Origin of the sequence: Flavobacterium cucumis (genome assembly GCF_900148835.1) — a bacterium.
Classification (GTDB): Bacteria; Bacteroidota; Bacteroidia; order Flavobacteriales; family Flavobacteriaceae; genus Flavobacterium; species Flavobacterium cucumis.
Genome location: NZ_FRYK01000001.1, coordinates 230,686 through 288,356, shown reverse-complemented (window position 1 = coordinate 288,356; position 57,671 = coordinate 230,686). Strand labels below are relative to the sequence as shown.

Annotated in this window: 50 protein-coding genes and 1 tRNA gene (2 of these 51 only partly in view); 31 read left to right on the top strand and 20 right to left on the bottom strand. The window is 32.7% G+C overall.

Annotation, left to right across the window (positions count from 1 at the left end):
- From BUE95_RS01350 to BUE95_RS01305, 10 genes are all read left to right on the top strand, one after another.
- Nucleotides 1-1,052, top strand: the 3' portion of a protein-coding gene (locus tag BUE95_RS01350) for an FtsW/RodA/SpoVE family cell cycle protein (protein WP_073580674.1). Its footprint begins 304 nt before the window's first position; only the last 1,052 of its 1,356 coding nucleotides appear in the window; its start codon lies off the left edge, out of view; its stop codon occupies nt 1,050-1,052.
- Nucleotides 1,052-2,137, top strand: a complete 1,086-nt coding sequence (gene murG, locus BUE95_RS01345; RefSeq protein WP_073580672.1) for an undecaprenyldiphospho-muramoylpentapeptide beta-N-acetylglucosaminyltransferase — start codon at nt 1,052-1,054, stop codon at nt 2,135-2,137. Before BUE95_RS01350 ends, murG begins: the two co-directional genes overlap by 1 nt.
- A gap of 49 nt (nt 2,138-2,186) precedes the next feature.
- Nucleotides 2,187-3,533, top strand: coding sequence for a UDP-N-acetylmuramate--L-alanine ligase (gene murC / locus BUE95_RS01340; RefSeq protein WP_073580670.1), 1,347 nt, complete (start codon nt 2,187-2,189; stop codon nt 3,531-3,533).
- Entirely contained in the window at nt 3,520-4,242 is a 723-nt protein-coding gene (locus BUE95_RS01335) for a cell division protein FtsQ/DivIB (protein ID WP_073580668.1), read from the top strand. Before murC ends, BUE95_RS01335 begins: the two co-directional genes overlap by 14 nt.
- Nucleotides 4,243-4,250: 8 nt before the next feature.
- The gene (ftsA, locus tag BUE95_RS01330) at nt 4,251-5,627 is read left to right on the top strand and encodes a cell division protein FtsA (RefSeq protein ID WP_073580666.1); all 1,377 of its coding nucleotides are present in this window, start codon (nt 4,251-4,253) and stop codon (nt 5,625-5,627) included.
- Nucleotides 5,628-5,638: 11 nt separating this feature from the next.
- Nucleotides 5,639-7,618 carry a cell division protein FtsZ gene (ftsZ, locus tag BUE95_RS01325; protein WP_073580664.1) on the top strand — a complete coding sequence of 660 codons (1,980 nt, stop codon included), beginning with the start codon at nt 5,639-5,641 and terminating at the stop codon, nt 7,616-7,618.
- A 229-nt stretch (nt 7,619-7,847) separates the two neighbouring features.
- Nucleotides 7,848-8,297 carry a GatB/YqeY domain-containing protein gene (locus BUE95_RS01320; RefSeq protein ID WP_073582354.1) on the top strand — a complete coding sequence of 150 codons (450 nt, stop codon included), beginning with the start codon at nt 7,848-7,850 and terminating at the stop codon, nt 8,295-8,297.
- A gap of 83 nt (nt 8,298-8,380) precedes the next feature.
- Nucleotides 8,381-8,454 (top strand) — tRNA-Arg (locus BUE95_RS01315).
- A gap of 165 nt (nt 8,455-8,619) precedes the next feature.
- Entirely contained in the window at nt 8,620-9,474 is an 855-nt protein-coding gene (locus tag BUE95_RS01310; protein ID WP_073580662.1) for a zinc-dependent peptidase, read from the top strand.
- Between the two features lie 171 nt (nt 9,475-9,645).
- Nucleotides 9,646-10,065 (top strand): CBS domain-containing protein, encoded by a 420-nt coding sequence (locus BUE95_RS01305; protein ID WP_073580660.1) that lies wholly within the window; start codon nt 9,646-9,648, stop codon nt 10,063-10,065.
- 44 nt (nt 10,066-10,109) lie between these two features.
- Here the strand turns inward: BUE95_RS01305 and rpe are convergent, their stop codons facing one another.
- The 10 genes from rpe to BUE95_RS01255 form a co-directional block, all read right to left on the bottom strand.
- Nucleotides 10,110-10,769 (bottom strand): ribulose-phosphate 3-epimerase, encoded by a 660-nt coding sequence (gene rpe, locus BUE95_RS01300; RefSeq protein ID WP_073580658.1) that lies wholly within the window; start codon nt 10,767-10,769, stop codon nt 10,110-10,112.
- Nucleotides 10,770-11,017: 248 nt separating this feature from the next.
- On the bottom strand, nt 11,018-11,881 hold the full coding sequence (locus tag BUE95_RS01295) for a sigma-70 family RNA polymerase sigma factor (RefSeq protein ID WP_008256407.1): 864 nt from the start codon (nt 11,879-11,881) through the stop codon (nt 11,018-11,020).
- Nucleotides 11,882-11,991: 110 nt separating this feature from the next.
- Nucleotides 11,992-13,659: a hypothetical protein gene (locus tag BUE95_RS01290; RefSeq protein WP_143165211.1), complete on the bottom strand. Its 1,668-nt coding sequence runs from the start codon at nt 13,657-13,659 to the stop codon at nt 11,992-11,994.
- 14 nt (nt 13,660-13,673) lie between these two features.
- Nucleotides 13,674-14,864, bottom strand: a complete 1,191-nt coding sequence (locus tag BUE95_RS01285; protein ID WP_073580654.1) for a DUF4249 domain-containing protein — start codon at nt 14,862-14,864, stop codon at nt 13,674-13,676.
- A gap of 2 nt (nt 14,865-14,866) precedes the next feature.
- Nucleotides 14,867-17,614, bottom strand: coding sequence for a TonB-dependent receptor (locus tag BUE95_RS01280; protein ID WP_073580652.1), 2,748 nt, complete (start codon nt 17,612-17,614; stop codon nt 14,867-14,869).
- Nucleotides 17,615-17,623: 9 nt separating this feature from the next.
- On the bottom strand, nt 17,624-18,340 hold the full coding sequence (locus BUE95_RS01275) for a hypothetical protein (protein ID WP_073580650.1): 717 nt from the start codon (nt 18,338-18,340) through the stop codon (nt 17,624-17,626).
- A gap of 138 nt (nt 18,341-18,478) precedes the next feature.
- A complete protein-coding gene (locus BUE95_RS01270; protein ID WP_073580648.1) occupies nt 18,479-20,638 on the bottom strand; it encodes a polyribonucleotide nucleotidyltransferase in 2,160 nt (719 codons plus the stop codon).
- A gap of 137 nt (nt 20,639-20,775) precedes the next feature.
- Nucleotides 20,776-21,045: a 30S ribosomal protein S15 gene (rpsO, locus tag BUE95_RS01265; RefSeq protein ID WP_026711936.1), complete on the bottom strand. Its 270-nt coding sequence runs from the start codon at nt 21,043-21,045 to the stop codon at nt 20,776-20,778.
- A 109-nt stretch (nt 21,046-21,154) separates the two neighbouring features.
- A complete protein-coding gene (locus BUE95_RS01260) occupies nt 21,155-22,399 on the bottom strand; it encodes a cation:proton antiporter (protein ID WP_073580646.1) in 1,245 nt (414 codons plus the stop codon).
- Nucleotides 22,400-22,468: 69 nt separating this feature from the next.
- Nucleotides 22,469-22,924 (bottom strand): GAF domain-containing protein, encoded by a 456-nt coding sequence (locus tag BUE95_RS01255; protein WP_073580644.1) that lies wholly within the window; start codon nt 22,922-22,924, stop codon nt 22,469-22,471.
- Between the two features lie 72 nt (nt 22,925-22,996).
- Between BUE95_RS01255 and xrtF the strand changes: the two genes are divergently transcribed.
- The 12 genes from xrtF to BUE95_RS01195 all read left to right on the top strand — a co-directional run bounded on the left by xrtF (nt 22,997) and on the right by BUE95_RS01195 (nt 36,664).
- Nucleotides 22,997-23,554: an exosortase family protein XrtF gene (gene xrtF / locus BUE95_RS01250; RefSeq protein ID WP_073582352.1), complete on the top strand. Its 558-nt coding sequence runs from the start codon at nt 22,997-22,999 to the stop codon at nt 23,552-23,554.
- A complete protein-coding gene (locus BUE95_RS01245) occupies nt 23,529-23,972 on the top strand; it encodes an exosortase F system-associated membrane protein (protein ID WP_073580642.1) in 444 nt (147 codons plus the stop codon). The genes xrtF and BUE95_RS01245 overlap by 26 nt, the downstream gene beginning before the upstream one ends.
- Before the next feature lie 33 nt (nt 23,973-24,005).
- Nucleotides 24,006-24,830, top strand: coding sequence for a restriction endonuclease (locus tag BUE95_RS01240; protein ID WP_073580640.1), 825 nt, complete (start codon nt 24,006-24,008; stop codon nt 24,828-24,830).
- Nucleotides 24,831-24,841: 11 nt separating this feature from the next.
- Nucleotides 24,842-26,197, top strand: coding sequence for an MBL fold metallo-hydrolase (locus BUE95_RS01235; protein WP_073580638.1), 1,356 nt, complete (start codon nt 24,842-24,844; stop codon nt 26,195-26,197).
- A 45-nt stretch (nt 26,198-26,242) separates the two neighbouring features.
- The gene (locus BUE95_RS01230) at nt 26,243-26,653 is read left to right on the top strand and encodes an HYC_CC_PP family protein (RefSeq protein WP_073580637.1); all 411 of its coding nucleotides are present in this window, start codon (nt 26,243-26,245) and stop codon (nt 26,651-26,653) included.
- A 56-nt stretch (nt 26,654-26,709) separates the two neighbouring features.
- Complete coding sequence (locus BUE95_RS01225; protein ID WP_073582350.1) at nt 26,710-28,977, top strand: TonB-dependent receptor; 2,268 nt, start codon at nt 26,710-26,712, stop codon at nt 28,975-28,977.
- A 25-nt stretch (nt 28,978-29,002) separates the two neighbouring features.
- The gene (locus BUE95_RS01220) at nt 29,003-29,347 is read left to right on the top strand and encodes a heavy-metal-associated domain-containing protein (protein ID WP_073580636.1); all 345 of its coding nucleotides are present in this window, start codon (nt 29,003-29,005) and stop codon (nt 29,345-29,347) included.
- Nucleotides 29,348-29,463: 116 nt separating this feature from the next.
- Nucleotides 29,464-29,832: a hypothetical protein gene (locus tag BUE95_RS01215; protein WP_143165210.1), complete on the top strand. Its 369-nt coding sequence runs from the start codon at nt 29,464-29,466 to the stop codon at nt 29,830-29,832.
- Between the two features lie 73 nt (nt 29,833-29,905).
- The gene (locus BUE95_RS01210) at nt 29,906-32,401 is read left to right on the top strand and encodes a YbcC family protein (protein WP_073580634.1); all 2,496 of its coding nucleotides are present in this window, start codon (nt 29,906-29,908) and stop codon (nt 32,399-32,401) included.
- Between the two features lie 3 nt (nt 32,402-32,404).
- Complete coding sequence (locus BUE95_RS01205; protein WP_073580633.1) at nt 32,405-34,273, top strand: proton-conducting transporter transmembrane domain-containing protein; 1,869 nt, start codon at nt 32,405-32,407, stop codon at nt 34,271-34,273.
- Nucleotides 34,274-34,288: 15 nt separating this feature from the next.
- A complete protein-coding gene (locus BUE95_RS01200) occupies nt 34,289-35,899 on the top strand; it encodes a SulP family inorganic anion transporter (RefSeq protein ID WP_084530207.1) in 1,611 nt (536 codons plus the stop codon).
- A 3-nt stretch (nt 35,900-35,902) separates the two neighbouring features.
- A complete protein-coding gene (locus tag BUE95_RS01195; RefSeq protein WP_073580632.1) occupies nt 35,903-36,664 on the top strand; it encodes a DUF2490 domain-containing protein in 762 nt (253 codons plus the stop codon).
- Nucleotides 36,665-36,730: 66 nt separating this feature from the next.
- Here the strand turns inward: BUE95_RS01195 and groL are convergent, their stop codons facing one another.
- The 7 genes from groL to miaB all read right to left on the bottom strand — a co-directional run bounded on the left by groL (nt 36,731) and on the right by miaB (nt 43,308).
- Entirely contained in the window at nt 36,731-38,356 is a 1,626-nt protein-coding gene (gene groL / locus BUE95_RS01190) for a chaperonin GroEL (protein ID WP_073580631.1), read from the bottom strand.
- A 59-nt stretch (nt 38,357-38,415) separates the two neighbouring features.
- Nucleotides 38,416-38,691, bottom strand: a complete 276-nt coding sequence (locus BUE95_RS01185) for a co-chaperone GroES (RefSeq protein WP_073580630.1) — start codon at nt 38,689-38,691, stop codon at nt 38,416-38,418.
- Nucleotides 38,692-38,829: 138 nt separating this feature from the next.
- The gene (secG, locus tag BUE95_RS01180) at nt 38,830-39,192 is read right to left on the bottom strand and encodes a preprotein translocase subunit SecG (protein WP_073580629.1); all 363 of its coding nucleotides are present in this window, start codon (nt 39,190-39,192) and stop codon (nt 38,830-38,832) included.
- Nucleotides 39,193-39,194: 2 nt separating this feature from the next.
- Nucleotides 39,195-40,001 (bottom strand): tetratricopeptide repeat protein, encoded by an 807-nt coding sequence (locus tag BUE95_RS01175; RefSeq protein WP_073580628.1) that lies wholly within the window; start codon nt 39,999-40,001, stop codon nt 39,195-39,197.
- A 15-nt stretch (nt 40,002-40,016) separates the two neighbouring features.
- Nucleotides 40,017-40,520 carry an LptE family protein gene (locus tag BUE95_RS01170; protein ID WP_073582346.1) on the bottom strand — a complete coding sequence of 168 codons (504 nt, stop codon included), beginning with the start codon at nt 40,518-40,520 and terminating at the stop codon, nt 40,017-40,019.
- A complete protein-coding gene (locus tag BUE95_RS01165) occupies nt 40,520-41,779 on the bottom strand; it encodes a sigma-54 interaction domain-containing protein (protein WP_073580627.1) in 1,260 nt (419 codons plus the stop codon). Before BUE95_RS01165 ends, BUE95_RS01170 begins: the two co-directional genes overlap by 1 nt.
- A gap of 80 nt (nt 41,780-41,859) precedes the next feature.
- The gene (miaB, locus tag BUE95_RS01160) at nt 41,860-43,308 is read right to left on the bottom strand and encodes a tRNA (N6-isopentenyl adenosine(37)-C2)-methylthiotransferase MiaB (protein WP_073580626.1); all 1,449 of its coding nucleotides are present in this window, start codon (nt 43,306-43,308) and stop codon (nt 41,860-41,862) included.
- A 274-nt stretch (nt 43,309-43,582) separates the two neighbouring features.
- On the opposite strand from miaB, the gene topA reads away from it, so the two are divergent.
- The 7 genes from topA to BUE95_RS01125 all read left to right on the top strand — a co-directional run bounded on the left by topA (nt 43,583) and on the right by BUE95_RS01125 (nt 53,092).
- Nucleotides 43,583-46,084 (top strand): type I DNA topoisomerase, encoded by a 2,502-nt coding sequence (gene topA / locus BUE95_RS01155; protein WP_073580625.1) that lies wholly within the window; start codon nt 43,583-43,585, stop codon nt 46,082-46,084.
- A 3-nt stretch (nt 46,085-46,087) separates the two neighbouring features.
- The gene (locus BUE95_RS01150) at nt 46,088-47,236 is read left to right on the top strand and encodes a formimidoylglutamase (protein WP_073580624.1); all 1,149 of its coding nucleotides are present in this window, start codon (nt 46,088-46,090) and stop codon (nt 47,234-47,236) included.
- Nucleotides 47,237-47,380: 144 nt separating this feature from the next.
- Nucleotides 47,381-48,760, top strand: a complete 1,380-nt coding sequence (gene porK, locus BUE95_RS01145; protein WP_073580623.1) for a T9SS ring complex lipoprotein PorK/GldK — start codon at nt 47,381-47,383, stop codon at nt 48,758-48,760.
- Between the two features lie 51 nt (nt 48,761-48,811).
- Complete coding sequence (gene porL / locus BUE95_RS01140) at nt 48,812-49,447, top strand: type IX secretion system motor protein PorL/GldL (protein ID WP_073580622.1); 636 nt, start codon at nt 48,812-48,814, stop codon at nt 49,445-49,447.
- A 46-nt stretch (nt 49,448-49,493) separates the two neighbouring features.
- Nucleotides 49,494-51,032, top strand: coding sequence for a type IX secretion system motor protein PorM/GldM (gene porM / locus BUE95_RS01135; protein WP_073580621.1), 1,539 nt, complete (start codon nt 49,494-49,496; stop codon nt 51,030-51,032).
- 48 nt (nt 51,033-51,080) lie between these two features.
- Nucleotides 51,081-51,974, top strand: a complete 894-nt coding sequence (gene porN, locus BUE95_RS01130) for a type IX secretion system ring subunit PorN/GldN (RefSeq protein ID WP_073580620.1) — start codon at nt 51,081-51,083, stop codon at nt 51,972-51,974.
- A gap of 65 nt (nt 51,975-52,039) precedes the next feature.
- Nucleotides 52,040-53,092 (top strand): NAD(P)/FAD-dependent oxidoreductase, encoded by a 1,053-nt coding sequence (locus tag BUE95_RS01125; RefSeq protein ID WP_073580619.1) that lies wholly within the window; start codon nt 52,040-52,042, stop codon nt 53,090-53,092.
- Between the two features lie 65 nt (nt 53,093-53,157).
- Here BUE95_RS01125 and BUE95_RS01120 read toward each other — a convergent pair whose 3' ends face one another.
- Nucleotides 53,158-53,574, bottom strand: coding sequence for a DUF983 domain-containing protein (locus BUE95_RS01120; protein WP_073580618.1), 417 nt, complete (start codon nt 53,572-53,574; stop codon nt 53,158-53,160).
- 145 nt (nt 53,575-53,719) lie between these two features.
- On the opposite strand from BUE95_RS01120, the gene BUE95_RS01115 reads away from it, so the two are divergent.
- A complete protein-coding gene (locus BUE95_RS01115) occupies nt 53,720-55,636 on the top strand; it encodes an ABC-F family ATP-binding cassette domain-containing protein (RefSeq protein ID WP_073580616.1) in 1,917 nt (638 codons plus the stop codon).
- A 5-nt stretch (nt 55,637-55,641) separates the two neighbouring features.
- On the opposite strand, the gene BUE95_RS01110 is transcribed toward BUE95_RS01115, so the two are convergent.
- Entirely contained in the window at nt 55,642-56,598 is a 957-nt protein-coding gene (locus BUE95_RS01110; RefSeq protein ID WP_073580614.1) for a GSCFA domain-containing protein, read from the bottom strand.
- Between the two features lie 20 nt (nt 56,599-56,618).
- Entirely contained in the window at nt 56,619-57,218 is a 600-nt protein-coding gene (locus BUE95_RS01105) for a hypothetical protein (RefSeq protein ID WP_073580612.1), read from the bottom strand.
- Nucleotides 57,219-57,356: 138 nt separating this feature from the next.
- Here BUE95_RS01105 and BUE95_RS01100 point away from each other — a divergent pair, with 138 nt between their 5' ends.
- On the top strand, nt 57,357-57,671 hold the 5' portion of the coding sequence (locus BUE95_RS01100) for a RidA family protein (protein WP_073580610.1). The gene runs 99 nt beyond the window's last position; only the first 315 of its 414 coding nucleotides appear in the window; it begins with the start codon at nt 57,357-57,359; its stop codon lies off the right edge, out of view.

Here is a 57,671-nt window from a genome sequence, read left to right as displayed (position 1 = left end):
CTAATGCTAGTCGTTGGATTCAAATTCCCTTTGTTGGTTGGAGTTTTCAAACGTCAACTTTAGCTTTTATAGTTATCATGGTTTATGTTGCGCGTTATTTGGCAAAAGTTAGTGATAAAGTATATTCTTTTAAGGAATCTTTTTTAGAGTTGTGGTTGCCAGTAGGAGCAGTTTTGGTGCTGATTTTACCAGCCAATTTTTCAACAACGGCTTTGATTTTTGCGATGATATGCATGTTGATTTTCATAGGTCACTATCCTTTAAAATATTTGGGATATGTTTTGGTTATGGGAGTTTGCGCCATGCTTTTGTTCTTATTACTAGCTAAAGCATTTCCAGAAAATAAGACTTTTAGTAGAGTTAGTACTTGGGAAAATCGTATTGAACGTTTCGCAAATGACACACCCGATGAAGACGATTACCAAATTGAAAAAGCGAAAATTGCCATTGCTTCTGGTGGCGTAATTGGATTAGGTGCCGGTAAGAGTGTTCAAAAAAACTTTTTGCCGCAATCTTCTTCTGATTTTATTTTCGCAATTATTGTTGAAGAATATGGATTAGTTGGTGCCTTGATCATAATAGGATTGTATTTGTTATTGTTCATTCGATTTGTTATCAATGCTCAAAAAGCTTCAAGTTTGTTTGGTAAATTGTTAATTATTGGACTGGGATTTCCAATCATATTCCAAGCTTTTGTGAATATGGGTGTTGCTGTAGAATTGTTACCAGTAACAGGACAGCCATTACCTTTGATCAGTAGCGGAGGAACTGCCATTTGGATGACGTGTATCGCTGTCGGAATTATTTTGAGTGTTACCAAGAAAGAAGAAGAAGTTGCTCTAGATTTAGAAGAAAAACGCAAGCGTGATGAAGCTTTACAGCAAATTATCGATGCGCAAGTAGCCTTAAATGAAGAGAAAGAAGCCGATGAAAATCAGCAAAAAATAAACGATATTAAAAGTTCGATTAGAGAATCTTTAATCGAAGATGAAAACGGAGATGTGATGGTAAACGGACAAAATCCGATGAATGCAGTTTTAAATAAACAGTAATGAAAAAACCAAGATTCATAATAAGCGGAGGCGGAACAGGCGGACATATTTATCCAGCCGTTGCGATTGCAAACGAATTAAAATCTCGTTTTCCAGAAGCGGAGTTTCTTTTTGTAGGGGCCAAAGATAAAATGGAAATGCAAAAAGTACCTCAAGCAGGTTACGCTATCAAAGGATTATGGATTTCAGGAATTCAACGAAAATTAACTTTAGATAATGCGATGTTTCCATTCAAACTGCTTTCAAGCATGTGGAATTCATTACGAATTATCAAAAGTTTTAAACCAGATGTAGTTATCGGAACGGGAGGTTTTGCTAGTGGAGCCGTTTTGAAAGTGGCTTCAATGTTGGGTATTCCAACAGTAATTCAAGAGCAAAATTCGTATCCAGGAATCACGAATAAATTATTGGCTAAAAAAGCGAATAAAATTTGTGTAGCTTACGAAAATTTGGAACGATTTTTTCCAAAAGATAAAATGATTTTAACTGGAAATCCAGTGCGTCAAGATTTGATTAACGAAGCAAGCAAAAGTGAAGCTGTCGCTTATTTTAAATTAGATTCAAATAAAAAAACACTTTTAGTTTTAGGCGGAAGTTTAGGTGCTAGAAGAATTAACCAATTGATTGAAAAAGAGTTGGATTTTTTATTGGGTCAGAATATTCAAATCATCTGGCAATGCGGGAAATTATATTTGAACGATTATTCAAAATATAATGAGAAAGAAAACGTTCAAGTAGTAGCTTTTATTGATAGAATGGATTTAGTTTATGCTGCTGCGGATGTTGTAATTTCCCGTTCAGGAGCATCATCTGTTTCGGAATTGTGTATTGTGGGTAAACCAACGATTTTCATTCCATCACCAAATGTTGCCGAAGATCATCAAACCAAAAACGCTAAAGCAATTTCAGATAAAAACGGAGCTATCTTAATCAAAGAATCTGAATTAGAAACGCAATTTGAAACGGTTTTTTCTGATTTAATTTCAAACGAAAGTAAACAAGTTGAATTAAGTCAAAACATAAAAAAATTAGCACTGCCAAATGCAACAAAGCAAATCGCAGACGAAATAATGAAATTAGTTTAAATGTTTTCAATTTCTAAAACTTGGAACTTGAAACCTGAAACAAAAAAATATGAAGCTAAATCAAATACATAACGTTTATTTCATCGGCATCGGAGGCATCGGAATGAGTGCTTTGGCGCGTTATTTTCAATACATTGGAAAAAAAGTAGTGGGTTACGACAAAACGCCAACGCAGTTAACGGATGAATTACAAGCTATTGGTTTAGAAATTCATTTTGAAGATAATATCAATTTAATTCCAACAGATTTCTATGTAGAAAATACATTAGTAATTGTAACACCAGCCGTTCCAGTTTCGCATTCCGAATGGAATTATTTCATCGAAAGAGGATTTACCATAAAAAAGCGTGCTGAAGTTTTAGGAATCATAACAAAAGACACTTTTTGTTTTGCAGTTGCTGGAACGCATGGGAAGACAACAACTTCAAGTATTTTAGGTCACGTTTTATATGAAAGTGGTGTAGATGTTACTGCTTTTTTAGGTGGAATTGTGGAGAATTACAATTCCAATTTAATTGGTTCAGGAAAAACAGTTACCGTTGTAGAGGCGGATGAATTTGATCGTTCATTTTTGCATTTACATCCTAACGTTTCTTGTGTAACATCAATGGATGCCGACCATTTGGATATTTATGGTGATGCAGCGAGTATTGAAGAATCATTCAGAGAATTCGCAGCCAAAACACCAAGCGAAAATTTATACGTAATCAAAGGGTTGCCGTTAGAAGGGAATACCATAGGAGTTAATAACGATGCTGATTTTTCAGCTCAAAACATCCGAATTAATAACGGCTTTTATGTGTTCGATGTAAAAACGCCAACCGAAGTTGTTCAAAATGTAAAATTTGGTTTACCAGGACATCATAATTTGACAAACGCCTTATTAGCTTTTGCAATGGCGAAATCATATGGAGTTTCCAATGAGAAAATCATTTCAGCTTTAGCAAGTTTTAAAGGAGTAAGAAGACGTTTTTCGTTTCAAATTAGAGAAGAAAAATTGGTTTATATTGATGATTACGCACATCATCCAACGGAAATTAATGCAGTGCATCAAGCGGTTCGTGAATTGTATCCGGGTAAAAAAATCATTGCGGCTTTTCAACCGCATTTATTCAGTAGAACGAAAGATTTTGTCGATGGTTTTGCAGAAAGTTTAAGTCAATTCGACGAGGTTTTATTATTGGATATTTATCCGGCTCGCGAGTTGCCGATGGAAGGTGTAAATTCGACTTGGTTGTTGAGTAAAATTGACAATCCAAATAAGAAATTAGTGAGCAAAGACGAGTTGTTTACGACTTTTGAAAATTCGGACGCGGATGTGTATGTAACTATAGGTGCTGGAGACATTGGAGAGTTAGTAAAAGATCTTAAAAAAGCGCTTCATGAGAAGAATTAATTGGCATACTATTCGATTGGTGTTAGTCATTTTTGTGATGATTTTCTTGTACTCTTTTTCGTCTAAGAGAAATAGTCAGCGTAAAATCAGTAAGATAGCTGTTAAGTTTGAATCAAATGAGAATATGTTTTTAACACATGAAATGGTTAATAACTTGTTGATACAAAAAATGGGTAATACTTCAACAATTCAAAAAGATAAATTAGATTTGAATACTTTAGAAACTGTTCTCGATGATCACGAGATGATTGAAAAAGCGCAAGTTTTTTCAACGGTAGACGGATTTCTGAATACGCGTATTACTCAAAAGACCCCAATCGTAAGAGTTATTACTGGCAATGATAGTTATTATCTTGATTCAAAAGGTGATAGGATGTCGTTGTCGGATAATTTTTCGGCACGTGTTCCGCTGGTTGTCGGCGTTATAAGTGAAGAAAATTGTAAGCCTTATTTGAAATTGTTTAATGAAATCAAAAATGATGATTTTTTAAGCAAAAACATAACGGCTGTTGAGATTATGGCTTCTGGAAATGTGGTATTAACTAATAGAAGTTATGATTATAAAATAGTGTTTGGGCAACCAATGAATGTGGATAAAAAGTTTCAAAATTATAAAGCTTTTTATCATCACGCTATTAAAGATACATTGATTAAAAATTATAAAGAAGTAAACTTAATGTTTACACAACAAGTGGTTTGTAAGAAATAGGAGAAGTTATGAACAAAGACAACATTGCAGTAGGATTAGATATCGGTACAACGAAGATTGTAGCGATGATAGGGAAGAAGAATGAATATGGGAAACTTGAAATTCTGGGTGTAGGAAAATCAAAAAGTTTAGGTGTTCATAGAGGTGTTGTAAACAATATTACACAAACTATTCAGTCCATTCAGCAAGCTGTTGCAGAGGCGGAAAACAATTCAGGTTACAAAATAAACGATGTGGTGGTTGGTATTGCAGGTCAACATATTCGAAGTATTCAACATAGTGATTATATCAGTCGTCCAAATGCAGAAGAAGTTATAGGAGATGACGATATCGATAGGTTGATTGGACAAGTTCACAAACTTGCTATGTTGCCAGGTGAAGAGATTATTCATGTTTTGCCGCAAGAATTTAAAATTGACGGTCAAGCTGAGATAAAAGAACCCATAGGAATGTATGGAGGAAGATTAGAATCTAGTTTTCATGTAGTGGTGGGACAAGCGGCTTCCATTCGAAATTTAGGAAGATGCATTAAAAGTGCAGGATTAGAATTGTCGGGATTAACATTAGAGCCATTAGCTTCGGCTGATGCGGTTTTAAGTCAAGAAGAGAAAGAGGCAGGAGTTGCCTTGATTGATATAGGTGGTGGGACAACTGATTTGGCCATTTTTAAAGATGGAATTATTCGTCACACAGCTGTTATTCCTTTTGGAGGAAATGTGATTACGGAAGATATTAAAGAAGGGTGTTCTATCATTGAAAAACAAGCGGAACTTTTAAAAACGCGTTTTGGTTCAGCTTGGCCAGGAGAAAATAAGGACAATGAAATTGTTTCAATTCCTGGATTAAGAGGTAGAGAGCCAAAAGAAATTTCGCTTAAAAACTTATCAAAAATTATTCACGCAAGAGTTGTGGAAATTGTAGAACAAGTGTATGCCGAAATCAAATTATACGGACATGAGGATCCAAAGAATAAATTAATTGCAGGGATAGTTTTAACTGGAGGAGGTGCTGAATTAAAACACATCAAGCAATTGGTAGAATATATAACAGGTATGGATACTAGAATTGGATATCCAAACGAACATTTAGCTGGAGATTCAGAGGAAGAATTGTCAAGCCCATTATATGCTACAGCAGTTGGTTTAGTAATGAATAGTATTCGAAATAATACAAGAAGCGCTACTCCATTAGTAGAAATGAAAATGGAAGAACCTGTAATGGCTCGTTCACAAGTGGTAGATGAAGAACCTATTATTGAACAAGAAAAAATAGATTCAAAAGCTACCTCATCGATCAAACATGAAACAACTGATGATAAAATCAAACGTTCATTTTTTGATAAATATATTGATAAGATTAAAGAATTTTTAGATAACGCAGAATAAAAGGAGATACTATGTCAGAATTTGGAAACATTTCATTCGATTTGCCAAAAAACCAATCTAACGTAATCAAAGTGATTGGCGTAGGTGGTGGAGGTAGCAATGCCATTAACCATATGTTTAAACAAGGTATTAAAGGTGTTGATTTTGTAGTTTGTAATACTGATTCTCAGGCATTACAAAATAGTCCTGTGCCTAATAAGATTCAGTTAGGAGTGAGCTTAACAGAAGGTTTAGGTGCTGGTGCTAATCCTGAAGTTGGCCAACAAGCCGCTATTGAAAGTATCGCCGAAATTGAAAAAATGTTAGATAGCAATACCAAAATGATTTTTATCACAGCAGGAATGGGTGGTGGAACAGGAACTGGTGCAGCTCCTGTAATAGCGCAATTAGCTAAAGAGCGCGACATTTTAACCGTGGGTATTGTTACCATTCCCTTCCAATTTGAAGGAAAAGTTCGCTCCGAACAAGCGTTAGCAGGTGTAGAACGTTTACGAAAGCAAGTAGATTCTTTAGTTGTTATCAATAATAATAAATTACGTGAAGTATATGGAAACTTAGGTTTCAAAGCAGGTTTCTCAAAAGCGGATGAAGTTTTAGCAACTGCATCAAGAGGAATTGCTGAAGTTATTACACATCATTACACGCAGAATATCGACTTAAAAGACGCTAAAACAGTTTTGTCTAACAGTGGTACAGCGATTATGGGTTCGGCAACTGCTGCTGGTTCTGATAGGGCTAAACAAGCTATTTCAAGTGCTTTAGATTCTCCTTTATTAAATGATAATAAAATAACAGGAGCTAAAAATGTATTGTTGTTAATTGTTTCTGGAACTGATGAAGCAAATGAAATTACCATCGATGAAATTGGTGAGATCAACGATTTTATTCAGTCTGAAGCAGGTTTTAATGCTAATATCATTATGGGTGTTGGTGAAGAAGAAGCTTTAGGAGAAGCTATTTCGGTAACGGTAATTGCTACAGGTTTCAATGTAGAACAACAAGCGGAAATCGTAAATACAGAACCAAAGAAAATTATTCATTCATTAGAAGATGAACAAAAAATTGTTCATGAACTTATGAACAAAGCGACGTCCAATATTACTGTAAATAACCCGATTTTTGAGACGCCAAAAGTTGAGACGCCAAAAGATGATATTATCAATCCTACTAGTGATGAAACAGCTGAACATAAAATTGTTTTCACTTTAGAAGAAGAAGTTGAGGAGCCTAAGTTTGAAATTCATTCACCTGTTGTTCCGGCAATGGATTTAGTGCCAACTTCTGAATTGATTAAAAATATTGATGTAACATTCGAAGTCATTACGCCAAATGTTGCGCCTTCATTCGAAATCATAACACCACAAATCAGAGAAATCGAAGTTAAAGAGCCTGAATTTGTTGTTGCTAAAGATAATTTTAATTTCTCTTTGAATTTGTTTGATAGCAACATTGAAGATAAAGAAGATCATACAATTGTTTTTGATTTATCTCCAGAAACGAAAGCAATGGAAGTAAAGGACCCTATTAATGTGGTACCTGTGACTGAGATAAATCAAAACGGTATTGTGAAGTATTCCTTAGAAGATTATCTTGAAAAAGAAAGTGAATTGATGAATTCAAAACCTGTTGAAGAGGTTCAGGAACCAATTGATGAGGAGCTAAACTTTACCATGAAGACCAATACTAAAAAACAGGAAAATGAAATACAACTTGACAACATTTCTCCCTTAGAGATGTCAATTGAAGATACTTTGAAGTTTAGAGCGGAAGAGCGTAAAAGAAAAATGAAAGACTTTAATTATAAATTCAATAATAGCAATGCTTATGTAGACGAAATTGAGAAACAGCCAGCTTACAAAAGAATGGGTATCGATGTGACTTCTACACCAAGTACTTCAAATAATCAGTCTAGAATTTCATTAGGAACAGATAGTAATGATGACATGCAATTGCGTTCTAATAATTCATTTCTTCATGATAATGTTGATTAGGTATAAATCTTACATAATTCCTAAAAACTCGAAGCATAATTTTCGAGTTTTTTTTTAGTACTTTTGCAGAGAGTTTTCCTTGTTGATTTCCACTGCCTTCTGCTTTATAGAAAAGAAGTAAGTTTGAAAATTAGATAAAATAATGTTCCTCTTTTAAATAGGTAATTTTTTTAGGCAGGCTCTTTATCAGGATGTTAACATGCTAACTATTGAAATAAATATAAAAGATATGAGTTTAGAAACAAAAATCATGGATCAAATGAAAGAAGCCATGAAAGCAAAAGATAGTGTGGCTTTAGAGGCGTTAAGAGCTATTAAATCAGCAATTATTTTAGCAAAAACAGAAGCTGGGGCTACAGATGTATTGACAGAAGATCAAGAGATTAAAATGTTACAGCGTTTGGTTAAAATGCGAAAAGACAGTGCTGAAATCTTCACAAAGCAGAATCGTCCTGATTTAGCAGAACCAGAGTTAGCACAAATTGCTGTAATTGAAAAATTCTTACCAGCGCAATTGTCAGAAGAAGAGGTGGAGGCGATAATTTCTAAAATCATTGGAGAAACAGGAGCAAATGGAATTGCTTCTATGGGTAAAGTTATGGGTTTAGCCACATCTCAAATAGGAGGACAAGCAGAAGGAAAAGTAATTTCAGGAATTGTAAAGAAATTATTGGCTTAATAAAATAGTGATAAGTGAATAGTGTCATTGAAAAGTACAAATTTGCTTATCACTATTCACTCATCACTTATTACTCAAAAAAAGGCTTCGTAGCTCAATTGGATAGAGCACTGGATTTCGGCTCCAGCGGTTGGGGGTTCGACTCCCTTCGAAGTCACAATTGTTGTTTAAAATAGTTTTTGTCATCTGAACTCGTTTCAGAATCTATAAGTATAAACACAAAATCTAATTGTACTTAAAGTTGACGTTCTATACTATTTTAAACAACTTTTTTATTTTACAAAATATAATTTTACGTTATTTGTACAACAGTCCCAATCTTATGCAAACATCGCCTATTGAACACGAATTATTTTTAGCCGATTACATCGGGATGTTTATAGTTGTAGCGCCTTTTGCAACACTATTTTTTGCTTTTGCATTTTATATTACGGAGATTGTGTATTTGCGAAATTACAAAAAGCCATTAGTCGTATTTGCTAATATTAATTTTTTAAAGTTAAACGATTCCCGTAAACATATTTTAACCTCAAATTTTCATTTTTACAATCGATTAAAACCAAAGTATAAGCGTTATTTTGAGCATCGAGTGGCTAAACTAATCTTGCATTATAATTTTGAGGGACGAGATATTGAAGTTACTGAAGAAATGAAAGTTACTATTTCTGCAACCTATGTGATATTAACTTTTGGGATGCGTGAATATTTGAATCCGCTTTTTAAACGAATCGTTATTTATCCCGATATTTATTATTCTTCACAAAATGATAATTATCACAAAGGTGAGTTTAATCCAAGAATGGAGTGTATTGTTTTTTCCTGGAAACATTTCAAAGAAGGAATTGATATTACTAACGATAATTTGAATTTAGGATTACACGAATTCACACATGCTTTTCATATTTATGCCCTTAAAAGCGATAAAGCAACTTTTGTTTTATTTAACGAATCACTTCAAAATTTATTCCGTGTTGTTTCAAGACCAGAAGTAAGACAGCGATTAATCGATTCAGGGTTTTTACGCGATTATGCGTATGAAAATCAATTTGAATTTGTGGCAGTTTTATTGGAATATTTTTTCGAATCGCCGGAGGAATTTAAATTTAAATTTCCATCTATCTTTTTGAAAGTCAAACAAATGATTAATTTCAACGAGAACTATTTTATTAGTGAGTAAGGAATAAATAGCTGACATAAATCATGTTTTGATTTTAAAATATTGACTAACTTTATGTCAATAAATATACAAGGTTATGAAATCGTCACTAAAAGCTAGTTTGTATGCCTAAACACTAATGATTTAAAAGACGATAACATAAGTGACAACTAAAAAATAAAATTTACACTTATGAAACAAAAGGTTCCTGTGTCAACAATAATGACAAAAAATGTAGTAAAGTTAAATCTTTCAGATGATTTAACAAAAGCAGAAATGCTATTTAAAAAGCATCATATACGGCACATTCCTGTTGTTTATAGTAACAAAATTGTAGGGATGTTAAGCTATACTGATCTGCTTCGAATTTCTTTCGCTGATGCCATAGATGACGACGAAGAAATAGTGGACACCACTGTTTATAATATGTTTACAGTAGAGCAAGTGATGGCGAAAAAATTAGTTTCTATTTCTCCTGAAACTACAATTAAAGAAGCTGCTGAAATTTTATCCCAAAAAGAGTTTCATGCACTTCCAGTTTGTGAAGGGGAATTGTTGGTTGGAATTATTACGACAACCGATTTAATTAAATATTTGATTGAGCAATATTAATAAACCTTACAGGTTTCAAAAACCTGTAAGGTTTAAATTTTGTATTATTTTGTGATCGCTTTTAAATCTGCTATAGTTGCTATTGGGTCTTGAGCTCCAAAAACATAGCTGCCAGCAACTAATACATCTGCGCCAGCATCAGCTAATTGTTTTGCGTTTTTATTGGTTACACCGCCGTCAATTTCAATTAAGGTAGCAGCTTTTTTTCTGTTGATTAAAGCTTTTAGCTTTTCTACTTTTGAATAGGTGTTTTCGATAAATGATTGTCCTCCAAAACCAGGGTTTACGCTCATGATGCAAACCAAATCAATGTCTTGAATCACATCTTCTAATAAGTCTACACTTGTGTGCGGATTCAAAGCGACTCCAGCTTTCATGCCTTCTGCTTTTATAGCTTGAAGAGTTCTGTGTAAATGAGTACATGCTTCATAATGAACCGTTAAAACATCAGCTCCTAATTTTTTAAAAGTTGCAATGTATCTATCAGGATCAACAATCATTAAGTGAACATCGATGGTTTTTTTAGCATGTTTGTTGATTGCATCTAAAACAGGCATTCCAAAAGAAATATTAGGTACAAAAACGCCATCCATAATATCAATGTGAAACCAATCGGCTTCACTAGCATTAATCATTTCGATGTCGCGTTGTAAGTTAGCAAAATCAGCAGCAAGTACTGATGGAGCAATAAGTGTGTTTTTCATAAGCTTGTAAAGTGTGTGTTGTTGAGTGCAAATGTACAATATTTTAAAACATTTCAATATTCAAAATTCCAAGTTGAATATTCAAAATTTTAAGCATTCAACAACGAACAACGAATAAAGAATTTTGAATTTTCAAGTTTAAAAAAACAAAACTCCGGTAATCAGCCGGAGTTTCAATCATCAATCAAAAAACGAACAGTCTTAGACTGTTGTTATCTTTATAGTGTCACACTGAGCTTGTCGAAGTGTTATCCTAAATATGTTTTTAATATTTTACTTCTAGAAGTATGTTTTAATCTTCTAATCGCTTTTTCTTTAATCTGACGAACACGCTCACGTGTTAAATCGAAAGTTTCTCCAATTTCTTCTAAAGTCATTGGGTGTTGGTCGCCTAAACCAAAATACAAACGAACAACATCAGCTTCTCTTGGAGTTAATGTTTCTAATGCTCTTTCGATTTCAGTTTGTAATGATTCGTGAATTAATTCTCTATCTGGATTTGGAGATTCACCTGAACGTAAAACGTCGTATAAGTTTGAATCTTCACCTTCAACAAGAGGTGCGTCCATTGATAAATGACGACCTGAGTTTTTCATGGACTCTTTTACGTCATTCACCGTCATGTCTAATTCTTTTGCAATTTCTTCAGCAGAAGGTGGGCGCTCGTTAGATTGTTCTAACAAAGCATACATTTTGTTGATTTTATTGATAGAACCAATTTTATTCAACGGTAGACGCACAATACGAGATTGTTCTGCTAGTGCTTGAAGAATCGATTGACGAATCCACCAAACGGCATAGGAAATAAATTTGAAACCACGCGTTTCATCGAAACGTTGTGCGGCTTTAATCAATCCTAAATTTCCTTCGTTAATTAAATCAGGAAGTGTAAGTCCTTGATTTTGATATTGTTTTGCTACTGAAACTACGAAACGTAAATTAGCTTTTGTTAATTTTTCTAAAGCGCGTTGATCTCCGGCTTTAATTCTTTGCGCTAATTCTACTTCTTCATCAGCAGTAATAAGGTCAACTTTTCCAATTTCTTGTAGGTATTTGTCTAAGGAAGCAGTTTCACGATTGGTAACCTGCTTGGTAATTTTAAGTTGTCTCATTGAATTTTTCTCCTTACTTTTTAAAAGTTCTGTTTGTTATACGTAAGGGGTATTAAAAAAGTTACAGGGAACTATAATTTTTTTCAGTTTAATTAAAATAAGTTCGCAACTTATTTCACTTCGAAGTATTCTTTTATGGAAAGAGGTTCTCCGTTTATTGAAAATCCTTCTAAATTAATTTCATATTTTCCTTCTACATCTGAAGTGAAAAAATGGATTGGACTAGCTGTTAAGCTTACATTTGTTTCCCAAGCCAGTTGAAATCTGAAATCTGGTAAACGTGAGAAATCTTTTTCGGTTTCGTAGTTTATTGATTTATAAACTTTGTCTAGATTAGTCCTTTCGATTTGAATCGGTAAAATATTTCTCGTTTTCGGATTGTATTCTCTATTAAATGTTGTAATCGAAATTAAACCGCTAAATATTTTTGAACCGTAAGCATATGCTTTGTTTACAATGCTTATTTTGTAGATATTTTTAGTATTGTAATTAAAGAGTTCGTTTACATCTTGTAATAACATTCCGTCTACTAAAACTAACGCACTTCCAAATGATTCTACAGATGTAGCATGGTTTCTAATGTGTAATGAGTAATTCCCTTCATTTTCTTTAAAATAAACGGATGGAACTATTTCAATAATTGTCTCTTTGAAAGTAGAAAATCTCTTATAATTATCTAATATGAAGTCTTTTGCGATGAAATTGTAAAAAGGAATAAAATTTACGGGCTTTGTGATTAAACTATCTTTTGTACTGTAAGCATTTACAATTTGACAAGCAACTAATCGTGATTCAATGTCTTTTATTGAAGTTTCTGTGAAATTTAAATTATTCTTAAAAGGTGTAATTATTTCAGCTCTTGCAGGTGGATTTATCTTAATTTGAAAATCATCTATTTCATTTTCTAATACTTGAAGAATTATATCTGATTTTTTTTGTTCCTTATCTAAAATAAAATGAAATTCTCCATAATTATTTGTCTTAACAATTTTAAAATCAAAAGGCTCACCTATAACCGACATTCCAAGATGCTTTTCTTTTATTGTTTTTAAATTGTCGTTTGAAGTTAGTTTACCAGATAATAATTCCCCTCTAAGTTCGGGTAAATAGCTAATGGAGCTAGAATAAATAAATTTGTCTATGCTGTTATTAATAAAATCCTTACTATGAATTTTATTCCCAAATGTCAATCCATCAATTCTTCTCACAGATAATGAATAATTTCCGATTTTAAATTTTTCAGAATTTAAAATAATATCTAATAATACTTTTTCTCTTTTTGAATAGTTGTTTTTAAGTTTAATTGTTACATCTTCATTTTTAAAATTAACATCATCACTTTTTATCGTTTCTGAAGGGGTAATAGAAATATTATCTGTTTTGTTTTTAAATGGTTCAAAAGGGTTTATTATTGCAATATCAGTTTCAAAATATTTTGATTTAGGATTGTTTAGCATCCAATTAGTGTAGGCAATTAATTTATAGTTTCCTGTATTGAAATTGGTATTTATGAAAATTTCATTTGCACCTATACCATTATTTAAAGTAATTTTATTTCTAGAAATAGTTTTGCCATTGGGATCGCTAATTTCAACGTATGCTATTTTACTAATTTTACTTAATTCTTTTGAATTTGCATTCAAACAATAGATTTTATAAAGAAGGGTTTCTCCTGTTACAAAAGTTGTTTCATTTGTATGAAGAAAAATAGCTTCACTTTCAAAAAAAACATTTTGTGTAAAGCACTTTGATAACCATCCTATTGTTACAATTAACATTATTAAGTATTTTTTCATTGCCAGAAGGGAGGTATTACGTTAGAAGAAAAATAGGTGCAATTTCCACATATAAGTTTTACTAATTTATAAGTTGCTCCAGTATTTTCGTAATAAATTAGCTGATTTGAATTAATATAAGATTTCATGGCATAAAAACCATTATTAAAATTAAGTGTATTAAAATCTCGAGAATTAAATGTAAGCGTTTCACATTCGAAAAGGAAACCAGGAGGATCTGTACCAGGAAATATATCTTCGTAATTAAAAAATATTCTTTCACTCGAAATGCTAGCAATGTCAAAAAGTCCTACAACTATTTCATTTGGTTGTTGTAAACATGAAATGTTACTTGGAATTAATCCTGGTTGAACTTGAGATAAGCTACTTCCTTCATCTGATAAGTTTTTTAAGGTTTTATAAAATTCAAAAGAGATTGCGTTATGGATGTATTGATGTACAATTATACTATATCTATTTGCAATTTTATAATTAGATTGAGGAACAAAATGTATAGGAAAGTTTAAAATTCGATCTTCAATTGAGTTAGAAGTATTTTCTAAAATTATTCTCTTAGAAATTTCATTTGAGTAACAAGTTTTAGTTTCACCATCTCTTGGATACAATTCAATAGTATTGTTTGGTAAAATTCTAATATTGTTTGCCGACCAATAAGGTACAATTACTTTATATGTTTCTTCGAAGGTAAATCGATAAAAATTAGAAGTATTGTCAGGGTCAAAACTGTTGGCTTGAATTTCAACCCCATCAGTTCCTAAATCATTTGTTTTTCTTATTGCGACTATAGATTCTAAGTTTGATACTGAAGGAAGTATCTGTTCTGTAGAAATATATTTTTTTCCGTTTTCCGTTTCAATTTCTAATCTGTAAGCAACGTTTGGCAATGGTTCAAATTCATCAATTGAAACATATTTTTCATTTTCTTCTTCAAATAAAAAAACCGATCCGTTATCACCTAATACTTTAACGATAGCGTTTTGTTCTAAACTAGGTTCTCTTTCTTCTAAACGGTATGTTCTTGTTAATTTTACTTCTTGCTTTTTTAAGCCGTTTGTAAGCGTCGCTTCTACTACTAAATAATTTTGGTAATTACTAGATTGAAGTGCATACGGATCTGTACATGCATTACAAGCAATTAACACTACGTTTATTAGTAAAATATTTTGTATTTTTCGAATTGTTTTCATAACTAAAATTTAAAATTATAAGTAATTGTTGGAATTGGAATAGAAAAAATACTAGTTTGATAAGATTTTACTTTCCCTTGTTCGGTAACAAAATAAACAGAGTAAGGATTATTTCTTCCTAATACATTGTAAATGGAGATATTCCAGTAGCTATGAGCTAGCTTTTTAATTTTATGATTACCCTCTACATTGAATCCAATATCAAGTCTATAGTAATCGGGAACTCTAAATTCATTTCTATCGCTATATAAAATATATTGATTTCCACCAAATTCATAACTGCCAATAGGATAAGTAATAGGTCTTCCTGTTTGATAAATAAAATTTGTTGAAAGACTATATCTCTTAGTGAATTTATAGTTTAAAATAACACTTAAATCATGAGGTTTGTCAAAGTTTGTTGGAAAATAATCTCCATTATTTACAATTTCTTCATTAAATTGACTGTCTAGCTTGATGAGTGATTTTGAATAACTATATCCAATCCAGCCATTTAGACTGCCACTTGTTTTTTTTACAAGAAATTCAATTCCATAAGATTTCCCTTTTCCTTGTAATACTTCTGTTTCAATGTGTTCATTCAATATTAGTTCTGCCCCTATTTTATAATCTAAAATATTTTTTGATTTTTTGTAATATGTTTCAAGACTTATTTCATAGGGTTGGCCTTTAAAATTTTTATAAACGCCAAATGCAACTTGTTGACCAAAACTAGGTTTTATATTTAAATCTGCAAGTTTCCATGTGTCTGTTGGCGATTGTGTTGTGTTGGTTGAAAGTTTATGTAAATATTGATAGTTAGTATCGAAACTTAATTTTACTGAAATGGTTTCAGATAAAAGTTGTCTTAAGGCAATTCGATATTCTAATCCGTTATATGTTTTAATTGCTTTATTTTTTTTATAGGCAATTTCATTTGTTATATTGCCTTCAGTAATAGGAGCGTTTGCGATATATTTTCTTTGTATAGAGGGTCCTAGGGCCATGAAATTGGTATAACGCAATCCTAAGCCTACAATTAGCTTTTTGTTTAATGTTATGTTGTCTGTTATAAATAGTGAACTTTCTAAACCTTTTTCTTTTTGAATAGATTGGTATGTTAATAGTGAGTTTTCATCTGTTGGAGTAAGTGTCCCAGGACTTATATTGTATAAAGTTGAGTTTAAACCATATGTAAATTTATGTATGTTGTTGTAGTTGTATAAGCCTTTATATATTAATTTTGTTTCATTTACTTCAAATCCAAAATCAAATGATTTTTGATTATTTTTTTCAAAGTTAATTCCAAATTTATATTCAGAATTCGAAATTCCAAACTCTGCTTTATTTTTTTCATTAAAACTGTGTTTTCCATTTAATGTAATAATTCTATTACTGTAATTAAATGTAGAGTCAGAAGTTAAATTAAATTTGTCTTTACTATAATAAACAGTAGACTCTATAGCCGTTTTTTCGGAAAATTGATGATTGTATTTTAAAATCAAATCATAAAAAGATGCTTTACTATTTTTGATTTCAGGATTATCAATTTGCTTTAATATCCAATCAGAATACGTTGCACGACCTCCAAGTAAAATACTTGATTTACCTTTTACTAAAGGTGTACCAATGGATAAATTACTTGTAACTGGACCAATACCACCTTCTCCGCTAATTTTTTCTGAATTTCCATTTTTTGATTTTATATCAAATACAGATGATAGTCTTCCACCAAATTCAGCAGGAATACTCCCTTTGTAGATTTCAGCATTTTTAATAACATATGGATTTATCGATGAGAAAAAACCAAAAAAGTGTGAAGGATTATATATAGTGGCATTGTCTAGAAGGAATAAATTTTGATCTTCTTTTCCTCCCCTAACATTTACTCCAGCAGCGCCTTCGCCAGTAGATTTAATACCAGGAAGTGTTGTCGCTACTTTTAGAATGTCGCGTTCACCTAAAACCAAAGGAACGTTTTTTACATCTTCCATATTGATTGATGTAACACCTGATGTTATGCTTTTTATGTTTTTATCACTCGAACCTTCAATAATAACTTCGTTTAGTTCTGTAATAGTTTCATCTAATTGAAAGTTTTTTGTGCCATTTCCATATACTACTATAGTTAAATTTGTTTTTTTATGACTTGGAGCTTCAATTTCAATAGAGTGTTTTCCATAGGGCAACATTAATTTATAAAAGCCTTTGTGGTTTGTTGTTGTAATGACTTTTTTTTGGATTCTAATGTTAGCATCAGCAACAGGAGAGCCATTTTTTTTGGTCATTATAAAACCTGAAATTTCAAAGCTTACTTTTTGTTTTGTTACAGATTCTTTACCGACAACTATTAAGTTGTCATTATCTGTATTTGTATTACTTTTTTGAGTTTCCTTAATTAGTATTGGTTTAATGTTTATTGTTGCAATTTCATCTTTCTCAATAAAGTTTGTAGCTACTTTGTCATAAATAACACTATTTTGAGTAAGGATTATTTGGTTTTTGCTCAGATAAAAATTAAGATCAGTATCTTTAAAAATAAATTTTAAAATTTCGGCAACTGTAGTTTTTTCAAATTTTTCATTTACAACAATTATATTATCATCTAACCATTTTTTTTTATAAAAAAAGGTGTAATTGGTTTGTTTTTCTATTTGGTTTAATGCTTCGGTTAAATTTGAAGCGTTAATTTCTACTTTCACAATTGAGTCTTGTTGTGAAAAGATAGAAAAACTAATAAATAAAACAAAAATTGAAAGGGCTTTTTTCATGTCGATTTATTATGTAAAAGTTAGCTGGTCAATAAATCGTAAAAGTTTTTCAAAGAATTCTGTTTTATTGTTTTTTAATAGTTTTGAATTGTCGCTGTAAAACGTTTTGATTTCTTTTTTTAATATTGGAAATAAGTTTATCAAGTTGTTTTTACTTTCAACTGAATAATATAAATTATTTTTAAAAATTAAAAATTCATTATAAATTTCAAAATCGGTATAACTAGTCTGATTTTTAATGAGTTCTCTTCGGGTTTTTTTATGTTTAATATAAAAGATAAAATTTTTTCCCCTCCAATTTTCTTCATAATATCCTTTTATATCTGTTAAATTTTTATTTGTTGTAAGATTTAGATTTACAAAATTTTTATTGTTTAAAGTGAATTTAGATACTTTTTGTTGAACTAATACAATTCCAAAATTTTCAGATTCTCCATAAGGTTTAAAAACCAAAGCATCTTGATACGAATCATATTTTAAATTTACAGAATTATAAAACTGATTATCATAAATTAAAGCTTCAGAAGAATACTTATTGGAGCTATAAAACTGATGGGTGTCAAATGTTTTAAAAGTATTAAAATAAAAAACACCATTGTTTAAAGGTAGATTTTCTTTTCCAACGGTATTATCAAATAAATCTTCAATCTTATTTTGAGAATGTAAATTGCAATTTATTAATAGAGCTACCATAAAAATGATTATATAATATATTTTTCGAGTCATTTTTAATTTTTTTTATGCAATTTAACTATTTTTTACAAATAACAATGTTAAAATTATTCTTACAGAGTGTTTTTAAAATATAATACCCCAATTCATAAATTGAATTGGGGTATTATATTTTAGGCTGATAATAATGAATTAACCTTTAGGTTTGTCTTTCTTCTCGATAGGTTTTTCTTCTCTTGGAGGTCTTGGTAAAAGTGCTTTTCGTGACACTTTTTCTTTACGTGTTTTAGGGTCTACACCTAAGTATTTTACCATAAACACATCTCCCATGTTTACTACATCTGTAACATTTTCGGTTCTTTCCCAAGCCAACTCTGATACGTGTAATAATACTTCGTTTCCTGGAGCTTGAGTATATTCAACAACAGCTCCGAAATCTAACATTTTGATTACTTTTACTTCGTATGCTTCACCCATTACTGGTTTAAAAATGATAGAGTCAATTTTAGCTAAAACAGTTGCAATTCCCTCTGGACTTGTTCCTAAAATTTCAACTACCCCTTGTTCGTCTACTTCGTTGATAACGATAGTAGTTCCGGTAGCTTTTTGTAATTCTTGAATTACTTTTCCACCAGGTCCAATTAAGGCTCCAATAAAAGCGCCTGGAATAGTTCTTGTTATAATTTTCGGTGCTTTTGGTTTAACTTCGGCTCTTGGAACAGCAATAGTTTCGGTTAATTTTCCTAATATATGCATACGACCATCTCTTGCTTGACCTAAAGCTTGCTCCATAATGTCATAACGTAAACCATCAATTTTGATATCCATTTGACAAGCTGTAATACCGTCAGCAGTTCCCGTTACTTTGAAGTCCATGTCACCTAAGTGATCTTCATCGCCTAAAATATCAGACAATACTGCAAATTTTTCTCCATCCGTAATTAATCCCATGGCAATACCAGAAACTGGTTTTACCATTTGAACTCCAGCATCCATTAACGCCATTGTACCAGCACAAACCGTAGCCATTGAAGAAGAACCATTTGATTCTAAAACTTCAGAAACTATACGTATGGTATAAGGACAATCAGCAGGAATCATATTTTTTAAAGCTCTTTGTGCTAAGTTTCCATGACCTACTTCTCTTCTTGAAGTTCCTCTTAAAGGTTTTGCTTCACCTGTTGAAAAAGGAGGGAAGTTATAGTGTAAATAGAATTTTTCTTCACCTTGCTCGCTAGGTGAGTCGATTTGGTTTGCTTCTCTTGAAGTTCCTAGAGTAACAGTGGCTAAAGCTTGTGTTTCTCCACGTGTAAATAAAGCCGAACCATGAACAGAAGGTAAATAATCTGTTTCACACCAAATAGGTCTTATCTCGGTTGTCTTTCTTCCGTCTAAACGTAACCCTTTTTCTAAGATTACATTACGAACAGCTTCTTTATTCGTTTTGTAGAAATATTTACTTACTAAATCACCATTTTCAGCTAATTCTTCTTCTGTAAATAAAGCTTTTACTTCTTCTTTTACAGCAGCAAATTTTTCGCCTCTTTCACTTTTTCCAGAGGCTTCTTGAGCAATTGCATAACATTTGTCGTATGCGGCTGCCTTTACTTTGGCATAGATAGCTTCATCTTCTTTTTCACCTTCATATTCTCTGTAAGCAGGAGCTCCAATAGCTGCTCTTAAGCGCTCTTGTGCTTGAATTTGAATTTTGATAGCTTCGTGAGCAAATTTGATAGCTGCTACCATTTCTGCTTCTGAAATTTCTTTCATTTCTCCTTCTACCATCGCCACAGAATCCATAGAAGCTCCAATCATCATATCGATATCTGATTGCTCTAATTCTTCTCTACTTGGATTGATAACAAATTTTCCGTTGATACGTGCTACACGTACTTCGGAAATTAAGTTGTAAAAAGGGATATCTGAAACCGCTAATGCAGCAGAAGCTGCTAATCCAGCTAATGCATCTGGCATAACATTTTCGTCGTGACTCATTAATTGAATCATAACTTGTGTCTCAGCATGATAATCGTCTGGGAAAAGTGGACGTAATACACGGTCTACTAATCTCATAGTTAAAACTTCGCTATCACTTGGACGCGCTTCTCTTTTGAAAAAACCACCGGGGAAACGACCTGCTGCTGCAAATTTTTCACGATAATCAACCGTTAATGGTAGAAAATCTACACCAGGATTTGATGTTCTTGCAGATACTGCTGTTGCTAATAACATGGCATCGCCCATACGAACAACAACAGATCCATCTGCTTGTTTGGCTAATTTTCCAGTTTCGATTGTGATGCTTCTTCCGTCACCTAAATCGATAACTTCTTGGAATACTTTTGGAATCATAAATTTTTAATTCTAAATTAAACAAAGGGTCAGTTGTGTTGTTGTTGTGTGTGTAGTTGTTTGTAACCCAATGAAAAACCAAACTTTTTCTGTCAATATAAATAAAACAAAAAGGGGCACGAAGCCCCTTTAGTTGATTATTTTCTAATATTCAATTCTTTAATAATTTCACGATATCTGTTGATATCTTTCTTTTTTAGGTAGTCAAGAAGACTTCTTCTTTTACCTACTAAAAGAACTAACGAACGCTCAGTGTTGTAATCGTGACGATTTTTTTTCAAGTGTTCTGTTAAGTGAGAAATTCTAAATGTAAATAATGCGATTTGCCCTTCAGCAGATCCAGTGTTTTCAGCTTTTCCTCCGTGTTTAGCGAAAATTTCAGCTTTAGTTTCTTTTGTCAAGTACATGCCAATATTATTTTAAATGATTTTTATGTATGAATTGTATGGTTGCAATTCGGTTGCAAAGGTAGTTTTATTTTTCTAAAATACAAGGAATACCTTTTTAATTTTGAAATTAAGACAAATGGTCTTTTTTGTTATCAATAGATTTGAAAGATCTTTTTAGTAAGAAGGGGGTTGCAAGTGTAGTGATTAATCCCATAATTACTAATATTGAAAAAATTTCTGTATTGATAATTCCTGCTTTATAAGCGATGTTTGCAATTACCAATTCCATAATCCCTCTGGCGTTCAATCCAAAACCCAAAGCAAGCGAAACTTTATGATCCAATCTTGCAAAGCGCCCTCCTACATAACCGCCAATAATTTTTGATAAAAATGAAACGATTATTATGGCAAATAACAGCGGGTAGTTTTGAATGGATGAAAATTGGAATTCTAATCCTATTCCTGCAAAAAAAATAGGGGCTAAAAAGCCCATTGCCATACTGTTTGTAGTATTATGAAAGGTGTTTAAATGTTTTTCTCCTACTAACTCTTTTGAAATTAGCATCGAAGCAAAAAAGGCTCCAATAATAAAATGCAAACCTATACTTTCGGTAATTGTAGCAAAAATTAGTATAAAAACAAAAAACACAGCAAAAAGGGATTCTTTGCCTTTGAGTACGGATATTATTTTATTTAATTTGTTTTCAATAAAATTCTCTTCTTTTGAAACGTTTCGAATAATTCGATAAGTAACAATTACTAGAATCAGGAAACTGCTTAATTTTAAAAGGGTTAATAGTGTTGCATTAGTAATATTAAAGAAGGTTTGCTCAACGTCTTTAATGTCTAGTAAAATCCCTAGAATAGTAAGAGCAATTACATCATCAAAAATAGCTACTGAAATAATTTTTTGTCCGACAGGAGAATTTAATTTGCCTAAATCCATTAGAATCCTTATGCTTACGGGTAATGCAGTAATAGCAACACACAACCCAATAAAAATAGTTGACATTACATCTAAATCAAAATGCCTCCCTACAAAAAAACCAGCTAATATAGGAATAAAAAAAGCCAATACAGAAATTACGATATTTCTTCCTTTCATTGACTTGATGATTTCGTCCAAATTTATTTCCAAACCTGCAATAATGACCAGAAGGAAAACACCTAACTCAGAAATCACTTTCAATTCCTCTGTACGATGAATGAAATTTAAAATCGTAGGTCCTAATAGAACACCAGCTAAAATTTCGCCAATCATTGCAGGTTGTTTAAAACGCTCCATGATTTCACCAAAAAAACGTGCTAATACTAATAATAACAATAAATTAGCAAAGAAAGGAAGTTCTAAGCTTGGGACATTAAATTCCATAAAAAACCTGTGTCGTGAGGGTTATAATCACAACAAATGTATAAAAAAGAGTTAGTCGCAATGTGATTCTTAGAATAATTTTGCAACCTGTTCATTTACAAACTCTAAGAAGCGTTCATCTGCTGTTGTAAAAGGATCTAGCACATGAGAGTCGATGTCGATTTGTCCAATATTTAATCCGTTCACGAACAATGGAACAACAATTTCTGATTTAACAGTAAAACTACAAGCGATGTAATTGTCCTGTGCCTTCACGTCAGGAACTACAAAATTAGCATTAGATTCGGCTACTTGTCCACAAATTCCTTTTCCAAAAGGAATTACAGTATGGTCCGTTTCGGCACCAACATATGGCCCTAAATGCAATGTTTTGGTTTCGTGATTAGCAAAATAAAATCCTACCCAATTATAATAACTCACATTATTACTCAATAATTGACAGATTTCTTTTAATTTTTCATCACGTGAAATGGTTTCTTTTTCGATTATATTAGAAACAATAGGTTTTAATTCTTCAAATGTCATGGTGGTATTTTTTTGCAAAAGTATTTATTCTTTCCTATTAAAAAATCTATATTTTTGTTAAAAATCTATATTTTGAAAAAAACCATTCGTCAAAACAAACTTTTTTTTAGCTTCCTAATAAAGTTTTTACTTTTTTATGTGGTATTTACGTTTGTTTACAAAATATATTTGACTCAATACAATGCCGAAAATAAAGAATTGGATTTTTTTACAGAAATAGTCGCTAATCAAGCAAAGCAACTTATGTTGCTTTTTCATGACGATATTCAATTTATCAAACACGATAAAGAGGCTTCCTTCAAAATTATTTTTAAAGAAAAATTTGTGGCGCGTGTTATTGAAGGTTGTAATGCGATAAGCATTATGATATTATTTTCAGCTTTTGTGTTTGCATTCGCAACGCAATGGAAAAAAACGATGCTTTACATAGGCATTGGGGTTTTTCTAATTCATATTTTAAACATTATTAGAATTGCATTGCTTTCTTTCGCTTTGTATTATTATCCAAAATATGAAGCATTTTTACACGGAACTATTTTTCCTCTTTTCATTTATGGAGTCGTTTTCATTTTGTGGGTTTTATGGGTAACCAAATTTTCGGGCTATGTTAAAAGAATTACTGCGAAATAAGAAAAGACTGTTTTTTATAGGATTGGCTTTGTTAGGACTGATTTTAGTAAGAGCTTTGGAGGACAAGTTGTTTTATGATCCTTTTTTATCCTTTTTTAAAATAGATTATTTAAATAAACCAGTACCCGATTTGAATCGTTATTTGCTATTCGAAAACCTGCTTTTACGATATACCTTAAACACATTTTTCTCTCTAATTATCATTCGATTCCTTTTTAACGAAAGGAATTTAATGATTCTTTCAGGCTACCTTTTTCTTTTTTTGTTTGTTGTATTAATAACCATTTTCTTTGGATTACTTCATCTTTTTAAAGAACCTGATTATTTAATTTTGTTTTACATCCGACGATTTTTAATTCAACCGCTCTTTTTAGTACTTTTTATACCTGCTTTTTATTATCAACAAATTTCTCGTTAAATTTTTATATCTTTAGGTATTATTTAAGGCGAAATGAAAGTTACAAAATATTCAGGTGAACTGGTTCATTACGACGAACAGAAACTAATCAATTCTCTACGAAAATCGGGAGCCGATCAAGCCATAGCGGAAACTATCATAAAAAAAATTGAAAGCGAAATGTATGAAGGTATTTCTTCAAAAAGAATATACAAGCGTGCTTATCAATTACTGAAGAACATCTCTAATGTTCATGCTGCGCGCTATAATCTTAGAACGGCTTTATTAGGACTTGGTCCTGCTGGCTTTTTCTTCGAAAAATTTATAGCAAAAGTAATGCAAGAACAAGGTTTTAAAACCAAAGTTAGCGTTACGTTAAATGGAAAGTGTATCTCCCATGAAATCGACATTTTACTTCTCAAAGATGAGATTCTTACCATGGTTGAATGTAAATTTCATTCAGGTCAAGATGCGAAAAGTGATGTAAAAGTGCCCATGTATATTTTCTCTCGATTTAATGATGTGAAGGATAAAAAGTATGATTTGTTTTCGGCTAAACGAATTATTTCCAAGTGCATCATAGTAACTAATAACAAATTCACCACTGATGCTATTCAGTTTGGAGAATGTTCGGGTTTGAATATGTTGAGTTGGGATTATCCACAGAAAAATGGTATAAAAGAGTTGGTTGATAAATACCGTGTATATCCTGTGACTTGTTTGACTACTTTGACTAAAGCAGAGAAAGATCAACTACTCATTTTGGATTGCATCACCGTAAAAGATTTAATTCAACATCCAGACTATTTGAATACAATAGAACTGAGTCATAATCGCATCAAAAATGTACTTAAAGAAGCGAATCAATTAACAAATTAAAAGCAAAAATCATGAAAATTCATTTTTTAGGTGGTGCCGGAACTGTAACAGGTTCCAAAACGTTAATCGAACACAATAATCTACGAATTCTGATAGATTGCGGGATGTTCCAAGGAATAAAATCTTTGCGCGAATTAAATCGAGAACCGCTTTCCATTTTACCTGAAACAATTGATTTTGTAATTCTTACTCACGGACATTTAGATCATTGTGGTTGGTTGCCAAAATTAGTTAAAGAAGGTTTTAATGGAAAAATTTTCTGCACCCGACCTACGAAAGAAATTTCGCGATTGATTTTATACGATAGTGCGAAAATTCAAGAAGAAGAAGCTAAAAGAGCAAATGAAGAACATTTCTCAAAACACGATCCAGCAGAACCTTTATATACAGAAGCAGAAGTAGATGCTGTAATTCCGAAGTTTCGTGTAGTGGATAAAGATTTGGATGTAAAATTAGATGATGCTGTTTCGTTCAAATTCTTCTATGCAAGTCATATTTTAGGCGCATGTTCGATTGAATTAACAATAGATGGAAAAGTTTTGGTTTTCTCAGGTGACATTGGTCAAGATGATGACGTACTAATGTTTCCGCCTCAAAAACCGAAAAAAGCGGATTATGTGTTTTTAGAAAGTACCTATGGAAATCGTCTTCATCCACAAACCGATGCTTTATTTGAATTGGAAACCATCATTAACAATACATTCAACAAAGGAGGAACCGTTGTGATTCCTAGTTTTGCCGTGGAGAGGGTACAGACGATGATGTATTTGATTTGGCAATTGAAAAAAGAAGAACGCATTCCAAACATGCCTTACATCATTGACACGCCTATGGGGATTAGTGTTTTAGATGTCTTTAGAGATAATCGCACATGGCATAGACTTTCTTTTGAAGATTGTGACGAAATGTGTAAAGTTTTTACCTTAATTTCCGATTTCAAAGACAGTATGAATGCAGTTTACGATAAAAAACCAAAAGTAGTCATTGCAGCAAGCGGAATGATTACGGGTGGAAGAGTTTTATCATATTTAGAACATTTAGTTGACAAACCAGAAACCACAATAACTTTAGTAGGCTATCAAGCAGAAGGAACACGCGGTAGAAAATTATTAGAAGGGGCTCAAGAAATCAAAATTTACGGAAATTATTATCCAGTTCTGGCAAATATAATGTTGATCGAAAGTTTATCTGCTCATGGAGATCAAAATGATTTATTAAATTGGTTGTCCGAATTGGAAACAAAACCTAAAAAAGTATTTATGGTACATGGAGAAAATGAAGCAGCAGATGAGTTGCGATTAAAAGTACAGGAACAATATGGTTTTGATGCGCAAGTGCCGTTTTTAGGACAAGTAATTGAAATTTAGTAAATTTTAACGGATTTTTATTTTCTAATTCCTAAATTTGTACCGATGAATTTCAAAAAGCACATAAGTACAGTTCTCGCTTCGCTACTATTACTTGGTAATTTAGGGTTAAGTTTTGCGGTTCATTATTGTAAAGATGAAATTGCATCGGTTTCCTTTCATTATCAAGAAGAAGAACCTTGTGTAGAGGAGATAAAGTCTTGCTGTGCAAAAGAAAATTCTCACGATACTTGTTGTTCTAATAAACTAATCAAGGTTGAAAAAAAGACGGATGATATAGTTATTAAATCGTTTCAATTGGATTTTGAACCTTTATCAGTTCTTACTACAGATTGGAATCCTAATTTTGTTGCGCTACAGCCATCAATAGAAGCTTCAAATCATATTGCTTTTTATTGTGATTCCCATGCGCCACCACTCTATGAACTTTATTGTCAATTGGTTTTTTACGCATAATTTTATTGTTTTTTATTCTACAAATCAAAGAATTAATAACAATAAATCAATCAATTATGTTTAAAAAAATAGCGTTTTTGCTATTCTTTGTTTCTCAATTTTTATATGCTCAAGAAACTATTAATGGAATTGTAAAAGACGAAAATAATCAACCTTTATTAGGAGCAAATGTTTTTTGGTTCAACACTTCAATTGGAACCACAACAGATGAAAACGGGAATTTTAGCTTAAAAAAAGTACCTGAATCCACTTTTTTAGTTGTAAGTTACATTGGTTTTGAAACCAAGAAAATGGAAATTACTTCAAATACAATTGTTGTAATTTTAAAAGAAGTTAATACCTTAAAAGAGGTTGTGATTTCTAAAACAAAAAGAGGAACTGAGCACTCTTTGTACAAAGTTCAAAACATTCAGGTCATGGGGCAAAAAGAGTTGTTGAAAGCAGCTTGTTGTAATTTATCTGAAAGTTTTAGTACAAACCCTTCCATTGATGTTAATTTTTCAGATGCTGTAACAGGAAATCGTCAAATTAAGATGTTAGGATTAACGAGTCCGTACATTTTAATTGCTGAAGAAAATATTCCTTCGGTTCGTGGCGCTTCTCAAGCCTATGGTTTATCTTTTGTACCTGGAACTTGGGTTGAAAGCATTCAAATTACCAAAGGAGCTGGAAGTGTAATCAATGGTTATGAAAGTATTTCCGGGCAAATTAATTACGAAGTTTTAAAACCTGCAGATGATATACCTTTTTTCCTAAATGCTTACGCCTCGCAAGATGAGCGTTATGAAATTAATACGCATTTTAATAATAAATTCTCCGATAAATTAAGTTCAACCTTATTCTTACATGGAAACACACGTGTGGGTAAAAATGATATGAATAAGGACGGGTTTTTAGATGGTCCAATTGGTAAACAAGTCAATATTTTAAATCGTTGGCAGTATACCGATGCTGAAAAGGGCTTAGTGAGTTTTCTAAATGTTCGCTACATGAACGATGAGAAACAAGCAGGTGAGACGGACTATAATCCTAACACAGATAAGTTTACTACAAATGCTTGGGGAAGCGAGATCAATACAGAAAAAATTGAAATCTCAAATAAAACGGGTTACGTCTTTCCTGATATGCCGTTTCAGAGCTTTGGATTCCAAAATTCATTTCAGTCACACAAACAAGAATCCTATTTTGGATTAAGCCAGTACAACATTCATCAAAAAAGTTTTTATTCTAATCTTTTATTCAATTCGATTATCAATAACACAAAGAATAAATTCACAACTGGTTTAAACTTCTCTTATGATGATTATAACGAATTTGTAGCACTGAATTTCAGTCGCGATTTTTCAAGAATTGATAATTCTGTTGGTGCTTTTTTTGAATATACCTATGACAATACCGATAATTTTAGTCTGGTAGCCGGAGCAAGGATTGATAATCACAATCGTTTAGGGACGTTTATCACCCCGAGATTGCATCTTCGATACAATCCTTGGAATAATGCTGTGGTAAGAGCTTCGGCTGGAAGAGGAAAACGCGCAGCCAATATTTTTGCAGAAAACCAACAATTGTTTGCATCCAATAGAAGTTTTTCAATTTTGAATTCGGAAGGAGAATTATATGGACTGAATCCTGAAATTGCATGGAATTATGGTTTGAGTTTCATTCAAAAATTTAAACTGTTAGGAAAAGATGCTGAAGTTATTTTAGATTATTATAGAACAGATTTTCAAAATCAAGCGGTGGTAGATGTGGACCATTCTCCACAGGAAGTATTGTTTTATAATCTAGAGGGGAACAGTTTCGCTAATTCCTTTCAAGCGGAATTTTCAGTTGACTTGATGACGCATTTGACCTTTAAAACGGCTTATAAATACTATGATGTACAGACGCAATTCACAAGAGGACAATTAGAACGACCATTACAAGCAAAACACCGAGTTTTTGGAAACCTTGCCTATGAAACTCACATTAACGATAAAGGGCAACAATGGAAATTTGATGTAACTTACAATTGGCTTGGCGAACAACGTTTACCTTATACACAATCCAATCCAGAGCAATATCGCTTGGATGAGTTTGCACCTTCTTTTGGAACGTTAAATGCTCAAATTACTAGAACATTTTCAAGTAATTTTGAAGCATACATAGGAGGGGAAAATATGACAAATTACAAGCAAATGAATGGAATTGTTCAAAATGAAAATCCTTTTGGCATTTATTTTGATAGTAGTATGATATACGGACCAACTTTCGGAGCCATGTATTATGTAGGTATTCGTTTTAATATAAAAGACAGAAAAGAGAATTATAAAATAGGAGAGTAATCTTAAAAATATTAAATTAAAAAAAATGAAAAGAATAGTTTTATTAGTGTTGGCGAGCCTTTTTTCACTAACAATGGTTGCACAAGAGAAAAAAAGCAAAAACAAAAGAGTAGAATTTAAAGTAGCTGGAAATTGTGGTATGTGCGAAAAGCGTATTGAAAAAGCCGCATATTCGGTTAAAGGAGTTAAAAGCGCTGAATGGCATGTTGAAGATCAGGATATTCATTTAGTAATAGATGAAACAAAATGTTCTGCTGCTGCTGTGGCAAAAGCAATAGCCGAAGTAGGACACGATACGGCTCCAGTAAAAGCCCAAGATGCTGTCTATGATAAACTTCATGGGTGTTGTAATTACGAACGAATGAAATAATTTAAAATCCGATTAGAAATTTCTAATCGGATTTTTTTTAAAATTTATCCAATTTTAATTAATTGAATTCAAATATACGATACATTTGTAATCACTTTAGGGATTAAGCGTTCATTTTGAAAAAAACAATACAATTATCTTCAACCTTATTACTCACATCTCTTATGTGGGCTATTTGTATTGTATCTAATGTCTCTCCAGATGTAGCATTAGTCTTTCCAGATGAGTTTCAAAAAAAGAATACCCCTTCTGATTTTTCACATTTTCATACCATACAAGTTGAAGAAGGTGAATTTGTTATCATTGAATCAGAACCTGAGTTTGAAGTGGAGTTGGATTGGTTTTCAATTCCGTCAAAATCTTTTAACATTGGTAAAACATCAATAAAAGAGTATTCAAACTCGTATACGACAACATTATTTTCTTCAAAAGAAATTATTCCACTTTACGATTTATATTGTAATTGGAGGTTTCATCTTTCTTAATACACCTTTACTTTTTTTACATCATTTGTTTGATTGTGAATGTTCACTGTGTATTAATTTATTTCATTAAGCAATGAAAACAAATACCGTTGGTTTTGACGAACACGAAGTTCTTCATCACTTAACTCATTATTTACCAGCTCAAAATCCCTTGAAAGACTTTGTGCACCACAATACTTTGCATGCTTTTCAAAGTAAAAAATTCCACGAAGCATTGCATGAAGCATCTACAATTTTTGGTTACAAAACGTATTTATCAATAACTGATTTTAGACAACGATTTGCTAATAACGAGATCAATGAAATTGTTTTAGATGCTATCATTATAAAAGAAAAAGGATTGGATAATCTTCAAGCCTGGAAAGAAAAATTACTGAAAACCAATTATGACGAATCCATTTCTCCAAGAATTGGAAGTTTACGTTCTAATTGGAATAAATATTACGCTATAAATCTTGAAAAATCAACGCATGGTTTGTTGTTTCGTGTATTGTGTAGTTATTTGGATCAAGGGGTTGCTATCTGGAATTTTCCTATCCATGATAAAGGATTTTTAGCTTCCATTAGAGAATTAGAAAGAAATACTTTTAAAGGAATTTTTACTTCTGACAGAGCCAAAAAGTTATTACAAGAAGACGCTTCCATTACACAATTATTAGAATTAATTGTTGGTAAAGAAGAATTATTCGAACAATATTTATTCGATCAACAATTCGGTCATCCAGGTTGGAGCGGCATTATTGCGACTATTGAAAACAATCCGAGTTCTTTATTAGATTCGAGACAAATTACGTTAGAGGAATTAATAAAATTCGAATTACTTCTTGAGATTGATACTTTAGATAGTAAGTTCAACAATATATGGGCTCCATTAGGATTTAAAGTTGAGAACACCAATTTTTTACTTTTTGAAAAAGTAGCATATAGCGAATTATTCGATGTTTTATCGCTTTGGCAACAAGCATTCGAGTGGAATTTCTATGATTCTGTACTGTCAAATGTTCAAAACGTAAAAGAAGAAGAGTTGGAGCAAATACCAAGTTTTCAAGGTATGTTTTGTATGGACGATAGAGAATGTTCGTTCAGAAGACATATTGAACATATTGATAAAAATGTTTCTACTTATGGAACGGCAGCTTTCTTTAATTTCGAATTTTTCTATCAACCAGTAAATGGAAAATTTTATACTAAATTATGTCCAGCTCCTGTTACTCCAAAATTCTTAATCAAAGAGGAACACAGAAAGAAAAAACAGGCTATAGATTTGCACTATCACAAACAATCGCATTCGTTGTTTTTGGGTTGGGTAATTAGTCAAACGTTAGGTTTTTCATCAGCACTCAAATTGTTTTTGAATATTTTTAAACCTTCGATGTCGCCAGCTACAACAGCTTCATTTAAGCATTTGCATAAAAAATCGAAGTTGGTCATCGAAAACAAAGATGCCAATCAAAGAGAATCTGATTTGCAAATTGGTTTTTCGGTTGAAGAAATGGCGAATAGAGTAGAAGGTTTGTTAAAAAGTATCGGATTAGTTTCGAATTTTTCGCCATTAGTTTATGTGGTTGGACACGGAGCAACAAGTATCAATAATACGCATTATGCGGGTTATGATTGTGGTGCTTGTTGTGGTAGACCAAGTTCGGTTAACGCAAAAGTTGCTTCGTTTGCAGCTAATCATCCAGAAGTGAGAGCTATTTTGAAAGAAAGAGGAATTGATATTCCAACTTCAACGCAATTTTTACCGGCTTTACATGATACGACTCGTGATGAAATTGCTTTTTATGATGAGGAAACTTTATCTGAAAATAATAAAGCTTTGCACCAACAAAATGGAATCACATTTACAAAAGCTTTAGATAACAACGCAAAAGAACGTTCAAGACGATTTGATACAATTGATACTTCAGATACTTTAGAAAAAGTTCACGAAAAAGTAAAACGTCGTTCATTATCTTTATTTGAACCTCGTCCTGAATTAAATCATGCAACGAATGCAATGTGTATTGTTGGAAGAAGGAGTTTATCAAAACAATTGTTTCTAGACCGACGCTCTTTTTTGAATTCGTATGACTACGAAGTAGATCCTACAGGAGATTATTTAGCCATTATTTTAGGTGCAGTTGCACCAGTAGGTGGCGGAATTAATTTGGAATACTATTTTTCAAGAGTTGACAATCAAAAATTAGGAGCGGGCTCTAAGTTACCTCATAACGTAATGGGATTAATTGGAGTTGCCAACGGAATTGATGGCGATTTACGTCCAGGTTTGCCAAGTCAAATGATTGAAGTGCATGACCCAATTCGTTTGTTAGTAATTGCAGAGCATTTCCCTGAAAAAGTAATGTACGCTATTTCAAAAAATCCAGCTACTTACGAATGGTTTAAGAACGATTGGGTAAAATTAGTTGCGGTTCAACCTGAAACTAAAGCGCTTTTTGTTTTTGAAGAGGAAAAGTTTGTTTCCTATCAACCTATTCAAGCTGTAAATTTCATTAGAGATGAAATGCAATTGATTGCAACCACAAAAGAGAATCTTCCAGTAGGAATAATTACTAATACCCTTTAAGTCATGAACGAGTTGTTGCAATATTTTATAGGATTACCGTTATTAGGTTTTGTAATTAGTTTGTTTTTTCCTGAATCTAAAGAGAAGGCCATCTCATCGATAGCGTTTGGAACGGTTTTTTTACAATTAGTTGGATTAGTAACTTTTATCATTTTTTGGATAATTGACGGTGCTAAAGATTTGAATTTAATAGAATTGTCGATATTAAAAACAGCTCATTATGAGTTTTTTATCGATTTCTATTTTGATCAAATTTCTGCTGTTTATTTATTCATTGGAGCTTTATTAACTTCTATGATAACTACGTATAGTCGCTATTATTTACATAGAGAAAAAGGATACAAACGTTTTTTTAATACGGTTTTGCTTTTCTTTTTCGGATATAACTTAGTTGTTTTATCAGGAAATTTTGAAACCTTATTCATTGGTTGGGAAATCATTGGAATTTCATCTTTCCTTTTAATTGCATTTTATAGAGAACGTTATTTACCCGTTAAAAATGCTTTCAAAGTATTTTCAATTTATAGAATTGGCGATGTCGGATTGTTATTAGCGATGTGGGCAAGTCACCATTTATTTCATGAAAATATTACCTTCATGAAGTTGAATAATTACGAATTGGTAAATGAGCATTTGCAAAATCATTCTATCATCGGAATATTCATCGCACTTTGTTTGGCATGTGCTGCTGCTGCAAAATCGGCTCAGATTCCGTTTTCGTCTTGGTTGCCTAGAGCTATGGAAGGTCCAACGCCTTCGAGTGCTATTTTCTATGGTTCGTTATCGGTACATTTGGGAGTGTTCTTAATGTTGCGAACATTTCCATTTTGGGAACATCAAACTACCATAAGAATCGCTATCGGATTAATGGGATTAACGACAAGTTTGGCGGCAACTTTAATGGCGAGGGTTCAATCGTCTATAAAAAGTCAAGTAGCGTATAGTTCTATTTCTCAAATTGGAATTATATTCATTGAAATTGCGTTAGGTTTTGAAACATTAGCATTAATTCACTTTGCCGGAAATGCATTTTTGAGAACGTATCAATTATTAGTTTCTCCTTCAGTGGTGAGTTATTTGATTCGCGACCAGTTTTACAATTTCAAACCACGAGAAAAAGCAATCGAAGATTCGTATCCAAAGAAAATAGAATACACACTTTACATTTTAGCTCTGAAAGAATTCAATTTGGAAGGATTTCTAAATATGGTATTATGGAAACCATTGAAAGTCATAGGTAAATCGTTAGATTTTTTGAATATCAAGAGAATTTATTTCTTTTTTATTCCACTATATTTAACGGGATTCATAACCTATAAATTCAAAGTAGATTTACCACAACAACTTATTTTGGTTTTACCCGAAGTTTTCGCTTTCATTGGGTTGGTATTCGTTTTTAAATCATTTTCAGAACGAAGAAGTCCGTTTTTAGCATGGATTTTAATTATAATGAATCATTTTTGGATTGCTTTAGCCATTGTGTTTAATGACAAAGTAAGTGTAAGTGAAATTGCCTATTATCTAGCTGGAATTATTGTTGCGGGAATCATTGGTTATGTAGCTTTATTACAGCTGCAAAAATTAGAGAGAAAAATTCTGATTAGTCAGTATTTAGGACATGTTTACGAACATCCTAAGTTTGCTTTCTTTTTCTTATTAGCGACCCTTGGAATTACGGGTTTTCCAATTACAACAACTTTCATCGGAGAAGATTTGATTTTCAGTCATATCGATAGCAATCAACTTTTCTTAGCCTTTTTTGTAGCATCTAGTTTTGTGGTTTCAGGTATTGCCGGAATCCGAATTTATGCTCGTCTTTTCTTAGGGCCTCATGTTAAAACGTATCATGAGTTGCCTTACAAATCATCTTAATTTATTCGAAAATATATGAACACAAAAATAAAAAAATATATACCTGCTGATGGATTAGCAGGCTTAAAAGAGAATTTCAAAACCGATGCTATTTCAGGTTTCATCGTGTTTTTATTGGCATTGCCATTAAGTTTAGGAATCGCAAAAGCTTCTGATTTCCCACCAATTATGGGATTAATCACGGCTATTATTGGAGGTTTAGTAGTTTCATTTTTCATGGGTTCTCGATTAACGATTAAAGGTCCAGCAGCTGGTTTAATCGTAATTGTTGCTGGAGCTGTTGCCGAATTTGGTCAAGGAAATAACGAACTAGGTTGGAAATTAGCGCTTGGAGCAATGGTTGTTGCAGGAGTAATTCAAATTCTTTTCGGAGTTTTGAAATTAGGAAAATTAGCCGATTTCTTTCCGCTTTCTACTATTCACGGAATGTTAGCTGCTATTGGAATTATCATTATTGCCAAACAAATTCCAGTTTTATTGAATGATAATCCAGCTTTAGCTAAAGGAATGGGACCGATAGAATTGCTTTTAAATATTCCGAAATTCATCATCAATTTAGATGCAAAAGCTTCGATTATTGGAGTAGTGAGTTTGGCAATTATGTTGGGTTGGCCATATATCAAAAACAAATCGATCAAAATGATACCAGCTCCTTTGGTGGTATTGTTATTTGCTATTCCATGTGAATTATTTATGGATTTTGCACATACAGAACCGCCTTATGCTTTAGTGAAAATTGGAAATTTAGTAGATAATATCAATTGGAATGTCGATTTTTCAGGAATTAGTCAAACGGGACTATTTATTAAATATGTAATTATGTTTGCCTTGGTTGGTACTTTAGAATCTTTGTTAACTGTAAAAGCCATCGATTTATTAGATCCTTTCAAAAGAAAATCCAACACAAATAAAGATTTAATCGCAGTAGGAATTGGAAACACATTAGCAGCAATTTTAGGTGGTTTACCAATGATTTCTGAAGTTGCTCGTTCTTCATCAAATGTAAATAACGGAGCAAAAACGCGTTGGGCTAACTTCTTTCACGGATTTTTCATCTTGGTTTTTGTATTGTTAGCAGCACCTTTATTAGAGATGATTCCAAATGCAGCACTTGCAGCCATGTTGATTAGTGTAGGAATAAAATTAGCGCATCCAAAAGAATTTATTCACATGTTGCACATTGGAAAAGAGCAATTATTTATTTTCACGATTACGGTTTTGGTCACTTTATTCGAAGACTTATTATTGGGGATTTTTGCGGGAATGTTAGTAAAAATGATTATTCATGTGGTAAATGGAACACCAATTTCTTCGTTTTTTAAAGCGCCAACAGTAGTTTCCTTTGTAAATAACGAATATAGAGTTGAAATAAGTAAGGCCGCTATTTTCTCTAATTATTTGGGGATTAAAAGAAAGTTAGAAGAAATTCCACCGGGGTACCAAGTGTGTATTTGTTTGAAAAAAACTAAGTTGGTTGACCATTCTGTAATGGAAAATTTAGAGTATTTTAAACATGATTATGAAGCTCATGAAGACGGGGGAACGGTTACAATTATTGGTTTGGAAAATCATAAAGCCTTATCTTCGCATCCAAAAGCCTCTAGAAAAAATTTAATTGTACAATAAATAATGAAACCTATAAAAATACGCTTGCTATTCTTAGTTGGGATAGCGAGCTTTTTTGTTGTGAGTATTAGTTTCGCACAAGTAAAAGAAAGTAACAATGATATTTGGTTGCACTATTTTGGAAAGAATAGGATTACGGAAAAATTCTCTTTGTCATTTGAAGCTACGATGCGATATGCGAACGGATTTTCAGAAAAACAACAGTATTTTATTCGTCCATCAGTAGATTACCAATTTAATAAAAGGTTTTTGGGAAGTGTTGGATTTAGTCATTATAATACGTATTCCTACGGAAATCCGGCGATGAATAAAATTAGTATTCCCGAAAATCATTTTTGGATTCAAGGAACGTTTGTTCATAATAGGGGACTATTAAAAATTACTCACCGATTACGAGATGAATTTCGATATGTTGGAATAGCAAAAGCGCAATCGAATGGCGATTTAGAAATTGATCAATACGATTATAGAAATCGAATGCGATATATGTTATTGTTCAATTATCCTTTGATTAAAAAAGAAGACGCAACCCAGTTGTTTGCTTTGTTTGGCGATGAGGTTTTTATGAATTTAGGTTCTAACGCTGGAAAAACATTTTTAAATCAAAATCGATTAATAGGTGGAGTTGGTTATAATTTCGATAAAAATCATCAAATTCAATTGAGTTATATTCATCAAAATATTTGGAATTATACCAATACATTTCAAGAAAGTAATCCCACAGTTCGTTTAACTTATGTAACCAATTTCGATTGGAGCAAATAAAACAAAACCCCGATTTGAAAAATTTTCAAAATCGGGGTTTTTATATTTCGTACTTTCAACTTTGAATTACATCATTCCAGGCATACCTCCGCCCATTGGCATTGCGGGACTGTCTTCTTTGATGTCAATTAAAGCACATTCTGTAGTTAAAATCATTCCAGCTACAGAAGCTGCATTTTCTAACGCAACACGAGTTACTTTTTTAGGATCAATGATTCCAGCGGATAACATTTGAACATATTCTCCAGTTTTCGCATTGAAACCAAAATCAGCAGTTCCCTCAGTAACTTTTGCGATTACCACAGAACCTTCACCGCCCGCATTTTCAACGATAGTTCTTAAAGGTGCTTCAACCGCTTTATTTACGATTTGAATTCCTGTTGCTTCGTCAGCATTTTCAGCTTTCACCGTGTTTAAAGCTGCTTTTGCTCTTACTAAAGCTACACCACCACCAGCAACAATTCCTTCTTCAACAGCTGCACGAGTAGCGTGTAAAGCATCGTCAACGCGGTCTTTTTTCTCTTTCATTTCTACTTCAGACGCAGCACCAACATATAGAACTGCAACACCTCCAGCTAATTTAGCTAAACGCTCTTGTAGTTTTTCTCTATCGTAATCAGAAGTGGTAGTTTCTATCTGAGCTTTAATTTGGTTTACTCTAGCTTTGATGTTTTCAGCATCTCCAGAACCGTTTACAATTGTCGTATTGTCTTTGTCAATTGTAATAGTTTCAGCCGTTCCTAACATGTCTAAAGACGTGTTTTCTAAAGCATAACCGCTCTCTTCGGCAATTACAGTTCCTCCAGTTAAAATTGCGATGTCTTCTAACATTGCTTTTCTTCTATCGCCAAAACCAGGAGCTTTAACCGCTGCAATTTTTAATCCACCACGTAATTTGTTTACCACTAATGTTGCTAACGCTTGACCATCAACATCTTCAGCAATAATTAATAATGGTCTTCCCGATTGTGCTACTGGTTCTAAAACCGGTAACAACTCTTGTAAGTTTGATATTTTTTTATCGTATAATAAAACGTAAGGATTACTTAATTCAGCAATCATTTTATCCGCATCAGTTACGAAGTAAGGAGATAAATACCCTCTGTCGAATTGCATTCCTTCTACCACATCTACATAAGTGTCAGTTCCTTTTGCCTCTTCAACTGTTATAACACCTTCTTTTCCCACTTTTGAGAAAGCAGTTGCGATTAAATCACCAATCGTTTCATCATTATTGGCAGAAATAGATGCTACTTGTTTGATTTTATCCGAAGAATCATCAACTGAAACCGCTTGTTTGCCTAATTCAGCAACAATAGTTTCTACTGCTTTGTCGATTCCGCGTTTTAAATCCATTGGATTAGCTCCGGCAGCTACGTTTTTCAAACCCTCTTTAACAATAGCTTGTGCTAGTACTGTTGCGGTAGTTGTTCCGTCACCTGCTAAATCATTGGTTTTAGAAGCTACTTCTTTTACCATTTGAGCACCCATATTTTCTAATGGATCTTGCAATTCGATTTCTTTTGCAACAGAAACACCATCTTTAGTTACCGTTGGTCCACCAAATGATTTTGAAATAATTACATTTCTTCCTTTTGGACCTAAAGTTACTTTTACTGCATTTGCTAATGCGTCAACACCACGTTTTAAACCATCGCGTGCTTCAATGTCGAATTTTATATCTTTTGCCATTTTAATTTTTGTTTAATGTTTAACGTTTGAATGTTAAAAGTTGTAGTTTAATTTTTTAATTAAAGAATTGCGTAAATTTCATCTTCACGCATGATTAGGTAATCTTTACCCTCGTATTTGAACTCTGTTCCAGAGTATTTCCCATAAAGAACTATATCGCCAACTTTAACAGTCATGGTATGATCTTTTTTACCATTTCCTACGGCTACCACAGTTCCTTTTTGAGGTTTTTCTTTTGCAGTGTCTGGAATAATAATTCCTGAAGCGGTTGTAGTTTCAGCTGCTAACGGCTCAATAACTACTCGATCTGAAATTGGTTTAATGTTTAATGACATAGTTTTTATATTTTAATAATGTTATTAATTTGTTGCTTGCATTATTTCAGAAATTATGCCAAAGCGATTTTCTGACAATTTTTCGTTAAAAAAAATGCCAGCACTGACATGCTGGCATTTTATATGTTTTATCAATTCTTATTTTGTAGAATCTGTTGCAACTGGTGCTGGTGTAGCAGCAGGAGCAGCTTGTTGTGTAGCTTCTGGAGTAGAAGGAACTGTAGTTGTAGGGATTACAGTCTCGTCATCACCTAATACTTTAGAGCCAGAGGTAGCACCATTAAAACTTAAACTAGATAGTAAGATTAAAGCAATTAAAATTCCTCCTAAAGTCCAAGTGCTTTTATCTAAAAAGTCTGTTGTTTTTTGAACGCCTCCTAATTGTTGAGAACCACCAAATGAAGAAGATAAACCTCCACCTTTAGGGTTTTGAACCATAATAGCTAAAATTAATAAAAAACAAACAATTGTTATCGCAATTAAAAAACCTGTGAATCCCATAATTAATTATTATTTTGTTGTAAATTTTTGATTTCATTTATTCGGTTTGCAAAGAAACTACTTTTTTCTGGATATTTCAAAATTAATATTTCATATGCTTGTATCGCTTTTGTGTATTTTTTTTGTTCCAGATATACTTTTGCTAAAGTTTCCGTCATTAGGTGTGTTGGTTCTTCAACGCTTTTACTAATGTTTATAGGAGTTTTGATGTTTTCTTTTATGGGTGCAATTTTAGGATTGGCTTCAATAAATTTATCAATAATAGCTATTTTTTTTTCCTTTTCGGTGTCAATTTGAGCTTTTATTTCCTCTTTTACACGCACTATAGGTGAAATTTTTGTTAATTGTAGCCATTCCTGAAACGAATGTCTTTCTGCAGGAGTAAAAGGTAAAGGTTTGCCTATTTCCAATTTTTCTTCTGAACTTTCACCAATTGTTTCTTCTTCTGAAGTTTCAATATCAGTGTTTATTTCTTCAATTTCAAGTGTTACAGTAACTTCATTTAGGTCATGCACTTCAATATCTAGAATTGATTTTTGAATTGCATCGATCTTTTCTTGTTGGATAGCTGTGAAATTATCCGATGTAATAAATTCAAATAAAATAGATCGGTCTGTGGTGTAAGCTGCTGTTTTTTTTAATTCGTAGTTGTACCTAAAACTTTCTTGATTGTACAAACCTTTTAAATGTAAAGCACGTACCGCTTGAAAATAGGGAAACTGTAAAACTAAGTGTTCTAAAGCAATAGTTTGCTTTTCGTTTATAGTTTCGGGTTTATTTAAAAGATATGTTAAATCGGATTTATTCAAAATTTTACAAATTAATTACCATTTAGCTAAAGATTCATTAAAGACATCTTGTGTAATGCGCTCAAAAATAACATCTAATGCGGTTGTTAATTGCGAGCCTACTAATTGCTGGTTGGCATCGAAATCATAAAAGAAAGAGAATCGCTTTTCAAAATTATCGTCCTCTTTATTTCTATTGCTAAATCGAACCATTACAGATATCGTCAATCGGTTTTGAGCAGCCCTTTGATCGGCTGTAGCTGTCATTGGACTAATTCGATAATCGACAATTTCCCCTTCATATAATAAATCACCTCCTTGTGTAACAAGGTTCAAATTTGTTTGATTTTGAATGATATCTTGTAATTCTAAAGTGAATGTTCTTTCGATTCCAGGTTCAATCAAAGGGGCATTGTTTTGAAAATAATTCACTTGAAACGTTTTCGCATCTACAGGACTAGCTCCTGTGAAATTATAAACACCACATCCATTTAATAAGAAGGAAAATACTAGGGCTAATGTAATTATGAAATATCTCATCATAGATCGTATTGTTTTATTTTTCTATACAGTGTTCGTTCGGAAATACCTAATTCGTCTGCTGCTGCTTTACGTTTTCCTTTATTTCGTTCTAACGACTTTTTGATTAATTCAATTTCTTTCGCTTCTAAACTTAAGGTTTCTTCTTCATCAACCGTTTCTGCAAATAAATAATTTTGATCATCATCGTCTTCAAACGCTTCTTGAATAAGATTATTTTGATTTGGAAGCATTTCAACTCTCGGCTCTTCTTCAAAAATAGCATTTTCTTCAGGTTTGCCGTAAATTTTTTGAATTAATCCTTTATTAGCTTCCTGAACTTTTGAACTTCCGTTTTGCATTAATTCCATAGTAAGCTTTTTCAAATCGTTCAAATCGCTTTTCATATCAAAAAGAACTTTGTACAAAATTTCTCTTTCGTTACTAAAATCACTTTCCGATTTTTTAGTTCCAATAACCGATGGTAAATTCGGATTTTCTATTGGTAAATAGGAGAGTAGCGTTTGCGATGAAATCTCACGTTTCGTTTCCAAAACTGAAATTTGTTCGGCTACATTTCGCAATTGACGAATGTTTCCACTCCAACGATATTTTAAAAGTATTTCAACTGCGCTGTCATCTAATTTAATAGATGGCATTTTGTATTTATGCGCAAAATCCGAAGCAAATTTTCTAAACAACAAGTGAATGTCATCTTTACGCTCACGAAGTGGTGGCAACATAATGTCAACCGTACTCAATCGATAAAATAAATCCTCACGGAATTTACCCTTTTCAATGGCATCAAACATATTCACATTAGTAGCCGCTACGATTCTAACATTCGTTTTTTGCACTTGAGATGAACCTACTTTTATAAATTCACCATTTTCTAAAACACGTAATAAGCGTACTTGAGTGGTTAAGGGTAATTCTCCAACTTCATCTAAAAATATAGTTCCACCATCGGCAACTTCAAAATAACCTTCACGTGTGTTGGTTGCTCCTGTAAACGAACCTTTCTCGTGACCAAAAAGTTCACTATCAATAGTTCCTTCCGGAATAGCACCACAGTTAACTGCAATGTATTTTCCATGTTTTCTATGCGAAAGTGCGTGAATGATTTTTGGAATACTTTCTTTTCCGACACCACTTTCACCTGTTACCAATACCGAAATATCCGTTGGAGCCACCTGAATGGCTTTCTCCACGGCACGATTGAGTTTTGGGTCATTCCCAATAATTTCAAATCGTTGTTTTATAGCTTGTACTGATTCCATATAGTTTGTTTCAGGTTTCAAGTTTCAGGTTTAGAAAGTTAACTTGAAACTTCCAAACTTGAAATTTGAAACAAAAAAAATTAATTCATTATTTCAGAATAACCAACTGCTTCTCCAATTAAAGTTGCAGCGGTACAATCTGTGATTTTTACCATTACGAATTCACCTACTTTGTAATTTTCTTTTGGGAACACGACTACAGTGTTTTGCGAATTTCTTCCGCTCCAATGCGCATCAGAACGTTTTGATTCTTTTTCAATCAATACCTCCACCTCTTGACCAATGAAACGTTGGGTTCTTTCTAAGCCAATCCGTTGTTGTAAGTCGATGATTTCATTTAAACGTCTTTTCTTCACTTCTTCTGGAACGTCATCTTCCATTTTTCTAGCAGCTAAAGTTCCTGGACGTTCTGAATACGCAAACATAAATCCGAAATCATATTTCACATATTCCATCAAACTCAACGTATCTTGATGATCTTCTTCCGTTTCGGTTGGGAAACCGGCAATCATATCTTGCGATAATGAAATATCTGGGATAATCGCATATATTTTATCAATCAAAGCTATGTATTCTTCACGTGTGTGTTGACGATTCATTTCTTGTAAAATTCGAGTACTTCCACTTTGAACTGGTAAGTGAATGTACTTGCAAATGTTGTGATGTTTCGCCATAGTTTCAATTACTTCCACATGCATATCTTGCGGATTAGAAGTCGAGAATCTAAAACGCATTTTTGGAAACAACGTAGCGCATTTGTCTAATAATTGAGCAAAATCAACTGAAGTTGCTTTTTGCATTTCGGTTGCTTTGTCAAAATCTTTCTTCAAACCACCACCATACCAAAGGTAACTGTCTACGTTTTGTCCTAATAAGGTAACTTCTTTGAAACCTCTATCGTATAAATCTTGGATTTCATCAATAATACTTTGTGGTTCACGACTACGCTCACGACCGCGTGTAAAAGGAACAACGCAAAACGTACACATATTATCGCAACCTCTTGTAATCGAAACGAAAGCATTAACTCCATTACTATTCAAACGAACAGGTGAAATATCACCATACGTTTCTTCTTTTGAAAGAATTACGTTGATAGCATCTCTTCCCTCTTCCACTTCAGCTAATAAATTTGGTAAATCTTTGTAAGCGTCTGGCCCAACGACCATATCTACAATTTTTTCTTCCTCTAAAAACTGACTTTTCAAACGTTCCGCCATACAACCTAAAACCCCAACCTTCATTGAAGGATTGATTTTCTTTACCGCGTTGTATTTTTCTAAACGCTTACGAATCGTCTGCTCCGCTTTATCGCGAATAGAACAAGTGTTTACCAACACCAAATCAGCGTCTTCCAGATTTTGAGTGGTATTATATCCGTTTTCATAAAGAATAGACGCCACAATTTCGCTGTCCGAAAAATTCATTTGGCAACCATAACTCTCTATAAAAAGTTTTTTTGTATTTCCTTCTTTTTGGTCAAGCACTAAACTTTGACCTTGTTTGTTTTCATCAATTACCTTTTCCATAATTATTCTTCACTAAATTGTATAATTCCGAAACTTCGGAACGGATTGCAAAGATAATACTAAATTATAAAATCTGACAAGATGGCAGAAAAGGTTTAACAGGATTTTTTAAATTATTTTTTTCTTCATTTAAAAGTAGATGGTTTTTATCGTTTTTATACCTATATATATAGTTGTAGTTTGATTTATTTTTTGACTAGTTAGTGGTAAAAAATGACTCAAAATCTTAAAATTTAAAAAAAACCTATACTTTTGCGGTTCAAAAAAATGTGAAATGGCAAAGAATTTAGTAATCGTTGAGTCACCTGCAAAAGCAAAAACCATCGAGAAATTTCTAGGAAGTGAGTATCAAGTAGAGTCGAGTTATGGACATATTGCCGACTTGCCTTCGAGAGAAATAGGAGTAGATGTAGAAAATGGTTTTAAACCGAAATATGAAGTTTCGGCTGATAAAAAAGCTTTGGTGACTAAATTAAAAGGATTAGCTAAAAATGCCGAAATGGTTTGGTTGGCTTCCGATGAGGACCGGGAAGGAGAAGCAATTTCTTGGCACTTATCAGAAGAATTAAAATTAAAGCCAGAGAAAACAAAGCGTATTGTTTTTCACGAAATTACCAAAACGGCGATTCAAAAAGCAATCGAGAATCCGAGAGGAATTGACTATAACTTAGTAAACGCACAGCAAGCGCGTCGAGTTTTAGATAGATTAGTAGGGTATGAATTGTCGCCTGTGCTTTGGAAAAAAGTAAAAGGAGGATTATCAGCTGGTCGTGTGCAATCGGTTTCTGTTCGTTTGATTGTAGAACGCGAAAGAGAAATTCAAGATTTCAAACCAGAGGCGTCTTACAGCATAACAGCAGAATTCACAAACGAAGCCGGAAAAACTTTCAAAGCAAAATTGCCTAAGAACTTCGCAACAAAAAAAGAAGCAGAGGATTTCTTAGCTAGGAATATAGGTTCCTCTTACAAAGTAGGAGATTTAGAAACCAAACCCACAAAAAAATCACCAGCAGCACCTTTTACCACTTCAACGTTGCAACAAGAAGCAGCGAGAAAATTGTATTTACCTGTTGGAATTACCATGCAAATTGCACAACGATTGTATGAAGCCGGACTTATTACTTATATGAGAACGGATAGTGTAAATTTATCGCAAGAAGCAATGGCTGCAACTCAGGCTGAAATTACAAGTTATTACGGAAAGGAATTTTCGAAACCAAGAAACTTCAATACCAAATCAAAAGGAGCGCAAGAAGCGCATGAGGCAATTCGTCCAACAGATATGTCAAGACATACAGTGGATATCGATAGAGATCAAGCGCGTTTGTATGATTTAATTTGGAAAAGAACAATTGCATCCCAAATGAGTGATGCTGAATTGGAAAGAACTAATGTGAAAATTGAAGCAAGTAATCATTCTGAAACATTTACTGCAACTGGAGAAGTTATCAAGTTTGAAGGCTTCTTGAAAGTGTATTTGGAAGGACATGATGATGATGAGGAGGAACAAGAAGGTATGTTGCCTGCTTTAAAAGTAAACGAAAAACTTACGAATAAGTATATCACGGCTACGGAGCGTTTTTCGCGTCCGCCAAGTCGTTACACGGAAGCTTCTCTAGTAAAGAAATTGGAAGAACTAGGGATTGGTCGTCCGTCAACATATGCGCCAACTATTTCCACAATCATTGCTAGAACGTATGTTGAAAAAGGAAGTTTTGAAGGACAAGAAAGAAAATACAACCAGTTGATGTTAAAAGGAGGAGAAGTAAAATCTCAAGTTTTAACTGAAAATGTTGGTTCAGATAAAGGAAAGTTAGTTCCAACCGATATTGGAATTATCGTGAATGATTTCTTGGTTAAAAACTTCAACACGATTTTAGATTATAATTTCACAGCAAAAGTGGAACAAGATTTCGATGAAATTGCAGAAGGAAAAGTCGATTGGGCTAAAATGATGAACGATTTTTACAAACACTTTCATCCAAATGTAGTTGATGTAGAAAAAAATGCTGAAAGAGAGAGTGGTGAAAGAATTTTAGGTGTTCATCCTGTTTCTGGAAAACAAGTTTCTGTTCGTTTAGGGAAATATGGAGCAATGGCTCAAATAGGGGATATAGATGACGAAAACAAACAATTTGCTAGTTTACGTCAAGACCAAAATATTGGAAATATCACATTGGAAGAGGTGCTGAATTTGTTCTTACTGCCAAAACAACTAGGTACTTATAAAGGAGAAGAAATTGAAGTAAATAATGGTCGTTTTGGTCCTTATGTTCGTTTTGGTTCACAATTTATTTCATTACCTAAAGGAGTAGATCCGATGGATGTTACAATTGAAACCGCTCAAGAGTTGATTGATGAGAAAATGCAAGCAGACGCTCCTATTGGAACTTATGATGGAATGCCTGTTCAAAAAGGAGTGGGACGTTTTGGTCCTTTCATTAAATGGAATGGGATGTTTATCAATGTGAGTAAGAAATATGATTTTGATAATTTATCACAAGCCGATTTGAATGCATTAATCGAAGAAAAACAACAAAAGGAGATTGATAAGGTAATCCATAATTGGGAGGCAGAGGGAATTAAGGTAGAGAAGGCACGCTGGGGTCGTTCGGTTATTTTAAAAGGTAAAATTAAAATTGAATTAAGTAAGGATGTTGATGCGAGTAAATTGACTTTGGAGCAAGTTCAAGAAATGATTGAGAAAAAAGCGCCAGCAAAAAAAACAGGGACAAAAAAAGCATCAGTTAAAAAAACAACCACTAAAAAGAAATAATCAATGATTTTTGATTTTTTACAGCCTATTCCGTCTTCCCTTGAAACTTTTATTTCCAAATTGTCCAATCAAACCTTAGGAAGAAAAGTGGTATTTCATACGCAAACCGATTTTCCAGTTTTGGATAATGTTGCGATTGCGATTTTTACAGTTAATGAATACAGGGGGAGTGGGCAACAAAACGAAGATTTTTTGTTTGAAAATTTCAGAAAACAATTTTATAGTCTTTTCCCTGGAAACTGGAATACTGCAATTGTAGATCTTGGGAACGTTGAGGCGGGTGCAAGTGTAGAAGATACTTATTTTGTGGTAAAAGGATTAGTAGCTGAATTAATTAAGAAAGGAATTGTTCCGATTGTAATTGGAGGAAGTCAAGATCTTACTTATGCGGTGTATCGTGCTTACGACAATTTAGATCAAATGGTGAATATAGTTTCTATAGATAATCAATTTGATTTTTCAAAAGAAAATAAATTAGATTCAGATTCCTATTTGTCAAAAATAATAATAGAAGAGCCGAATAATCTTTTTAACTTTAGTAATCTAGGATACCAAACTTATTTTAATCCACAAGAAGAGATTGACTTAATTGAAAAATTGTATTTTGAAGCCTATCGTTTAGGAGAAGTTTCAAATGCACTTGCTGTATCCGAACCTGTTTTTAGAGATGCTGATTTAGTTAGTGTTGATATGCGTTCGGTACAATCTTCTTATTCGGGGAATTTTGATGTTTTCAATCCGAACGGATTTACAGGAAAAGAGATATGTACTTTGACACGATATGCAGGTATAAGTGATAAGGTAACTTCATTTGGAATTTTTAATTTCAGTCCAAATAGAAATGAGGTTGTTTTAGTGGCTCAAATGTTATGGTATTTTATTGAGGGATTTTGTTTTCGTTCAAACGAATATCCGTTTGGAACGAAAGAGAATTACATCAAATATATCGTGCCAATTGAAGAAGAAGAACTAATCTTTTATAAAAGCAATAAAACGGAAAGATGGTGGATAGAAATTCCGTTTTTAACAAATGTTAATAATAAATTAAAAAGAAATACGTTATTACCTTGCACACATGAAGATTATTTAGCAGCTTGCGAGCAGGAAATTCCAGAAAGATGGTGGAAAGCTCAGCGAAGAAACAATCTTTGAGTTCTAGATAATAAACCTATAAATTATTGTTAAAAAAGTAAATTTTAATATTTTTTTCACGTTTATAAAAAAAAAATTGTTTTTTACAAAATTATTGAATAGGTTTACGCCCTAAAAAAGAAATTACATTTAACCCAAGTTTATATGAAGAAGTTTGTTGCATTTTCAGCAATTTTGTCATTGTTTATCAGTTGTGGTAAAGGCGATAAAGGAGAATTAGTAGGAGTTAAGGGAAGAAAATGGCATCCCGAAAAACCTTACGGAATGACATTAGTACCTGGTGGCGCTTTTATTATGGGTAAGTCAGATGATGATTTAGCTAACGTTCAAGACGCACCTACTAAGACGGTAACTGTTCGTTCGTTTTATATGGATGAAACAGAGATTACTAACAGCGAGTATCGTCAATTTGTTGAGTGGGTAAAAGACTCAACTATTAGAACTAGACTTGCAATTTTGGCTGATGAACAAGGTCAGAAGGCAGGTGCAGGTGAAAAAGGAGGAAGTATTGGTGATTTTGCTTTCGCCGATGTGGATCCAGAGAAAATGACGCCTTACGACAAATACATGTATGAGAATTACTACAGTGTAGGAACTGAGGATGACATGTATGCAAAGCGAAAGCTAAACAAGAAAATCAAACTTATCAAAGAGCCATCTAAATATCCAGATGAGTTTTATGTAGAGGTTATGGATTCGATGTACTTACCAGAATCTGAATCTTACAATGGATTGAAAACAATAGATGTGTCTAAGTTGAAATTCAAATACAATCAAGTTGATTTAAATAAAGCGGTTAAGAAAAAAGGACGTAAAAACTTTTACGATGATACTCCTGCAATTGAGATTTATCCTGATACAACTGCATGGATAAAAGATTTTGCTTATTCTTACAATGAACCAATGCACAACGATTATTTTTGGCATCAAGCTTATGGAGAATATCCAGTGGTTGGTGTTTCTTGGAATCAAGCAAAAGCTTTTTGTGCTTGGAGAACCTTATATAAAAACGCTTATATTAAGAAGAAAAAAGGTAGAGATCAGATAAACTCGTTCCGTTTACCAACTGAAGCAGAATGGGAATATGCAGCAAGAGGAGGTATTTCTGGAGGTACTTATCCTTGGGGGGGACCTTATGCTAAAAATGACAGAGCTTGTTTCATGGCTAACTTTAAGCCTAACAGAGGAGATTATGCGGCTGATGGTGCTTTGTATACCGTAGAAGCTAAATCGTATGAGCCAAATGATTATAATCTTTATAATATGGCTGGAAATGTTTCAGAATGGACAGAATCGTCGTATTTTGCTGAAGCCTATGAGTTTTCATCTACAATGAACCCTCATGTTTCGGATAGAAGCAACCAAAGAAAAGTAGTAAGAGGAGGGTCTTGGAAAGACGTGGCTTACATGTTGCAAGTATCAACTCGTGATTTCGAATACGCTGATTCAGCAAGAAGTTACATCGGTTTTAGAACTGTTCAAGATTATATGGGAACAGCTTCAACCGGTACAATCCCTAAATAGTATTTAACCAATTTTATATATTAAAACTTAACTAACTAAAATTTATTTATTATGGCATTATTAAGCAAAAAAATGATGGGCTTTCTTTATGGTATGGGAGCAGCTGTTGTAATCGTTGGAGCATTATTTAAATTACAACACTGGCCTGGTGCTGATATCATGTTGATTGTTGGATTATTAACAGAAGCAGCTATTTTTGCATTGTCTGCTTTTGAACCAGTTGAAAAAGATTTGGATTGGTCTTTAGTTTATCCTGAATTAGCAGGTGGTGAAGCATCAGCTAAAAAAGCAAAAGCTGAAAATCCTACAGAAGCACAAGGTTTACTATCTCAGAAATTAGACAGCATGCTTAAAGAAGCTAAAATTGATGGAGAATTAATGGCAAGCTTAGGAAATAGTATTAAAAACTTTGAAGGTGCTGCTAAAAGCATATCTCCAACTGTTGATGCGATTGCTTCTCAAAAGAAATATGCAGACGAAATGAACACAGCTGCAGCTCAAATGGAAGCTTTAAATAATTTATACAAGCTGCAATTAGACAGTGCTGACAGAAATGCACAAGCAAATAAAGAAATCGCTGAAAATGCAGCTAAATTAAAAGAGCAAATGCAATCAATGACATCAAATATTGCATCTTTAAATGCAGTTTATGGTGGTATGTTGACTGCAATGAGTAACAGAGGATAATTAGTTTTATCAGTAAATTTATTAATTAAAACTAATTTCAAGGAAAATGGCAGGAGGAAAATTAACCCCTAGACAGAAGATGATTAACCTAATGTATTTGGTTTTCATCGCAATGTTAGCATTAAATATGTCAAAAGAAGTATTAACAGCTTTTGGTAATTTTAATGATAAATTTGACGAGTCTAATAAATTAACAGAAGAATCTAACGAAGGCTTATTGACTGCTTTAAATACTAAAGCTTCAGATGAGCCAGCTAAATACGGTGCTTCTGCTAAGATGGCTCAAGATGTTTCAAAAATTTCAAAAGAATTCGTTGCATTTATAGAAACATTAAAAAAAGAAGTAACTGAAGGATTTGAGGTAGATTCTAAAACGGGTAAACTTCCTTTTGAATCAATGGACAAATCAACTATTGATGAAAAGTGGTTTCAAGGTGATGGATATAGCGCAAGAGGAAAAGAAATTGTTACAAGAATTGATAAATATGTTGCAGATATTAAATCTGTTGTGGGTAATGATGTGAAATTTATTCCTTTTATTAAAGAGTTGGAAAAGAAATTTTCTACTGCTGATATAGCAAACAGAGAAGGAGTAAAAATCAAGTATTTAGATTATAAAACAAAAGGTTTTCCGGCTGTATCAACTTTGACTTTTTTAACAGCTATGCAAAATGATGTTAAGAATACAGAAGCAGGAGCTTATAATCTATTTTTAGGAAATGCATTGAAATCTGCAGCTTCTATGAAGAATTTTCAAGCAATTGTAGTTCTTGATAAAAACGCATATTTTCAAGGGGAACAAGTTACTGGTAAAGTGGTTTTAGGTCGTTATGATGCTAATACGCAACCAACATCTTTCAAGGGACCTGGTAAGATTGAAAATGGTCAAGCTGTTATTTCGATGACTGCTGGAGGTATTGGAGAACAAAATATTTCTGGAGAGTTCGGATTTTTAGAAGATGGTAAAGAAATTCCATTAAAATTTGAAGGGAAATATGTAGTTGTGCCTCGTCCAAATTCAGCTACTATATCAGCTGATAAAATGAATGTGGTTTACAGAGGTGTTGTTAACCCTATGACTATTTCATTTGCTGGTGTTTCTGATAAAGATGTTACCGCTTCTGGTGCTGGTCTTTCAAAAGCTGGTGCTATGGGTAAATATAATATGAGCCCAGGCGCAGGAAGAGAAGTAGTAATTAATGTTAGTGCTAAATTACCTGATGGTAAGATGGTCTCTGATAAAAAAGTATTCCGTATTAAAGGAATTCCTGGACCATCTGGAACTATTAGAGGTGAATATGCAGCTAAAGGACCTAAGAGTAGTTTAGAGATTTCAAGTGTTGGTGCTAAGTTAGAAGACTTCGATTTTGAAGTTGGTTTAAATGTTACAGGTTTTACCATTAAAGTTCCAGGTCAACCTACAGTTGTTGTATCTGGTAACAAAATGGATTCTAGAGCTAGAGCGGCTATCGCTAAAGCTTCAAGAGGAGATGTTGTAATCATCAATAACATTCAAACAAAATTAGTTGGTGCTGGTAATTATATGTTGCCAAAAACAGCTCCATGTACTTTCGAAATACAATAAAAAATAATATTTTGAGTTTATATAGAACTTAAATAAAAATGAATTAAGATGAATTGGAGAAATAGTATTGCAATTTTAGTATTAGGTTTAAGCACTTCTTTTACCTTTGCTCAGTCTAATCTTTTGAATGCTAAAACACCGGATCAAATCGGTAAAAAGACAGAAGCGGAATTAAGTGCGGACAATGATAAACCGCTACCTTATGGTTATGTCCATGATAGAGATATTTTAATGGGTAAACGCATCTGGGAAATTATTGATTTAGATGAGAGAGTTAACTTTCCATTATATTTTCCAGTAGATGGAGATGTCATGGCTTCTTCTGATAGAAAACCGTTATATAACGTTTTAATTGATGCAATTAAAGAAGGTAAAATCACCGAAGTGTATGACTCAAGTTATTTTACTACAAAGAAATCCTTAACGGATATTGAAGCTTCTTTAGTTAGAATTGACACAACGGATGCTGGTAGAGAATATTATAATGCTGGTGAAGCAATTCCTGCCGAGTTTATTGTTAAACAAGAACTAAAAGCAATTGATGTTGATGCCTATAAAATCGTTGGATATTGGTATTTTGACAAGCGCCAGGGAGAGTTAAAATATCGTTTATTAGGTATTTGTCCAAGTATTCCTGATGTTTACACTATGGGAGAGAAAGAGCAAGATTATATTGAATTATTTTGGGTTTATTTTCCTGCTTCTCGTGATGTTCTTCATGCAGCTAAGGCATTTAATAATGAAAATTCAGCAATGTCTTTTACTTTTGATCACCTTTTGAACGCACGTCGTTTTAGTGGTGTCATTTATCTTGAAGAAAATGTATATGGCGATCGATTGATTAAAGATTACATGAAAGAAAATGCTCAAATGCAATTATTAGAATCAGAGCGCGTTAAAGAAAAAATTCGTGACTTTGAACAAGATATGTGGAATTATTAATAGTATTTCTCCAATTTCATTTAAAAAACTCTTACCATGTGGTAAGAGTTTTTTAATTTTACATCATGATAGATTTTATTATAGTTGGTAATGGTCTTGCAGGTATTTCATTTGCTGAAATTGCCTTAAAAGCAAATAAAAAAATATTAGTTTTTGATAACAATTCGCAACCTTCATCTCGTATTGCTGGTGGATTGTACAATCCAGTAGTATTAAAACGTTTCAGTGAAGTTTGGAAAGCAAAAGAACAATTAAAATTTGCGTTTCCGCTTTACCACCAAATTCAAGAAAAACTAGATGTTGTTTTTGATTATAAGATTCCTATTCTCAGAAAATTAGCTTCCATTGAAGAACAAAACAATTGGTTTCAAGCTGCTGATAAACCAAGTTTAGCGCCATTTCTTAGTCCTAACTTAGTAAACAAAAAATATCATAATATTGATTCACCATTTCATTATGGTTTGGTTAATGAAACAGGTTACTTAGATATTAATACTTTGATTTCTTCCTATTCAAAGATGCTTGAAAGCTTAGGTTTTTTTTCAAATGATACATTCAATTACGACGCCATTCAATTTCTTGATAACAAAATTTCTTATAACGGAATAGAAGCAAAACACATCATTTTTGCTGAAGGTTTTGGATTACATGCTAATCCTTATTTTAATGATTTACCTTTAGATGGGACAAAAGGCGAACTTCTTATTATTAAAGCCCTTAATTTGAATTTGGATGTAGTTATTAAGTCAAGTGTCTTTATTCTTCCTATTGGAGATCATTTATACAAAGTAGGAGCTACTTATGATTGGAAAGATAAGACGAGTATACCAACAGAAGAAGGTAAACAAGAATTGGTCGAAAAATTAAAAGAAATTATTTCCTGCGATTTTGAAATTATTGAACATTTTGCAGGAGTTCGTCCAACAGTCAAGGATAGAAGGCCTTTGGTAGGAACACATCCAAATTATTCTCAATTGCATGTATTAAACGGTTTGGGAACTCGTGGTGTTATGCTTGGGCCTTATTTAGCAAATCAACTTTTCCAACATATAGAAGATAATATTCCTTTAGAAAGCGAAATAGATATATTACGGTGTTATAAAAAAAACCGAAACTAACTTTAGACTGCACTCAAAAGTAAAATGCAGTTTGGGGCATATTCGCTTTAATTCCGGTTTTTCGATTATCGTAATGTTGTTTTCTTTTTATCTTTAATGTGTTCTTTCCAATCTTTGTCAAAATTGATAAACATATTTATCCAAATATTTCTGGAAAGTCTCATGATTACTGGCATAAAAACAACTAGCGTAATAATTATAACAATAAAGTTTGTGATTAAACTCTTTTCTCCAATAAAGAAGTAGGTAATAATAAATGCAGCTACACCAAAAGCAATTCCTAAGGCGTAACTTACATACATGGCTCCGTAAAAAAACGATGGTTCCATTTTATATTTGGTACCACAATGACTGCAATTTTCATGCATTTTGTAAACATTCATAAGATTATAGGGATTTTTGTCTAAATACATGCTTTCTTCATGGCAAGAGGGACAACTTCCTGTTAAAATACTATTTAATTTGGATCCTTTTTTTAACATTTGCAAAATATTTTACACAAAGGTACAATAACTAGCTATTCAATGTGTAACAATTGTAACAGTAATCAATTTGTTTGTTGTTAAATAGAGTTTCTTGTAATAAAACTTTTAAACTCATCAACAGTTAAACTCATAAACTTTTTAAATGCTAAACATACATAATTTATCGGTTTCATTTGGTGGAACGTATCTTTTTGAAGAAGTAACTTTTAGATTAGGTTCAGGAGACAGGGTAGGACTTGTTGGGAAAAACGGCGCAGGGAAATCTACCATGTTGAAAATGTTAGCTGGTGATTTTAAACCTGACAATGGAACTATTGCTACAGAAAAAGAAGTGAAAATCGGATTTCTTCGTCAGGATATTGATTTTGTAAAAGGAAGAACGGTTTTAGAGGAAGCTTACATGGCTTTCGAAGAAATCAAAAGAGCCGAATTCAGAATTGACGAAATCAATCACCAATTAGTGACTCGTACCGATTATGAAAGTCAAGAATATTCTGATTTAATAGAAGAATTAAGTGATGTTACCCATCATTATGAAGTTCTTGGAGGATATAATTATGTTGGAGATACCGAGAAAATTCTGTTAGGCTTAGGATTCAAAAGAGAAGATTTCGACAATCAAACGGATACTTTTTCTGGTGGTTGGAGAATGCGTATTGAATTAGCAAAATTATTATTACAATCTAATGATATTTTACTTTTGGATGAGCCAACGAATCACTTGGATATTGAGAGTATTATTTGGTTGGAAGGTTTTTTACGAAATTTCCCAGGCGTAGTTGTAATTGTTTCACATGATAAAATGTTTTTGGATAATGTAACGAATCGTACGATTGAAATTTCATTAGGTAAAGCATACGATTTTAGTAAACCGTATTCTGAATATTTAGTCTTGCGTCAAGAAATTCGTGAAAAGCAATTGGCAACCCAAAAAAATCAAGCTAAAAAAATTGAGGAAACTGAAAAGTTAATCGAAAAATTTAGAGCTAAGGCTTCTAAAGCATCAATGGCACAATCGTTAATTAAAAAATTGGATAAAGTAGAGCGAATTGAAGTTGATGAAGATGATAATTCGGTAATGAATATTTCGTTTCCCGTTTCGCAAACACCTGGTAGAGTTGTGGTAGAAGCAGAACACGTTACTAAAGCTTATGGTGATAAAGTAATTTTAAAAGATATTTCACTTTTAGTGGAGCGTGGGAGTAAAGTGGCTTTCGTTGGACAAAATGGTCAAGGGAAATCAACTTTCATGAAAGCGATTGTGAACGAATTCGAATACGAAGGAACAATCAAACTAGGGCACAATGTACAATTAGGTTATTTCGCTCAAAACCAAGCGGAATACTTAGATGGTGAAAAAACATTACTAGATACGATGCTAGAAGCTGCAACCGATACAAATCGTTCAAAAGTTCGCGATATGTTAGGTTCTTTTTTATTCCGTGGCGACGATGTAGAGAAAAAAGTAAAAGTACTTTCGGGTGGTGAACGAAATCGTTTGGCACTTTGTAAATTGCTTTTACAACCAATTAACGTCTTAGTGATGGATGAGCCAACAAATCACTTAGATATTAAGTCTAAAAACGTTTTAAAAGCCGCTTTAAAGCAATTTGAAGGAACATTGTTGTTAGTGTCTCACGATCGTGATTTCTTGCAGGGAATGTCAAATATTGTTTACGAATTTAAAGATCAGAAAATCAGAGAATATTTGGGAGACATCAATTTCTTCTTGGAACAGAAAAATGCCATGAATATGCGTGAAATTGAGAAGAAAGATGTGGCGACTACTACAAATAACCATAAAGTGGTAAAAAGTATTTCTTACGAAGATCAAAAGAAAGCGAAATCGTTGCAAAATAGATTAAGTAAAATTGAAAGTCAGATTCAGCAATTAGAAAAAGGTATTCAAACAGATGATAAAGCGTTAGCTTCAAATTATGACAAACATATTGAAGATGCTTCGTTTTTTGCCGCTTATGAAAAGAAGAAAAAAGAGTTGGAGCAATTACTAGAAGATTGGGAAAACGTGCAATTAGAAATTGAAGAATTAAATAGTTAATTGCTTTATTTTTCAAATGATACAAATGGCAACTTTTTTTTGATAGTTGTCATTTTTGATGTTAAGTTTTTTAGAAACTTTTGATGACTTTCTGTATTAGGATTAAACGGTCTGTGTTGCAATCCTTTTTGAATGGCACAGATTTCATTCATCAAACCAAATACAGATTCCGAAATATAATTTTCAAAGAATTGTACCCAAATATAATCGATTGCTGTTTGATTTGGATGTAGCATGTCTTCGGAATAAAAACGATAATCACGCAATTCGTCCATCATGATTTCAAAAGCTGGGAAATAGATGATGAGTGATGGGTGATGGGTAATTTTTTTGTGAATTGCCGCAACCAAATGCGCTTTGCTCAAGGTGTTTTCTATAAAACCATCTTTTATATGTCGCACAGGAGAAACCGTAAAAATAAAATGACAATTTGGATTTACCGTATGAATTAAAGAAACAATGTTTTGTAAACTTTTTTCGGTTTCTTCAATTGAAAGCAATTCTTTTGTAAACTGCTTTTGCCGCACTTTGTGACAATTAGCAACTATTTCATTAGTTTCTGTATTTCGATATACCCAAGACGTTCCTAAGGTGATAATGCAATGTGTTAATGAAGCAATATGAAGATGTGTCGATTCTAAAGTTGAATTCAAATTACTTAAAAAGATTTCTTTGTCTGGATTTGATAACTCGGAATGCACATCATAGCAATTCCACAATTCATTATGATAGAAAATATCGTTTTCAGTAAATTTTCTCTTTTTAACAGCACGACAGATTAATTTTTCTAAAGAAATTGCATTAAAAATGATCCCAAACGGATTGGTGATCGCTTGAAATTTAAAATAATTAAACTTGTACCCCATGTTCTCTGCAAAACAAGAACCTAAAGACATAATTCTTGAATCATAATCAATTAGAAAACTGCTTTTTTGAATGGGTATTTTGGTGCTGAATAACATCGTTATAATTGCAATAAAAATTAATCAAAATTAGCAATGTATAACATCAATAATCTGTACATCTCATCATTTGAGGAAAAGAATTTTTTTATTTTGGCACGTCCTTCATCAGTTGTTAGAATATACTCTGGTTTTAGAGCAGCATATTTTATATTTTGTTGAAGAAATTCAGCATCATCTAAATGATATGCACTAATTATTTGAGGAGTGGTTCCTGTAACAATTCCAGAGACGATGAAATTATCGGGATTGTAATTTCCAGTACCCTTGATTAATCTTGCGGGCGCATAGCCATCAATAATCATAGTGTAAAAATTACCGTTTTTATTTTGAACTTCTGTTTGATTGTCAAGATATAAGATATTCACATAAGCATTATAATCAAATATTTTTTCTACTCCTTTATCGGAATATTTAACTCTTATTTGGGCATTATACTCTTTATTGTTGCAATATATGTCTTGAGAATCAATATTGGATTCGAAAACGATTGAAGCAATTTCATATGAAATATTGTCGTTTGCACCTACCCAAGAATAAAACTCTAATGAGAAAATTTTTTTCTCTTGAGCGGATGAAATTGACAAAAAGAAAAAAGCTGCTATTACAATATTTTTCATAAGCATAAAACGTTAAGTTAATCAAAGATACATTTTTTAGCCTTAGATTTATTCTAGTAAGCGTAATATTTATATATAATATCTGAATTACGTTTTACAAAAAACGAGTATTTTTACTCAAAATTTAGTGCAATACAAATGATTGAAAAAGAATACATCGAACCTAATGAAGGTTTCTCACAGACCGTAGTAGTAAAAACTGGAAATTTCAAAACGCTTTACATTTCAGGGCAAATTGGTCATGGAAATGATTTAGAAGCCCAAACGATAACTACATTTCAAAATTTAGAAAAGCAACTTACGAATTGTAATGCAACGTTTAAAGATGTAGTAAAAATGAACACCTACATCGTAAATTTCAATCCAGAAATTGATTTACCAATTTTTAGAAAAGTCAGAAAAGAATTTCTTGGAACTGAAAATTATCCAGCAAGCACTTTAGTGGGTGTAGAA

What these genes read in the sequence shown, in the direction of transcription:
- topA (WP_073580625.1), top strand. Translation starts at nt 43,583, where the DNA reads ATGGCAAAGAATTTAGTAATCGTTGAGTCACCTGCAAAAGCAAAAACC.
- BUE95_RS01115 (WP_073580616.1), top strand. Translation starts at nt 53,720, where the DNA reads ATGCTAAACATACATAATTTATCGGTTTCATTTGGTGGAACGTATCTT.
- BUE95_RS01335 (WP_073580668.1), top strand. Translation starts at nt 3,520, where the DNA reads ATGAGAAGAATTAATTGGCATACTATTCGATTGGTGTTAGTCATTTTT.
- ftsA (WP_073580666.1), top strand. Translation starts at nt 4,251, where the DNA reads ATGAACAAAGACAACATTGCAGTAGGATTAGATATCGGTACAACGAAG.
- BUE95_RS01120 (WP_073580618.1), bottom strand. Translation starts at nt 53,574, where the DNA reads ATGTTAAAAAAAGGATCCAAATTAAATAGTATTTTAACAGGAAGTTGT.
- BUE95_RS01125 (WP_073580619.1), top strand. Translation starts at nt 52,040, where the DNA reads ATGATAGATTTTATTATAGTTGGTAATGGTCTTGCAGGTATTTCATTT.
- BUE95_RS01260 (WP_073580646.1), bottom strand. Translation starts at nt 22,399, where the DNA reads ATGGAATTTAATGTCCCAAGCTTAGAACTTCCTTTCTTTGCTAATTTA.
- BUE95_RS01245 (WP_073580642.1), top strand. Translation starts at nt 23,529, where the DNA reads ATGTTAAAAGAATTACTGCGAAATAAGAAAAGACTGTTTTTTATAGGA.
- BUE95_RS01105 (WP_073580612.1), bottom strand. Translation starts at nt 57,218, where the DNA reads ATGAAAAATATTGTAATAGCAGCTTTTTTCTTTTTGTCAATTTCATCC.
- BUE95_RS01205 (WP_073580633.1), top strand. Translation starts at nt 32,405, where the DNA reads ATGAACGAGTTGTTGCAATATTTTATAGGATTACCGTTATTAGGTTTT.
- BUE95_RS01200 (WP_084530207.1), top strand. Translation starts at nt 34,289, where the DNA reads ATGAACACAAAAATAAAAAAATATATACCTGCTGATGGATTAGCAGGC.
- BUE95_RS01295 (WP_008256407.1), bottom strand. Translation starts at nt 11,881, where the DNA reads ATGAGACAACTTAAAATTACCAAGCAGGTTACCAATCGTGAAACTGCT.
- porM (WP_073580621.1), top strand. Translation starts at nt 49,494, where the DNA reads ATGGCAGGAGGAAAATTAACCCCTAGACAGAAGATGATTAACCTAATG.
- BUE95_RS01320 (WP_073582354.1), top strand. Translation starts at nt 7,848, where the DNA reads ATGAGTTTAGAAACAAAAATCATGGATCAAATGAAAGAAGCCATGAAA.
- BUE95_RS01310 (WP_073580662.1), top strand. Translation starts at nt 8,620, where the DNA reads ATGCAAACATCGCCTATTGAACACGAATTATTTTTAGCCGATTACATC.
- BUE95_RS01220 (WP_073580636.1), top strand. Translation starts at nt 29,003, where the DNA reads ATGAAAAGAATAGTTTTATTAGTGTTGGCGAGCCTTTTTTCACTAACA.
- BUE95_RS01280 (WP_073580652.1), bottom strand. Translation starts at nt 17,614, where the DNA reads ATGAAAAAAGCCCTTTCAATTTTTGTTTTATTTATTAGTTTTTCTATC.
- BUE95_RS01225 (WP_073582350.1), top strand. Translation starts at nt 26,710, where the DNA reads ATGTTTAAAAAAATAGCGTTTTTGCTATTCTTTGTTTCTCAATTTTTA.
- murC (WP_073580670.1), top strand. Translation starts at nt 2,187, where the DNA reads ATGAAGCTAAATCAAATACATAACGTTTATTTCATCGGCATCGGAGGC.
- BUE95_RS01235 (WP_073580638.1), top strand. Translation starts at nt 24,842, where the DNA reads ATGAAAATTCATTTTTTAGGTGGTGCCGGAACTGTAACAGGTTCCAAA.
- BUE95_RS01195 (WP_073580632.1), top strand. Translation starts at nt 35,903, where the DNA reads ATGAAACCTATAAAAATACGCTTGCTATTCTTAGTTGGGATAGCGAGC.
- BUE95_RS01185 (WP_073580630.1), bottom strand. Translation starts at nt 38,691, where the DNA reads ATGTCATTAAACATTAAACCAATTTCAGATCGAGTAGTTATTGAGCCG.
- BUE95_RS01285 (WP_073580654.1), bottom strand. Translation starts at nt 14,864, where the DNA reads ATGAAAACAATTCGAAAAATACAAAATATTTTACTAATAAACGTAGTG.
- BUE95_RS01110 (WP_073580614.1), bottom strand. Translation starts at nt 56,598, where the DNA reads ATGTTATTCAGCACCAAAATACCCATTCAAAAAAGCAGTTTTCTAATT.
- BUE95_RS01270 (WP_073580648.1), bottom strand. Translation starts at nt 20,638, where the DNA reads ATGATTCCAAAAGTATTCCAAGAAGTTATCGATTTAGGTGACGGAAGA.
- BUE95_RS01240 (WP_073580640.1), top strand. Translation starts at nt 24,006, where the DNA reads ATGAAAGTTACAAAATATTCAGGTGAACTGGTTCATTACGACGAACAG.
- ftsZ (WP_073580664.1), top strand. Translation starts at nt 5,639, where the DNA reads ATGTCAGAATTTGGAAACATTTCATTCGATTTGCCAAAAAACCAATCT.
- BUE95_RS01170 (WP_073582346.1), bottom strand. Translation starts at nt 40,520, where the DNA reads ATGAGATATTTCATAATTACATTAGCCCTAGTATTTTCCTTCTTATTA.
- BUE95_RS01305 (WP_073580660.1), top strand. Translation starts at nt 9,646, where the DNA reads ATGAAACAAAAGGTTCCTGTGTCAACAATAATGACAAAAAATGTAGTA.
- porK (WP_073580623.1), top strand. Translation starts at nt 47,381, where the DNA reads ATGAAGAAGTTTGTTGCATTTTCAGCAATTTTGTCATTGTTTATCAGT.
- miaB (WP_073580626.1), bottom strand. Translation starts at nt 43,308, where the DNA reads ATGGAAAAGGTAATTGATGAAAACAAACAAGGTCAAAGTTTAGTGCTT.
- BUE95_RS01255 (WP_073580644.1), bottom strand. Translation starts at nt 22,924, where the DNA reads ATGACATTTGAAGAATTAAAACCTATTGTTTCTAATATAATCGAAAAA.
- BUE95_RS01290 (WP_143165211.1), bottom strand. Translation starts at nt 13,659, where the DNA reads ATGTTAATTGTAACAATAGGATGGTTATCAAAGTGCTTTACACAAAAT.
- BUE95_RS01275 (WP_073580650.1), bottom strand. Translation starts at nt 18,340, where the DNA reads ATGACTCGAAAAATATATTATATAATCATTTTTATGGTAGCTCTATTA.
- groL (WP_073580631.1), bottom strand. Translation starts at nt 38,356, where the DNA reads ATGGCAAAAGATATAAAATTCGACATTGAAGCACGCGATGGTTTAAAA.
- porN (WP_073580620.1), top strand. Translation starts at nt 51,081, where the DNA reads ATGAATTGGAGAAATAGTATTGCAATTTTAGTATTAGGTTTAAGCACT.
- secG (WP_073580629.1), bottom strand. Translation starts at nt 39,192, where the DNA reads ATGGGATTCACAGGTTTTTTAATTGCGATAACAATTGTTTGTTTTTTA.
- BUE95_RS01230 (WP_073580637.1), top strand. Translation starts at nt 26,243, where the DNA reads ATGAATTTCAAAAAGCACATAAGTACAGTTCTCGCTTCGCTACTATTA.
- murG (WP_073580672.1), top strand. Translation starts at nt 1,052, where the DNA reads ATGAAAAAACCAAGATTCATAATAAGCGGAGGCGGAACAGGCGGACAT.
- BUE95_RS01165 (WP_073580627.1), bottom strand. Translation starts at nt 41,779, where the DNA reads ATGGAATCAGTACAAGCTATAAAACAACGATTTGAAATTATTGGGAAT.
- porL (WP_073580622.1), top strand. Translation starts at nt 48,812, where the DNA reads ATGGCATTATTAAGCAAAAAAATGATGGGCTTTCTTTATGGTATGGGA.
- rpsO (WP_026711936.1), bottom strand. Translation starts at nt 21,045, where the DNA reads ATGTACTTGACAAAAGAAACTAAAGCTGAAATTTTCGCTAAACACGGA.
- BUE95_RS01150 (WP_073580624.1), top strand. Translation starts at nt 46,088, where the DNA reads ATGATTTTTGATTTTTTACAGCCTATTCCGTCTTCCCTTGAAACTTTT.
- rpe (WP_073580658.1), bottom strand. Translation starts at nt 10,769, where the DNA reads ATGAAAAACACACTTATTGCTCCATCAGTACTTGCTGCTGATTTTGCT.
- BUE95_RS01210 (WP_073580634.1), top strand. Translation starts at nt 29,906, where the DNA reads ATGAAAACAAATACCGTTGGTTTTGACGAACACGAAGTTCTTCATCAC.